Origin of the sequence: Kitasatospora sp. NPDC127116, assembly GCF_042677365.1 — a bacterium.
Taxonomy (GTDB): domain Bacteria; phylum Actinomycetota; class Actinomycetes; order Streptomycetales; family Streptomycetaceae; genus Kitasatospora; species Kitasatospora lactacystinica.
Genome location: NZ_JBHXTL010000062.1, coordinates 1 through 55687 on the forward strand (window position 1 = coordinate 1; position 55687 = coordinate 55687).

General features: G+C 72.8%; 54 protein-coding genes and 2 riboswitches. Of the genes, 30 read left to right on the plus strand and 24 right to left on the minus strand.

Annotated features, from left to right (window positions below):
- From ACFVHV_RS23685 to cobU, 6 genes are all read right to left on the minus strand, one after another.
- A partial coding sequence (locus ACFVHV_RS23685; protein WP_380353202.1) for a biotin/lipoyl-containing protein occupies positions 1-348 on the minus strand: 348 nt, incomplete at its 3' end.
- 80 nt (positions 349-428) lie between these two features.
- Positions 429-1835, minus strand: coding sequence for a dihydrolipoyl dehydrogenase (lpdA, locus tag ACFVHV_RS23690; protein WP_359897017.1), 1407 nt, complete (start codon positions 1833-1835; stop codon positions 429-431).
- A gap of 429 nt (positions 1836-2264) precedes the next feature.
- Positions 2265-3767 (minus strand): leucyl aminopeptidase, encoded by a 1503-nt coding sequence (locus ACFVHV_RS23695; protein ID WP_359897019.1) that lies wholly within the window; start codon positions 3765-3767, stop codon positions 2265-2267.
- 258 nt (positions 3768-4025) lie between these two features.
- Positions 4026-4817, minus strand: a complete 792-nt coding sequence (locus tag ACFVHV_RS23700; RefSeq protein ID WP_359897020.1) for an adenosylcobinamide-GDP ribazoletransferase — start codon at positions 4815-4817, stop codon at positions 4026-4028.
- A gap of 86 nt (positions 4818-4903) precedes the next feature.
- Positions 4904-6028, minus strand: a complete 1125-nt coding sequence (locus ACFVHV_RS23705) for a nicotinate-nucleotide--dimethylbenzimidazole phosphoribosyltransferase (protein WP_380353205.1) — start codon at positions 6026-6028, stop codon at positions 4904-4906.
- A 28-nt stretch (positions 6029-6056) separates the two neighbouring features.
- A complete protein-coding gene (gene cobU, locus ACFVHV_RS23710) occupies positions 6057-6644 on the minus strand; it encodes a bifunctional adenosylcobinamide kinase/adenosylcobinamide-phosphate guanylyltransferase (RefSeq protein ID WP_380353207.1) in 588 nt (195 codons plus the stop codon).
- A gap of 109 nt (positions 6645-6753) precedes the next feature.
- Between cobU and ACFVHV_RS23715 the strand changes: the two genes are divergently transcribed.
- Entirely contained in the window at positions 6754-6954 is a 201-nt protein-coding gene (locus tag ACFVHV_RS23715; RefSeq protein WP_359897024.1) for a hypothetical protein, read from the plus strand.
- A gap of 82 nt (positions 6955-7036) precedes the next feature.
- On the opposite strand, the gene ACFVHV_RS23720 is transcribed toward ACFVHV_RS23715, so the two are convergent.
- Positions 7037-7777 (minus strand): methyltransferase domain-containing protein, encoded by a 741-nt coding sequence (locus tag ACFVHV_RS23720; RefSeq protein ID WP_359897136.1) that lies wholly within the window; start codon positions 7775-7777, stop codon positions 7037-7039.
- Between the two features lie 158 nt (positions 7778-7935).
- A complete protein-coding gene (locus tag ACFVHV_RS23725) occupies positions 7936-8535 on the minus strand; it encodes a DUF3043 domain-containing protein (protein ID WP_359897026.1) in 600 nt (199 codons plus the stop codon).
- A gap of 316 nt (positions 8536-8851) precedes the next feature.
- On the opposite strand from ACFVHV_RS23725, the gene ACFVHV_RS23730 reads away from it, so the two are divergent.
- On the plus strand, positions 8852-9640 hold the full coding sequence (locus ACFVHV_RS23730; RefSeq protein ID WP_359897138.1) for a PspA/IM30 family protein: 789 nt from the start codon (positions 8852-8854) through the stop codon (positions 9638-9640).
- Between the two features lie 36 nt (positions 9641-9676).
- Positions 9677-9970, plus strand: coding sequence for a hypothetical protein (locus tag ACFVHV_RS23735; protein ID WP_359897028.1), 294 nt, complete (start codon positions 9677-9679; stop codon positions 9968-9970).
- Positions 9971-10052: 82 nt separating this feature from the next.
- Here ACFVHV_RS23735 and nadA read toward each other — a convergent pair whose 3' ends face one another.
- Positions 10053-11237, minus strand: a complete 1185-nt coding sequence (gene nadA / locus ACFVHV_RS23740) for a quinolinate synthase NadA (RefSeq protein ID WP_380353208.1) — start codon at positions 11235-11237, stop codon at positions 10053-10055.
- A 219-nt stretch (positions 11238-11456) separates the two neighbouring features.
- On the opposite strand from nadA, the gene ACFVHV_RS23745 reads away from it, so the two are divergent.
- From ACFVHV_RS23745 to ACFVHV_RS23755, 3 genes are all read left to right on the plus strand, one after another.
- Entirely contained in the window at positions 11457-12380 is a 924-nt protein-coding gene (locus ACFVHV_RS23745; RefSeq protein WP_380353210.1) for an NADP-dependent oxidoreductase, read from the plus strand.
- A 137-nt stretch (positions 12381-12517) separates the two neighbouring features.
- On the plus strand, positions 12518-12982 hold the full coding sequence (locus tag ACFVHV_RS23750) for an Lrp/AsnC family transcriptional regulator (protein WP_359897033.1): 465 nt from the start codon (positions 12518-12520) through the stop codon (positions 12980-12982).
- Positions 12983-13223: 241 nt separating this feature from the next.
- A complete protein-coding gene (locus tag ACFVHV_RS23755) occupies positions 13224-14591 on the plus strand; it encodes a pyridoxal-dependent decarboxylase (protein WP_359897036.1) in 1368 nt (455 codons plus the stop codon).
- A 59-nt stretch (positions 14592-14650) separates the two neighbouring features.
- On the opposite strand, the gene ACFVHV_RS23760 is transcribed toward ACFVHV_RS23755, so the two are convergent.
- Positions 14651-15511: a GNAT family N-acetyltransferase gene (locus tag ACFVHV_RS23760; protein ID WP_359897037.1), complete on the minus strand. Its 861-nt coding sequence runs from the start codon at positions 15509-15511 to the stop codon at positions 14651-14653.
- A 245-nt stretch (positions 15512-15756) separates the two neighbouring features.
- On the opposite strand from ACFVHV_RS23760, the gene erpA reads away from it, so the two are divergent.
- Positions 15757-16110 carry an iron-sulfur cluster insertion protein ErpA gene (gene erpA / locus ACFVHV_RS23765; RefSeq protein WP_359897039.1) on the plus strand — a complete coding sequence of 118 codons (354 nt, stop codon included), beginning with the start codon at positions 15757-15759 and terminating at the stop codon, positions 16108-16110.
- An 89-nt stretch (positions 16111-16199) separates the two neighbouring features.
- On the opposite strand, the gene ACFVHV_RS23770 is transcribed toward erpA, so the two are convergent.
- Positions 16200-16889 (minus strand): hypothetical protein, encoded by a 690-nt coding sequence (locus tag ACFVHV_RS23770; RefSeq protein WP_359897041.1) that lies wholly within the window; start codon positions 16887-16889, stop codon positions 16200-16202.
- A 112-nt stretch (positions 16890-17001) separates the two neighbouring features.
- A complete protein-coding gene (locus tag ACFVHV_RS23775; protein ID WP_380353212.1) occupies positions 17002-17208 on the minus strand; it encodes a hypothetical protein in 207 nt (68 codons plus the stop codon).
- A 273-nt stretch (positions 17209-17481) separates the two neighbouring features.
- Between ACFVHV_RS23775 and ACFVHV_RS23780 the strand changes: the two genes are divergently transcribed.
- A complete protein-coding gene (locus ACFVHV_RS23780) occupies positions 17482-18459 on the plus strand; it encodes a carbohydrate kinase family protein (protein WP_359897044.1) in 978 nt (325 codons plus the stop codon).
- A 10-nt stretch (positions 18460-18469) separates the two neighbouring features.
- On the opposite strand, the gene ACFVHV_RS23785 is transcribed toward ACFVHV_RS23780, so the two are convergent.
- Positions 18470-19882, minus strand: coding sequence for an aminotransferase class V-fold PLP-dependent enzyme (locus ACFVHV_RS23785; RefSeq protein ID WP_359897046.1), 1413 nt, complete (start codon positions 19880-19882; stop codon positions 18470-18472).
- A gap of 369 nt (positions 19883-20251) precedes the next feature.
- Between ACFVHV_RS23785 and coxB the strand changes: the two genes are divergently transcribed.
- From coxB to ACFVHV_RS23805, 4 genes are all read left to right on the plus strand, one after another.
- On the plus strand, positions 20252-21106 hold the full coding sequence (gene coxB, locus ACFVHV_RS23790; RefSeq protein ID WP_380353214.1) for a cytochrome c oxidase subunit II: 855 nt from the start codon (positions 20252-20254) through the stop codon (positions 21104-21106).
- Positions 21103-22878 (plus strand): cytochrome c oxidase subunit I, encoded by a 1776-nt coding sequence (gene ctaD / locus ACFVHV_RS23795; protein WP_380353216.1) that lies wholly within the window; start codon positions 21103-21105, stop codon positions 22876-22878. Before coxB ends, ctaD begins: the two co-directional genes overlap by 4 nt.
- Positions 22878-23294, plus strand: coding sequence for a cytochrome c oxidase subunit 4 (locus ACFVHV_RS23800; protein WP_359897049.1), 417 nt, complete (start codon positions 22878-22880; stop codon positions 23292-23294). Before ctaD ends, ACFVHV_RS23800 begins: the two co-directional genes overlap by 1 nt.
- Before the next feature lie 204 nt (positions 23295-23498).
- The gene (locus ACFVHV_RS23805) at positions 23499-24755 is read left to right on the plus strand and encodes an Ig-like domain-containing protein (RefSeq protein WP_380353219.1); all 1257 of its coding nucleotides are present in this window, start codon (positions 23499-23501) and stop codon (positions 24753-24755) included.
- A 19-nt stretch (positions 24756-24774) separates the two neighbouring features.
- Here ACFVHV_RS23805 and ACFVHV_RS23810 read toward each other — a convergent pair whose 3' ends face one another.
- From ACFVHV_RS23810 to ACFVHV_RS23830, 5 genes are all read right to left on the minus strand, one after another.
- Positions 24775-25146: a GntR family transcriptional regulator gene (locus ACFVHV_RS23810; protein WP_359897052.1), complete on the minus strand. Its 372-nt coding sequence runs from the start codon at positions 25144-25146 to the stop codon at positions 24775-24777.
- Between the two features lie 121 nt (positions 25147-25267).
- Positions 25268-26929, minus strand: a complete 1662-nt coding sequence (locus ACFVHV_RS23815; protein ID WP_380353222.1) for a cytochrome bc complex cytochrome b subunit — start codon at positions 26927-26929, stop codon at positions 25268-25270.
- A complete protein-coding gene (locus ACFVHV_RS23820) occupies positions 26926-27978 on the minus strand; it encodes a Rieske 2Fe-2S domain-containing protein (RefSeq protein ID WP_359897056.1) in 1053 nt (350 codons plus the stop codon). Before ACFVHV_RS23820 ends, ACFVHV_RS23815 begins: the two co-directional genes overlap by 4 nt.
- Positions 27979-27986: 8 nt before the next feature.
- The gene (locus ACFVHV_RS23825; RefSeq protein ID WP_359897057.1) at positions 27987-28796 is read right to left on the minus strand and encodes a c-type cytochrome; all 810 of its coding nucleotides are present in this window, start codon (positions 28794-28796) and stop codon (positions 27987-27989) included.
- Between the two features lie 187 nt (positions 28797-28983).
- Positions 28984-29604 carry a heme-copper oxidase subunit III gene (locus ACFVHV_RS23830; RefSeq protein WP_049651835.1) on the minus strand — a complete coding sequence of 207 codons (621 nt, stop codon included), beginning with the start codon at positions 29602-29604 and terminating at the stop codon, positions 28984-28986.
- Positions 29605-30000: 396 nt separating this feature from the next.
- Here ACFVHV_RS23830 and ACFVHV_RS23835 point away from each other — a divergent pair, with 396 nt between their 5' ends.
- The 3 genes from ACFVHV_RS23835 to ACFVHV_RS23845 all read left to right on the plus strand — a co-directional run bounded on the left by ACFVHV_RS23835 (position 30001) and on the right by ACFVHV_RS23845 (position 33286).
- Positions 30001-30426: a hypothetical protein gene (locus tag ACFVHV_RS23835; RefSeq protein ID WP_359897059.1), complete on the plus strand. Its 426-nt coding sequence runs from the start codon at positions 30001-30003 to the stop codon at positions 30424-30426.
- 119 nt (positions 30427-30545) lie between these two features.
- Positions 30546-31622 (plus strand): anthranilate phosphoribosyltransferase, encoded by a 1077-nt coding sequence (gene trpD / locus ACFVHV_RS23840; RefSeq protein WP_359897061.1) that lies wholly within the window; start codon positions 30546-30548, stop codon positions 31620-31622.
- Positions 31623-31730: 108 nt separating this feature from the next.
- Positions 31731-31849: riboswitch (SAM riboswitch) on the plus strand.
- A 51-nt stretch (positions 31850-31900) separates the two neighbouring features.
- Positions 31901-33286, plus strand: a complete 1386-nt coding sequence (locus tag ACFVHV_RS23845; RefSeq protein ID WP_359897063.1) for an aminotransferase class V-fold PLP-dependent enzyme — start codon at positions 31901-31903, stop codon at positions 33284-33286.
- 3 nt (positions 33287-33289) lie between these two features.
- Here ACFVHV_RS23845 and ACFVHV_RS23850 read toward each other — a convergent pair whose 3' ends face one another.
- Positions 33290-33571: an Lrp/AsnC family transcriptional regulator gene (locus tag ACFVHV_RS23850; protein WP_049651832.1), complete on the minus strand. Its 282-nt coding sequence runs from the start codon at positions 33569-33571 to the stop codon at positions 33290-33292.
- The gene (locus ACFVHV_RS23855) at positions 33568-34395 is read right to left on the minus strand and encodes a rhomboid family intramembrane serine protease (protein ID WP_359897065.1); all 828 of its coding nucleotides are present in this window, start codon (positions 34393-34395) and stop codon (positions 33568-33570) included. The genes ACFVHV_RS23850 and ACFVHV_RS23855 overlap by 4 nt, the downstream gene beginning before the upstream one ends.
- Before the next feature lie 202 nt (positions 34396-34597).
- Here ACFVHV_RS23855 and ACFVHV_RS23860 point away from each other — a divergent pair, with 202 nt between their 5' ends.
- The 6 genes from ACFVHV_RS23860 (at position 34598) to ACFVHV_RS23885 (ending at position 41807) form a co-directional block, all read left to right on the plus strand.
- Positions 34598-34861 carry a hypothetical protein gene (locus tag ACFVHV_RS23860; protein ID WP_359897066.1) on the plus strand — a complete coding sequence of 88 codons (264 nt, stop codon included), beginning with the start codon at positions 34598-34600 and terminating at the stop codon, positions 34859-34861.
- A 104-nt stretch (positions 34862-34965) separates the two neighbouring features.
- A complete protein-coding gene (locus ACFVHV_RS23865) occupies positions 34966-36432 on the plus strand; it encodes an NYN domain-containing protein (RefSeq protein WP_380353228.1) in 1467 nt (488 codons plus the stop codon).
- A 198-nt stretch (positions 36433-36630) separates the two neighbouring features.
- Positions 36631-37668: an NlpC/P60 family protein gene (locus tag ACFVHV_RS23870; RefSeq protein ID WP_359897070.1), complete on the plus strand. Its 1038-nt coding sequence runs from the start codon at positions 36631-36633 to the stop codon at positions 37666-37668.
- A 338-nt stretch (positions 37669-38006) separates the two neighbouring features.
- A riboswitch (cyclic di-AMP (ydaO/yuaA leader) is annotated at positions 38007-38160 on the plus strand.
- Positions 38161-38170: 10 nt separating this feature from the next.
- The gene (locus tag ACFVHV_RS23875; RefSeq protein WP_380353231.1) at positions 38171-39307 is read left to right on the plus strand and encodes an NlpC/P60 family protein; all 1137 of its coding nucleotides are present in this window, start codon (positions 38171-38173) and stop codon (positions 39305-39307) included.
- A gap of 239 nt (positions 39308-39546) precedes the next feature.
- On the plus strand, positions 39547-40593 hold the full coding sequence (locus tag ACFVHV_RS23880; protein ID WP_380353233.1) for an NlpC/P60 family protein: 1047 nt from the start codon (positions 39547-39549) through the stop codon (positions 40591-40593).
- A 182-nt stretch (positions 40594-40775) separates the two neighbouring features.
- Positions 40776-41807 carry a hypothetical protein gene (locus ACFVHV_RS23885; RefSeq protein WP_359897076.1) on the plus strand — a complete coding sequence of 344 codons (1032 nt, stop codon included), beginning with the start codon at positions 40776-40778 and terminating at the stop codon, positions 41805-41807.
- On the opposite strand, the gene ACFVHV_RS23890 is transcribed toward ACFVHV_RS23885, so the two are convergent.
- Positions 41808-43178, minus strand: a complete 1371-nt coding sequence (locus ACFVHV_RS23890; RefSeq protein ID WP_359897078.1) for a glycosyltransferase 87 family protein — start codon at positions 43176-43178, stop codon at positions 41808-41810.
- 214 nt (positions 43179-43392) lie between these two features.
- On the opposite strand from ACFVHV_RS23890, the gene ACFVHV_RS23895 reads away from it, so the two are divergent.
- Entirely contained in the window at positions 43393-44529 is a 1137-nt protein-coding gene (locus ACFVHV_RS23895) for a glycosyltransferase family 4 protein (RefSeq protein WP_359897079.1), read from the plus strand.
- Positions 44530-44615: 86 nt separating this feature from the next.
- Here the strand turns inward: ACFVHV_RS23895 and ACFVHV_RS23900 are convergent, their stop codons facing one another.
- Positions 44616-46409 carry an AMP-dependent synthetase/ligase gene (locus ACFVHV_RS23900; protein ID WP_359897081.1) on the minus strand — a complete coding sequence of 598 codons (1794 nt, stop codon included), beginning with the start codon at positions 46407-46409 and terminating at the stop codon, positions 44616-44618.
- Positions 46410-46746: 337 nt separating this feature from the next.
- On the opposite strand from ACFVHV_RS23900, the gene ACFVHV_RS23905 reads away from it, so the two are divergent.
- The 5 genes from ACFVHV_RS23905 (at position 46747) to ACFVHV_RS23925 (ending at position 51074) form a co-directional block, all read left to right on the plus strand.
- Positions 46747-47181 (plus strand): SRPBCC family protein, encoded by a 435-nt coding sequence (locus tag ACFVHV_RS23905; RefSeq protein ID WP_359897082.1) that lies wholly within the window; start codon positions 46747-46749, stop codon positions 47179-47181.
- Between the two features lie 26 nt (positions 47182-47207).
- Entirely contained in the window at positions 47208-48380 is a 1173-nt protein-coding gene (locus tag ACFVHV_RS23910; RefSeq protein ID WP_380353238.1) for an ArsA family ATPase, read from the plus strand.
- 129 nt (positions 48381-48509) lie between these two features.
- Positions 48510-48944 carry a DUF5304 family protein gene (locus tag ACFVHV_RS23915; RefSeq protein WP_359897086.1) on the plus strand — a complete coding sequence of 145 codons (435 nt, stop codon included), beginning with the start codon at positions 48510-48512 and terminating at the stop codon, positions 48942-48944.
- Between the two features lie 191 nt (positions 48945-49135).
- A complete protein-coding gene (locus ACFVHV_RS23920; RefSeq protein ID WP_359897088.1) occupies positions 49136-50080 on the plus strand; it encodes an ROK family glucokinase in 945 nt (314 codons plus the stop codon).
- Positions 50081-50252: 172 nt separating this feature from the next.
- On the plus strand, positions 50253-51074 hold the full coding sequence (locus ACFVHV_RS23925; RefSeq protein ID WP_380353249.1) for an endonuclease/exonuclease/phosphatase family protein: 822 nt from the start codon (positions 50253-50255) through the stop codon (positions 51072-51074).
- On the opposite strand, the gene ACFVHV_RS23930 is transcribed toward ACFVHV_RS23925, so the two are convergent.
- Positions 51071-51817 carry a hypothetical protein gene (locus ACFVHV_RS23930; protein WP_359897092.1) on the minus strand — a complete coding sequence of 249 codons (747 nt, stop codon included), beginning with the start codon at positions 51815-51817 and terminating at the stop codon, positions 51071-51073. The two genes, ACFVHV_RS23925 and ACFVHV_RS23930, sit on opposite strands and share 4 nt — an antisense overlap.
- Before the next feature lie 10 nt (positions 51818-51827).
- A complete protein-coding gene (locus ACFVHV_RS23935; RefSeq protein WP_359897094.1) occupies positions 51828-52622 on the minus strand; it encodes an alpha/beta fold hydrolase in 795 nt (264 codons plus the stop codon).
- Between the two features lie 201 nt (positions 52623-52823).
- Between ACFVHV_RS23935 and ACFVHV_RS23940 the strand changes: the two genes are divergently transcribed.
- Genes ACFVHV_RS23940 through ACFVHV_RS23950 form a run of 3 tightly spaced genes read left to right on the plus strand, consistent with a single transcriptional unit; the run spans position 52824 to position 55634 of the window.
- Positions 52824-53666 carry a lysophospholipid acyltransferase family protein gene (locus tag ACFVHV_RS23940; protein WP_380353243.1) on the plus strand — a complete coding sequence of 281 codons (843 nt, stop codon included), beginning with the start codon at positions 52824-52826 and terminating at the stop codon, positions 53664-53666.
- 49 nt (positions 53667-53715) lie between these two features.
- Positions 53716-54942, plus strand: coding sequence for a MacS family sensor histidine kinase (gene macS / locus ACFVHV_RS23945; protein ID WP_359897098.1), 1227 nt, complete (start codon positions 53716-53718; stop codon positions 54940-54942).
- Entirely contained in the window at positions 54939-55634 is a 696-nt protein-coding gene (locus ACFVHV_RS23950; RefSeq protein WP_380353246.1) for a response regulator, read from the plus strand. The genes macS and ACFVHV_RS23950 overlap by 4 nt, the downstream gene beginning before the upstream one ends.
- Positions 55635-55687: the final 53 nt, after the last annotated feature.

The following is a 55687-nucleotide window of genomic DNA, read 5'->3' on the forward strand; positions in this document are numbered from 1 at the left end:
GACCGGGGCCGGGGCGGCCGGGGCAGCGGCGACCGGAGCGGCGACCGGGGCCGGGGCGGCGACGGGCGCGGCCTCGACGGCGGGGGCCGCGGCGGCGACCGGGGCGCCCGAGCCGTCGTCGATGATCGCCAGCTCGGCGCCCACCTCGACGGTCTCGTCCTCGGCGACCTTGATCGAGGCCAGGATGCCGGAGGCCGGGGCCGGGATCTCGGTGTCGACCTTGTCGGTCGACACCTCCAGCAGCGGCTCGTCGACCTCGACACGCTCACCCTCGGCCTTCAGCCAGCGGGTGACGGTGCCCTCGGAAACGCTCTCGCCCAGCGCGGGCAGTGTTACTGAGACCGCCATGGTTTCAGCGACTCCTATCAAGTCTTGCGTACGGGAAGTACTTGCGTACGGGAAGTACCGGGAAAGGGGGTGGGGCGTGATCAGTCGTGCGCGTGCAGCGGCTTGCCGGCCAGCGCCAGGTGCGCCTCGCCCAGGGCCTCGGACTGGGTCGGGTGCGCGTGGATGAGCTGCGCGACCTCGGCCGGGAGGGCCTCCCAGTTGTAGATCAGCTGGGCCTCTCCGACCTGCTCGCCCATGCGGGCGCCGACCATGTGGACGCCGACCACGGCGCCGTCCTTGACCTGGACGAGCTTGATCTCGCCGGCGGTCTTCAGGATCTTGCTCTTGCCGTTGCCGGCCAGGTTGTACTTCAGGGTGACGACCTTCTCCTTGCCGTACAGCTCGACGGCCTTGGCCTCGGAGATGCCGACGGAGGCCACCTCGGGGTTGGAGTAGGTCACGCGCGGAACGCCGTCGTAGTCGATCGGCACCGGCTTGAGGCCGGCCAGGCGCTCGGCGACCAGGATGCCCTCGGCGAAGCCGACGTGGGCCAGCTGGAGGGTCGGGGCGAGGTCGCCGACGGCGGAGATGGTGGGCACGTTGGTGCGCATGTACTCGTCGACCAGGACGTAGCCGCGGTCCATCGCGACGCCGTTCTCCTCGTAGCCGAGGCCGGAGGAGACCGGGCCGCGGCCGATGGCGACGAGCAGCAGGTCGGCGTCGATCTGCTTGCCGTTCTCGGTGGAGACGCGGACACCGGTCTCGGTGTACTCGACGCCCGAGAAGCGGGCCTTCAGCTCGAACTTGATGCCGCGCTTGCGGAACGCGCGCTCCAGCAGCTTGGAGGAGTTCTCGTCCTCCAGCGGGACGAGGTGCGGCAGCGCCTCGACGATGGTGACCTCGACGCCGAAGGACTTCCAGACCGAGGCGAACTCGACGCCGATGACGCCGCCGCCGAGGATGACGGCCGACTTCGGGATGAAGCCGAGCTTCAGGGCGTGGTCGGAGGAGATCACGCGGTTGCCGTCGATCTCCAGGCCCGGGATCGAGCGCGGCACGGAGCCGGTGGCCAGGACGATGTGGCGGCCCTCGATGCGCTGGCCGTTGACGTCCACCGAGGTCTGCGAGGAGAGCTTGCCCTCGCCCTGGATGAAGGTGACCTTGCGGGAGGCCACCAGGCCCTGGAGGCCCTTGTACAGGCCGGCGATGACGTCGTCCTTGTACTTGTGGACGCCGTTGATGTCGATGCCCTGGAAGGTGGCCAGAACGCCGAACTCGGCGGCCTCCTTCGTCTCGTCCGCGATCTCCGCGGCGTGCAGGAGCGCCTTGGTCGGGATGCAGCCGCGGTGCAGGCAGGTGCCGCCCAGCTCACCCTTCTCGACCAGGGCGACGCTCAGGCCCAGCTGAGCGGCGCGGAGCGCCGCGGCGTAACCGCCGCTTCCGCCTCCGAGAATGACAACGTCGAAAACGGTGCTGGCGTCGTTCGCCACGTCACGTCCTCCATGCATGGGGTGGGTCGCCGGGCCGGTCGCGGTCCGGTGGGTCGGAAGCCTTTGTGGGGCGCCCAGTCGTGCCGGAAATACATCTTCGCACTTGTTCACGGTGGCTGATGTCCGGGTCCGCCCCAGGGGTGTCCCACGGAGCGGTCACCGGGGCGCGAACACCCCCGACGGAAGGGCATCATCGCAGCTCAGCGCGGTGTTGACAGCCGCCGGACGGGCGTCTTCCGCGTTGCCCGCCACAGCTTCTTCCGTACTGCGGAACAAAGTTTCGCCCGCAGCGAACAGAGGTGCGCCACGGCCACCGGTCCTACTCGCAGGTAACCGGGCCGGAACGACGGCGGGGCCCGGCGCACACGCGCCGGGCCCCGTCGCAGCGGGTCCTGGACCAGGGGGCGCCCCGGGTCCGGGGGGTGCCTGGTTCAGGGCATGCCTGGATCAGGCCTTGCCGTTCGCCCTCTGCTCGGCGAAGCGGACCAGGGTGCGCACCGCGCTCGCGGTGCCGCCCTTCGGGGTGTAGCCGTACGGCGCGCCCTCGTGGAACGCCGGACCGGCGATGTCCAGGTGCGCCCAGTCGATGCCCTCGGCCACGAACTCCTTCAGGAACAGGCCGGCCACCAGGCCGCCGCCCATCCGCTCGCCCATGTTGGCCAGGTCGGCGATGGTCGACTCGGTGAAGCCCTTGCGCAGGTCCGCCGGCAGCGGCATCGGCCAGGACTGCTCGCCCGCCTCGCCGGCCAGGACGTGCAGCTCCTCGCGCAGCTCGTCGCCGTTGGCCATCACGCCGAAGGTGCGGTTGCCCAGGGCCAGCACCATGGCGCCGGTCAGGGTGGCCACGTCGACGATGACGTCCGGGTTCTCCTCGCCGGCCCGCACGATCGCGTCGGCCAGCACCAGGCGGCCCTCGGCGTCCGTGTTCAGGACCTCGACGGTCTTGCCGCCGTACATCTTCAGCACGTCACCCGGGCGGGTGGCGGAGCCGGACGGCATGTTCTCGGCCAGCGCCAGCCAGCCCGTCACGTTGACGGCCAGGCCCAGGCGCTTGGCGGCCACCACGGCGGCGAACACGGCGGCGGCGCCGGCCATGTCGCACTTCATGGTCTCGTTGTGGCCGGCCGGCTTCAGCGAGATGCCGCCCGAGTCGTAGGTGATGCCCTTGCCGACGAACGCCAGGGTGGCCTTGGCCTTCGGGTGGGTGTAGGCCACCTTCACCAGGCGGGGCGGGTTCTCGGAGCCGACGCCGACGCCCAGCAGGCCGCCGAAGCCGCCCTTGGTCAGCGCCTTCTCGTCCAGCACCTCGACCTTGAGGCCGTGCTCCTTGCCGGCCGCCTGGGCGATCGCGGCGAAGCTCTTCGGGTTCAGGTCGTTCGGCGCGGTGTTGACCAGGTCGCGGGCCCGGTTCATCTCCTCGCCGACCGCGGCGGCGCGCTCCACGGCGGCCTTGGCGTCCTTGCTGCCCTTGCGGGCGGCCAGCAGGACCAGCTCGCCGACCGGCTCCTTGCCGTTGCCGTTGGCCTTGTACGTGCCGAAGGCGTACGAGCCGAGCAGGCCGCCCAGCGCGACCGCCTCGATGTCGGCGGCGGACTCGGCGGGCAGGGCCAGCGCGGCCTTCTTGGCGCCGGCCAGCGTACGGGCGGCGACACCGGCGGCGCGGCGCAGCGCCTCCAGCTGGTAGCCGTCCTCGGCGGCCTCGCCCAGGCCGACCGCGAGCACGAGCGCGGCCTTCAGGCCGGCGGGGGAGGGGACCTTGACGGCCTCGCCCTCGGCGCCGGTCGCGCCCAGGGTGCTGAGGACCTCGGTCAGCTTGCCCTCGAACGCCTCGTTGACGGCCTCGGCGCCGGGGGCCAGCACGATGCCCTTCGGGCCCTTCGCGACACCGATCACCAGGGCGTCCGCGCGCAGCGAGGCGGCGGAGGAGGTGCTCACAGACAATGCAGTCACGTAATGCGTCCTGTTCTTTCGCGGTCCACGGCCGGCCACGGCGAGGCTGCCGCACCGGCGCAGCCCGCCGTCGCAGGCCGTCCGCCGGCGGGCCTCCGGGGTCCGGGCCCCCTGGCGCGCGCGTCCGTCCGAGGCGGCCGCGCACACCAGAGGCCCCGGCTCCTCGGTGCGCGCCGGGCGGGCAGGACCTGCCACGGTGCAGGGCTGCGGTGCTCCACGCATGGTAGTCCGCATGCTGGGATCACGCGCCGCCCGGTATCAGCCGAGCAACGCCAGGGCGAACAGCGAGGCGGTCGCGGCGGTTTCGGCCATCGCGCCGAGCACGTCACCGGTGATCCCGCCGAACCTGCGCACACACCGTCCGAGCAGCAGTCGGGCGCAGCCCGTGCCGAGCGCAACGGCCAGCGGGAGACGGAGGGCTGACCATCCGTCGGACAGTCCCGCCGCGGCCAGGGCGAGCGCCGCGACGGCCGTCGCGGCGGCGGCTCCGACGGGCGCCACGGTGCCCGCCACCATCGCCCCCAGCCCGCCCGGCCGGGCGGCCGGCACCGACCGCAGGCAGCCCCAGGCGAGCGCGCACCGCGCGGCCGTCGCCGAGGCGAGCACCGCGAGCGCGCCGCGCAGCGGGGAGTGGGCGAACTGTCCGGCCAGCGCGGCCACCTGGGCGAGCAGGACGAGCACCAGGGTCAGCACGCCGAACGGACCGATGTCGGACTGCTTCATGATGCGCAGCGCGTCCTCGGCCGGCTTGCCGCTGCCGAGTCCGTCGGCGACGTCCGCCAGGCCGTCCAGGTGGAGTCCCCGGGTCAGCCCGGCGAGCACTCCCACCGCGGTCACCGCGCCGAGCGGCCCGCCCGCCCGCCAGGCCACCAGGGCCCCGGCCGTGGCGGCCAGCGCGCCCAGCACCAGCCCGACCAGCGGAGCCGTCAGCATCGCCCGGGCCGCCGCCGCCCGGTCCCACCGTTCCACCCGCACCCGCAGTACGGACAGCGTCCCGAACCCGAACCGCAGGCCGTCGGCCCAGGTGGCCCGATCGGTGCCGCTGGCCATGAACACGTTCCTCTCACGGCGGGAACGCCCCTGGCAGGGGCGTTCCCGGGTTGTCGTGCCGTCGGCCGGGGGCGCGGGCCGGTTCGCTACAGCTTCCGCAGCAGGTCCGCCGCCGAGGGCAGCCTCGGCTGCTCCTTCGGCGCGCTCGGCGCCATCGGCACGAACGGCTTCGGAGCCTCGTCCGCGAGCACGTCCCCCGCGGCCTGGAGCAGGGGCAGCGCCAGCAGCGCGCCGAAGCCCTCGCCCATGGTGATGCCCTGGTCCTGCAACGGCGTCAGGGTCAGCCGGTCGTACGCCTTCGCCTGGGCCGGCTCGCCGCTGGACTGCCCGGCCCGCCACCACTCGGGTGCCCGGAAGGCGATCCGCTGCGCGACCAGCGCACAGGCCGCCGAGACCACACCGTCCAGCACCACCGGCAGCCGCCGCACGGCCGCCTGGAGCAGGAAGCCGGTGATCGCCGCGAAGTCGGCCCCGCCGGTGGCGCCGAGCAGCGCGAGCTGGTCGCCGAGCACCGGCCGGGCCCGCCGCAGCGAGTCCCGGATCGTGGCGCACTTGACCATCCACACCCGGTCGTCGATCCCGGAGCCGCGCCCGGTCACCGCCGCCGCGTCCGTCCCGCAGAGCGCGCCGACCAGCACGCCGGCCACCGTGGTGGCGCCGACCCCGAGGTCGCCGAGCAGCACCAGGTCGGTGCCGGCGTCGGCCTCCTCGTCGGCGACGGCCATGCCGGCCCGGAACGCCCGGACGGTCTCCTGCGCGGTGAGCGCGTCCTCGACGTCGATCCGCCCGGAGCCGCGCCGGATCCGGTGGGTGACCACCTCGTCCGGGAAGTCGGCCGGGTCGGCGTCCACCGCGACGTCGACGACCCGCACCCGGGCGCCGTAGCGCGCGGCCAGCCGGGACACCGGCGCGCTGCCGTCGAGCACGGCCCGCACCCGGGCCGCGGTGCCGCCCTCGGCGGGCATCCGGGACACCCCGAGCGCCGCGACGCCGTGGTCGGCGGCGAACAGCAGCACCTTGGGAGCGGAGATCGGCCGCACCGGGGAGCGCCCCTGCACGGAGGCCAGCCAACTGCCCAGCTCCTCCAGCTTGCCGAGCCCGCCGCGCGGGCGGTCGGCCGCCTGCCAGCGCTCGTCGGCGGCCCGCCGGGCGCTCTCGTCGGGGCGCTCGACGAGAGAGGAGAACGTATCGAGATCCACGGTCGTGTCCATCGTCCGGAAGGCTACACGCCGAAGGTGTTCAGCCTGCGGCTGGCTTGACGGTCAGCACCTGCCCGGCCACGACCAGCAGGACCCGCTCCGAGGCGTCCGCCACGGCCATGTTGAGCCGGCCCAGGGTGTCGCGGAAGCGGCGGCCCGCGGCGGTGGCGGGGACGACGCCCATGCCGACCTCGTTGCTCACCGCGACGACCGTGCGCCCGGTGGCCGCCCAGGCGCGTGCCAGCGCCTCGCAGCGGCGCTGGACCGCGCTTTCGCCCCGGTCCGCCCAGACCTCGTCGTCCCAGGCGTCGCACTCGTCCATGACGGAGGTCAGCCACAGCGCCAGGCAGTCGACCAGCACCGGGGCCGGGTCGGTGGGGTCGGCCAGCACGGTCTCCAGGTCGCAGGTCTCGGCGGTGCGCCAGCTCGACGGGCGGCGCTCCCGGTGCAGCGCGACCCGCTGGGCCCACTCGGCGTCGCCGTCCCGGGTGCCGCCGGTGGCCACGTACAGGACGTCCGGGTGGTCGGCGAGCAGCTGTTCGGCGCGGGTGGACTTGCCGGAGCGGGCGCCGCCGAGCAGCAGGGTGCGGGGCAGCGGGGGACGGGTGGGCTCGGAGGGGGTCGCCATGCCGCCCATCCTGCCGGACCGGGCCGCCGGACCAGGCATACGGAAGATCGGGCCGGGCAGGCTATGGTGCGCAGCAACACAGGCAGCGTGGTCAGTGGGAGGAGCCGGCATGGTCTGGACGTGGCGGTACGAGAAGGCGGACGGCAGCGCGGTGACGCCCGGCGGCGGCCAGGAGGAGTTCGCGGGCCAGGGAGACGCCGAGACCTGGATCGGGGAGACCTGGAAGCAGCTCGCGGAGGACGGTGTGGACACCGCGGTGCTGCTGGACGACGACCGCGTCGTCTATGCGATGAGCCTGCGCGAGGAGTAGGCCCGACGGGGTGGGGCGGTCGCCCGGCGGCTGCTCCGCCCCGGATCCGCTCCGGCTTCGCCCGGATCGGCCCAGCCCCGGGCTACTTCGCCCCGATCACGTGCAGGAGCGCGGCGACCTGCCGGTACGGGTCGGTGCGGCCGGCCCGGTACTCGGCTTCCAGGAGCTGGGCCAGCTGCCGCCCGTCCACCGGCGGGGCCGCGTCGTCCGGGGCGTTGTCGGTGAAGACCCGCACGCCGTACCAGTGCCGCAGCGGCACCGACACCTCGGAGAGGGTGACGGTGAGGTCGCCGAGCCGGTCGGCCCGCGCGGCCAGCCCGAGCCGGTTGTAGTACCGGTCGCTCTCGAAGGCGTGCAGGGCGGCCCGCCAGTCCCCGGCGGCGGCCGGCCGCAGGGCGAGCGCGTCGCGGTTGCGGACCAGCAGCGAGAGCAATCCGCCGGGGGCCAGCAGCCGGGCCAGCGAGGCGATCATCGGATCGGGGTCGGGCAGGTACATCAGCACGCCGTGGCAGAGCACCACGTCGAAGCTGCGCGGGCCGAACCAGCGCCCGCACTGGTGGCCGTCGCCGCTGAGCAGCTGCATCCGGCCGCGGACCTCCGGCGGCTCCTCGGCGAGCGCCCCCTGGGCGACGCCGAGCGCGACCGGGTCCGAGTCGATCCCGGTGACGTAGTGGCCGGCCCGGGCCAGCCGCAGGGCCTGGGTGCCCTGGCCGCAGCCGATGTCGAGCACCCGCTGCGCGCTGCGCCCGGCGAGCTGCTCGGCGAGCTGGCGGGCGACGAGCTCCTGGCGGACGAAGTTGCGCAGCCCGCCGAGCCGGTCCAGCCAGGCGCCGGTGCCGCCCGCGAAGGACCCGCTGCGCGAGGGCAGCCTGCGCTCCTGGGCGAGACGGTCGTGGCCGCCGTCCCCCTGCCCCGGAAGCGCGTAGAGGCCGGGCCCCTCCCAGGACGGGGGGGCCCAGCCGGAGTCGACCGGTTCGGCGGTCAGGGCTTCTCCCCGCGCCGCACCTGCGGCTTGGGCAGGCGCAGCCGGCGCATCTGGAGGGTGCGCATGATGCCGTACGCGACGGCGCCGCGGGTGTTCTGCCCGGCGAAGCGCTCGGCGAGCTGCTTGCGCAGGCCGAAGCCGAGGCGGACGAAGTCCAGGATCACGAGCACGAAGAACAGCAGGAACAGCAGGGTGGAGAGCAGCTGGAGCGTCGGCACCTTGACGATGCTGAGCACCAGGATGACCACGGCGGCCGGCAGGAAGAACTCGGCGAGCGACCAGCGGGAGTCCACGTAGTCGCGGGCGAACTTGCGCACCGGGCCCTTGTCACGGGCCGGCAGGTGGCGCTCGTCGCCGTTCATCAGGGCCTGGCGCTGCTTCTCGCGCTCGGTGCGCATCCGCTCGCGCCCTTGACGGGCGGCCTCCTTGCGGTCCTTGGGCACGGTCACCCGGGTACGCCGGTTGGCCTCGGCCTCACTGCGCTTGGGGGTGGGGCGGCCCTTCTTGGCCTGCGGATCGCGGGCCTGGGTCGTCTCGTCCTGCTTCTCCAGCACGGTGGCGGAGGCGGCGGCATCATCTGAACGGCGTCGGAACACACCACCAGCGTACGGGGTGCGACGCGGCTTCCACGGGTGCCCTCGGACCCAAACGCATATCGATACCGCCAGGTCGCCGTCCGAAGCGGGTTTCCCGGGGCCTTCCCGTAGGGGATCAGTCGGATGGACGATGGGGGGTATGAGGGGCGGATCCACCCGGGGGAGGAGGAAACGCCACTGGTCCCTGTAGCAGTCTTGTTGCAGGCAGGTGCACTGCGGCGACGGGCTCGCTGCACATACACTCGTCGTGTCTGGTAACGAGATAAAGACCGCAGGCCGGAGAAGGGGGCACCCGAGGCCCATGAGCGACGGAATCATGAAGCGTATGGGGTTGATCTTCCGCTCCAAGGCGAACAAGGCCTTGGATCGGGCGGAGGATCCCCGTGAGACGCTCGACTACTCCTACCAGAAGCAGCTCGAACTGCTGCAGAAGGTACGGCGTGGTGTCGCGGACGTCGCGACCTCGCGCAAGCGGCTCGAACTCCAGCTGACGCAGCTGCAGCAGCAGTCCGCCAAGTACGAGGACCAGGGCCGCAAGGCGCTGTCGCTCGGCCGCGAGGACCTCGCCCGCGAGGCGCTGACCCGCAAGGCCAGCATGCAGTCGCAGATCACCGACCTGGAGACGCAGTACCAGCAGCTCCAGGCCGAGGAGGAGAAGCTCACGCTCGCCTCCCAGCGACTTCAGGCCAAGGTGGACGCCTTCCGCACCAAGAAGGAGACCATCAAGGCGACGTACACGGCCGCCCAGGCGCAGACCCGCATCGCCGAGTCCTTCTCCGGGATCTCGGAGGAGATGGGCGACGTCGGCCTGGCGATCCAGCGTGCCGAGGACAAGACGGCCCAGATGCAGGCCCGGGCCGGTGCGATCGACGAGCTGCTCGCCTCGGGCGCGCTCGACGACGCGAGCGGTCTCGGCCGCAAGGACGACATCGAGGCCGAGCTGGAGCGGGTGGCCGGCGGTTCCGACGTCGAGCTGGAGCTGGCCCGGATGAAGGCCGAGCTGTCCGGCCCCTCCTCGACCGGCCCCGCCGCGATCGAGCAGGGCAAGCAGGACGCCCAGCCGCAGCCGCAGCAGGACACCCCGCGCATCAATTACAACAAGTGATCTGAGCTCGACCCACGAACCAGGGAGACGCACGGCATGATCATGAGGGTCATGGGTGAGGGGCAGTACGAGGTGGGCGACGACCACCTGAGCCTGCTCAACGAGCTCGACGCCGAGCTCGTCACTGCGGTGGATTCGGGGGACGAGACGCTCTTCCGCCAGGCCTACGGCAAGCTCATCGACGCGGTGAAGCAGTACGGCACCCCGGTGCCGCTGGATTCGCTGGAGCCGTCCGAGCTGATCCTGCCGAGCGCCGACGCGACGATCGACGAGGTCCGCGAGCTGCTGATGGCCGACGGCGAGGGCGTGATCCCGGGCTTCCCCGAGTAGCGCCAGCGGCTGCTGCCAGACGAAAGGGCGGGCCCCCTCCGGTGGGAGGGGGCCCGCCCTTCGCCGTTGTCCGCGGGACGGGCTACGGCAGGGCCAGCATCCGGTCCAGGGCCGCCTTGGCGTGCTTCTCGGTCTCCGGGTCGACGGTGATCACGTTCGGCACCCGGCCCTCGACCAGCGACTCCAGTGCCCACACCAGGTGCGGCAGGTCGATCCGGTTCATGGTGGAGCAGAAGCAGACCGCGCGGTCCAGGAAGACGACCTCCTTGTCCGGGTGCGCCTTGGCCAGGCGGCGGACGAGGTTCAGCTCGGTGCCGATGGCCCACTTGGAGCCGGGCTCGGCGGCGTCCAGCGCCTTGATGATGTACTCGGTCGAGCCCACCATGTCGGCGGCCGCGACGACCTCGTGCTTGCACTCGGGGTGCACCAGGACGTTCACGCCGGGGATCCGCTCGCGGACGTCGTTCACCGAGTCCAGGCTGAACCGGCCGTGCACCGAGCAGTGGCCGCGCCAGAGGATCATCTTCGCGTCCCGCAGCTGCTCGGCGGTCAGGCCGCCGTTCGGCCGGTGCGGGTTGTAGACGACGCAGTCGTCCAGCGAGAAGCCCATGTCCCGCACCGCGGTGTTGCGGCCGAGGTGCTGGTCGGGCAGGAACAGGACCTTCTGGCCCTGCTCGAAGGCCCACTCCAGGGCGCGCTTGGCGTTGGAGGAGGTGCAGATGAGGCCGCCGTGCCGGCCGGTGAAGGCCTTGATGTCGGCGGAGGAGTTCATGTACGAGACCGGGACGGTGACGTCGGCTATGCCGGCGTCGGTCAGCACGTCCCAGCACTCGGCGACCTGCTCGGCGGTGGCCATGTCGGCCATCGAGCAGCCGGCCGCGAGGTCCGGCAGGACGACCTGCTGCCGCTCGCTGGTGAGGATGTCCGCGGACTCGGCCATGAAGTGCACGCCGCAGAAGACGATGTACTCGGCCTCGGGGCGGGCCGCCGCGTCGCGGGCGAGCTTGAAGGAGTCGCCGGTGACGTCGGCGAACTCGATCACCTCGTCGCGCTGGTAGTGGTGGCCGAGGATGAAGACGCGGTCGCCGAGCGCGGCCTTGGCCGCGCGGGCGCGCTCGACGAGGTTCGGGTCGGAGGCCGGGGGGAGGTCACCGGGGCATTCGACGCCGCGCTCGCTGTTCGGATCGGCCTCGCGGCCGAGCAGCAGCAGAGCGAGCGGCGTCGGAGTGGGGTCGACGCCGTGGGTCTCGGTGATGGTGGTGGTCACGGGCGGGTGCCCTTCTGTGCGGCCGAGCTAGCGGTGGGGCCTTTTCGTCTAACTGACGCTATCTATTCTAACCGCTTAGCGTCAGAGTGACGATGGCCATCCTGTCGATGTGACGAGAACCGCTCGCCGAAACGGACCCCCGGCGGAGCCCGATAGCCGATTCGGGGCAGTCCGGCGTGGCCGAATCGATACTTCGAAGCCCACGGGTATGGCTGAGCCATGAAAGCAATCGCGATCAACCGCTACGGCGGCCCCGAGGTGGTCGAGTACACCGACCTGCCCGACCCCAAGGTCGGACCCGACTCCGTCCTGGTCGAGGTCCGGGCGGCCGGGGTGAACCCGGTGGACTGGAAGGTCCGGGACGGCGCCCTGGACGGCATCCTCGACGCGCACTTCCCGCTGGTCATGGGCTGGGACCTGGCCGGCGTGGTGCGCGCTGTCGGCGGCGGGATCACCGAGTTCGCCCCGGGCGACGAGGTCTACGGCTACGTCCGCAAGGACGCCGTCGAGCACGGCACCTACGCCGAGCTGGTCTCCGCCCCGGTCCGCACCCTGGCCCGCAAGCCGGCCGTGCTGGACTGGGCGCAGTCCGGCGGCCTGCCGCTGGCCGGGCTCACCGCCCTGCAGGGCCTGCGGGCGCTGCGCCTCGCCGAGGGGGAGACCGTCCTGGTGCACGCCGCCGCGGGCGGGGTGGGCCACCTGGCGGTGCAGCTGGCCCGGGCCTTCGGCGCCCGGGTGATCGGCACCGCGGCCGAGCGCAACCACGACTTCCTGCGGGGCCTCGGCGCCGAGCCGGTGGTGTACGGCGAGGGCCTGGCCGACCGGGTCCGCGCGCTCGCCCCCGACGGGGTGGACGCGGCCCTCGACCTGGTCGGCCACGGTGCCGTCCAGGTCTCGGCCGGCCTGGTGGCCGACCCGGGCCGGATCGCCTCGACCACCGACTTCGGGGTCAAGGCGCTCGGCGGCCGGTACGTCTGGGTCCGCCCGGACGCCGGCGACCTCGCCGAGCTGGCCGCGATCGCCGACGACGGCCGGCTGACGGTCACCGTCGCCTCGACCTTCCCGCTGGCCCAGGCCGCCTCCGCCCAGGCGCTCAGCGCCGAGGGCCGCACCCGGGGGAAGATCGTGCTGCTCGTTCCGTGACGGCCTCCGGCCCGTCATCCTTCGGCGGTGAACTCGTCCAGGTCATCCGCCAGAATGGTGACGAACCGTTTCGGCAGTGGCAGCCCGCCGCCGGAGCGCCCCACCGACCCCCGTACGACCCGTGGAGCCCCGCACCCATGACCAGCAGCCGAGCGCACGAGGTGGTCGGGGCCGACCTGGACGAGACCGACCGGCTCCTGCTCGCCCGGCTCGGCAGCGACGGCCGTGCCTCGTACGCCGAGATCGGCCTGCAGGTGAACCTCTCCGCCACCGCCGTGCGCCGGCGGATCGACCGGCTGCGGGCGCGCGGCGTGGTGCGGGGCTTCACCGTGGTGCTCGACCCGTCCGTGCTGGGCTGGCAGACCGAGGCCTTCGTCGAGGTCTACTGCCGCGAGCGCACCGCCCCCGAGGAGATCCTCGCCAGCCTGCGGCAGTTCCCCGAGGTGATCGCCGCCTGGACGGTCACCGGCGACCCGGACGCCCTGGTGCACCTGCGGGCCGCCGACATGCGCCACCTGGAGGCCGTCATCGAGCGCATCCGGCGCGAGCCCGGAGTCCAGCGCAGCCGCTCCTCGGTGGTCCTCTCCCAGCTCATCGGGTGACCCGGGCGGTGTCCCGCGGGCCGTCGCCGGGCCCGCCGGGACCCACCGGACGCGACCTTCCCGGCCCCCACGCAGGAATCCTGCGCGGACCGGCCCGAAGACGCCCGAAACCTGCCTGACCAGCCGCGTTCCGACGCGCGGTGAGGCGCTCGTGCTGCCTACGCTGATCACGTCCGGTCGTCGCGGTGAGGCGTCCCGCCGGTCGGACGCCCCCCGACACCCCACGCCGAGAGGGACAGCCGTGTCCGCAGCACCCGACCGCATGCACCGGCCCGACAACGAACTGGTCGACCTGGTTTTCGACTACATGCGGGAGCGGCTGCAGTACGACCCCGTCCCGCTCGACCACCCCGGGGACGGCGAGCACCTGCGCGCCCAGCTGTCCGGCCTGCTGAACCAGGACGGCAACAACCCGGTCGACGTGCTCAAGCTGTACGACCACGAGCTGTCCCGGGCGGTCATCTCCGCCGACAGCCCGCGCTACCTGTCCTTCATCCCGTGCGCCCCGACCAAGGCCGCGCTGCTGTTCGACATGGTCGTCTCCTGCGCCTCCCTGCAGGGCATCTCCTGGCTGGAGGCGGCCGGCGCGATCGCCGCCGAGAACCAGGTGCTGCGCCTGATCGCCGACCGCGCGGGCCTGCCCCAGTCGGCCGGCGGCACCTTCGTCTCCGGCGGCTCGGCGGGCAACCTCTCCGCCCTGGTGGTCGCCCGCGACACCGCCCGCCGCCGACTGGGCGTCGGACCGGAGGCGCGGCTGCGGATAGCCGTCGCCGACCAGGTGCACTCCTCGGTCAAGAACACCTTCAACATCATCGGCGTCGAGGCCTTCAAGGTCCCGACCGTCGACCGCAGGTTCACCGGCGAGGCGCTGCGCGCCGCCCTGGCCGCCGACCCGAACCCGGAGACGGTGATCGGCGTCGTCGGCACCGCCGGCACCACCAACGAGGGCATCGTCGACGACCTCAAGGGCCTGGCCGAGGTCGCCCGCGAGCGCGACCTGTGGTTCCACGTGGACGGCGCCTACGGCGGCGCGGGCCTGTTCGCCCCCTCGGTGCGGGAGCGCTACGAGGGCATCGAGCACGCCGACTCCTTCGTGGTCGACCCGCACAAGTGGCTGTTCGCCCCCTTCGACTGCGCCGCGCTGATCTACCGCAACCCGCAGCTCGCCCGCGCCGTGCACACCCAGGACGCCTCCTACCTGGACGTCCTGCACACCGAGGGCGACGAGTGGAACCCCACCGACTACGCCTACCACCTGACCCGGCGCGCCCGCGGCCTGCCGCTCTGGTTCTCGCTGGCCGTGCACGGCGTCCAGGCCTACACCGACGCCATCGAGGCCGGCCTCACCCTGGCCCGCGAGACCGCGCAGCTGATCCGCGAGAACGAGCACCTGGAGCTGCTGTTCGACCCGCAGCTCTCGGCGGTCTGCTTCAAGCGCAAGGGCTGGACCAACGACGACTACTACCGCTGGTCGCAGCAGCTGCTCGCGGACCAGATCGGCTTCGTCACCCCCACCGGCTGGGACGGCGAGACCGTCGCCCGGTTCGCCTTCCTGCACCCGGGCACCACCATGGAGATGGTCCGGGAGATCCTGGACACCATGGCCTGAGCCCGCTCCCGTCACGGCCCCGTCGGCAGTCCCGGCGGGGCCGTACGCGTGCCCGCGCCCTACAGGAACGCCCCGCTCGGCAGGTACGGCGCCGGCGGCCGCATCCCGCGGACCCCGACGAAGCCTGCGGCCCGCGGCGTCAGCCCGACCTCCAGCCCGACGTCCAGCGCCCACTCCTGCTCCGCGGTCAGGTGCTCCACCCGCGCCTCGGTCCCCTCCGGCACCCGGGACAGCGCCTCGCGCAGCAGCCGGGCGGCGATCCGCTTGCTGGTGGCCGCGAGCAGCCGCACCACGCCGCCGTCCCGGTAGCAGTAGCCGCTGCCGGCCAGCGCGTCGGCGATCAGCAGCTCCTCGAAGTGGCCCAGCATCAGCTCGTGGTCCGGCCCGTGCGCGGACCCGCGCAGCCGCCGGTCCACCGAGTCCAGCAGGTGCAGGTGGGTGGCGTTGCCGCGGTGCACCGGGATGTCCCCCGGGTCGAGCAGCCCCTCCCGGTCCACCCGCCCGGCCAGCCGCATCGCCGGGTGCAGGGTGAAGCCGGCCAGCCGGTAGCGGCGGGCCGCCGCCGGGGAGTCCGCCGCGCAGACCATCCCGCGCAGACAGCCCCGGGAGTGCGCCGCCGCCCGTTCCAGCAGCAGCCGCCCGACGCCCCTGCCCTGCGCGGACGGCCGGACGGCGTACAGCGACGGCGCCCACAGGCCCTCCCGGCGGATCGACAGCACCGCCCCGACCGGCTCGCCGGCGCTCTCCGCCAGCCAGCAGCCGCCGGGATCGGTGCGCGCCAGGTGTCTGGTCCGGGCCAGTCGCAGCGGCGTCGGCCCCGGCGCCGCCGCGGCCGGGGAGGCGTCGGCGAACGCGGCGTCGGCGAGCTCCTGGACGGCCTCCGCGTCCGCGGCGGTGTCCCTGACCGGGCGAAGGATCATGGGAACCATCCTGGCGTCCGGCGGCCCGCCGCGGGGCCGGTTCGCCCGGATCCGCACCTCGCGCGGTGACCCGTCCCGCGGGGGTGTGCGAGCATGGGGAGCGTAGGGGACGCGGGTGGCACACCCGGCCCACGGATATTCGGTCGCGAACAGGCCGCAGAAATCAATCGCCGTCCGGGAAATGAAACCGGACGGCTGTTGGTTGGCACTGGCGGCAGACCGTCGTCAAGACCGGGAGAAAGCAGATGACCGTCCAGGACGAGACCACCGTCGAGAGTGGCATCCTCCTCACCGATGCCGCCGCGGGCAAGGTCAAGGCCCTGCTGGAGCAGGAGGGCCGCGAGGACCTCGCGCTGCGCGTCGCCGTCCAGCCCGGTGGCTGCTCCGGCCTGCGTTACCAGCTGTTCTTCGACGAGCGCTCGCTCGACGGCGACGTGATCAAGGACTTCGACGGTGTCAAGGTCGTCACCGACCGGATGAGCGCCCCGTACCTGGGCGGCGCCACCGTCGACTTCGTCGACACCATCGAGAAGCAGGGCTTCACCATCGACAACCCGAACGCCACCGGCTCCTGCGCCTGCGGCGACTCGTTCAGCTAGGCCCGCTGCGGAAGGCGGCCCCGGGGATCACCCCGGGGCCGCCTTCTCGTTTCCCGCCCGCGCGGGGCCGCCCGCGCCCGCGGGGACGGCTACCGTCCGGCGACGTCCGGGCTCACCGGGTCCGGCCCCATGTGCGGGTCGCCCTCCAGCGGCAGCTCCTGGCCGCTGGTCCGGTCGACGACGGTCCGCCCGGCCAGCGGCGAGCGCAGGTCGGCCGAGACCGACTGCCGCTTGGCCAGCGCGTTGCACACCTGCCCCGGCTGGACGGTGGGCGGGCCCGGCACGACCAGCACGTCCACCCGGCCCGGCTGGGACTCGTCCGCCTTCAGCGTGTACGTGGTGCAGACCCCGCCGAAGAAGTAGACGGTCAGCTTGGTGGTGCCGTCCACCCGGTAGGCGACCGGCGGACGGACGGGCGCGCCAGAACCGTTCGGGTTCGGCTCGCCCACCGCGATCCCGTTGCCCGGGGGAGTGCCGGGGGCCGGCTGCCCGGGCGCGGGCGAGGCCGGGGTGGGCGTGAAGCCGCCCGGCGGCCGGGCCGGCTGCGAGGCGCCGGAGGAACTCCCGGTCGGCGCCGCCGAGGACGGGCTCGCGGAGTCCGTCGGGGCCTGCGGGGAGGCACTCTCCGAGGCCGACGCGGCGGCCGAGCCGCTCGCCGCGGCGTCCGAGGCGGGCTTGCCGCCCCCGCCGCAGCCGGCCACCGTCATCACCGCCGCCAGCGCCAGACCCGCCAGGGCCACCGCCCGCCGACCGCGCCGGGGCATCGTCTCCGGTTCCATCTGCACATCCTCCCGAGGGTTCAGCGGTGCCGCTTCCTCGCCGCTCCGCGCGGATGTGACGTGCTCCGGTCGGATCCGGTTCCGTACCGGTCAGATCCGTTCCGGCGCGGGCTCAGAAGCCGTACTCGGCCATCCCGGCCACCATCCGCTGCGCCCCGGACGGGACCCGGAAGCCGGTCGGCGCGGGGGCGGCGGGCTGCGGACCGGCCGCGAGCTGCGGCCAGAACCGGCGCAGCCGCCGGGAGGAGTCCACCAGGGCGTCGAGCGTCTCGCCGTCCTCGGTCCGCAGGACGGGCGGGGAGCAGTGGTCGGTCATCATCGGGCATCGCTCCGATCCAGGGCCGTGGCCACGCTGCCACGGTCGACGGCGGGGCCCGCGCGACGGGCCCCCACGGCCGACCCTAGGCAGGGGCCCGGCCGCCCACCAGTGCTACCGGGAGGTAGTACACGTTCGAGGGCCACGGGTGCCACCATGGCCGTGCGGGCGGCAACTTGCGGCACTCTTGCCTGGGCGCTCCCCGGGGCCGGGTACCGTGGGTGGGTTCATCCCCGCCTGCCCGTTGGCCCCGCAGCCATCCTGAGGAGACCTTCCGTGCGTATCGCCGTTGCCGGCTCGATCGCCACCGACCACCTGATGACGTTCCCCGGCCGGTTCGCCGACCAGCTCGTCGCCGAGCAGCTGCACACCGTGTCGCTGTCCTTCCTGGTCGACACCCTGGACATCCGCCGCGGCGGCGTCGCGCCGAACATCACCTTCGGCATGGGTGTGCTCGGCCTGCGCCCGGTCCTGGTCGGCGCCGCCGGCGCGGACTTCGCCGAGTACCGCAGCTGGCTGGAGCGCAACAACGTGGACTGCGACTCCGTCCACATCTCCGAGACCCGGCACACCGCGCGCTTCATGTGCACCACGGACGAGGACCACAACCAGATCGCCTCGTTCTACACCGGTGCCATGGCCGAGGCCCGCAACATCGAGCTGAAGCCGATCGCCGACCGCGTCGGCGGCCTGGACCTCGTCCTGATCGGCGCCGACGACCCGCAGGGCATGGTCCGCCACACCCAGGAGTGCCGCACCCGCGGCTACGCCTTCGCCGCCGACCCCTCCCAGCAGCTGGCCCGCCTGGAGGGCGACGACATCCGCGAGATCGTGGACGGCGCCGCGTACCTCTTCACCAACGAGTACGAGGCCGCGCTGATCGAGAGCAAGACCGGCTGGGGCGCCGAGGAGCTGCTCACCCGCGTCGGCACCCGGATCACCACCCTGGGCAGCAAGGGCGTCCGGATCGAGCGCAAGGGCGAGGCGCCGATCCTGGTCGGCTGCGCCAAGGAGGAGGCCAAGGTCGACCCGACCGGCGTCGGCGACGCCTTCCGCGCCGGCTTCCTGGCCGGCCTGTCCTGGGACCTCGACCTGGAGCGCTCCGCCCAGCTCGGCTGCATGCTCGCCACCCTGGTGATCGAGACCGTCGGCACCCAGGAGTACGAGCTGCGCCCGGCCGCCTTCCTGAAGCGCTTCGAGGAGGCCTACGGAGCCGAGGCGGTCGCCGAGATCAGCGGGCACCTGGTCAAGTAGTCCGCCCCGCTCAGGAGCGACGCAGCACGAGGTAGGCCGAGCCCCGGTCGCCGCCGTACTCGGCGGCCGGGGCCTCGCCCGCGTACTCCTGCCCGCGCATCCCGCACCAGGCCGGGATGTCCAGCCGGGCCGCCTCGTCGTCCGCCAGCACCGCGACCGTGCCGCCCCGCGGCACCTCGCCGATCCGCTTCGCCAGCTCGATCACCGGCAGCGGGCAGCGCTTGCCCAGCGCGTCGATGACCAGCAGCGACTCCCGGGCCGCCGGCTCGGGTTCGGGCGCGGGCCCGGGCGCCGGCAGGTCCAGCCCGAGCGGCGCCCGGACGCCGGCCACCAGCTCCGGCAGCACCGCGAGGAACCGCTCCACGTCGGCCTCGGCCGTCCCGTACGGCAGCGAGACCCGCACGTTCCCCTCGGTGAGCACGCCCATCGCCGCCAGCACGTGGCTGGGCGTCAGTGTGGACGAGGTGCAGGAGGAGCCGGAGGAGACCGCGAAGCCCGCCCGGTCCAGCTCGGTCAGCAGCACCTCCCCGTCCACGTACAGGCAGGAGAAGGTGACGATGTGCGGCAGCCGCCGCACCGGGTCGCCGACCACCTCGACCTCGGGCACCAGCTGGGGCACCCGGGTGCGGATCCGCTCCACCAGCGCGTGCAGCCGGCTGTTCTCCCGCTCGGCCTCGGCGCGTACGGCGCGCAGCGAGGCGGCCGCGGCCACGATCGCGGGGACGTTGACGTAGCCGGGCACCCGGCCGCCCTCGCGCTCGTCGGCCGGCAGCGGCGAGGCGTACCGGACGCCCTTGCGCACCGCCAGCACCCCGACCCCGGGCGGGCCGCCCCACTTGTGGGCGCTCGCGGTCAGCAGCGACCAGCCCGCCGGGACGTCCATCCGCCCGGCGCTCTGCGCGGCGTCCACCAGCAGCGGGACGCCGGCCGCGGCGCACAGTTCGGCGACCTCGCCGACCGGCTGGACCGTGCCGACCTCGTGGTTGGCGCTCTGCAGCGCGGCCAGCGCGGTGTCCGGGCGCAGCAGCGCGCCGAAGGCCGCCGGGTCGGCCCGGCCGCCGCGGTCCACCGGCGCCACCGAGACCTCGCCCCCGCCCGCCAGGTGGCGTTCCGCGACGTGCAGCACGCTGGAGTGCTCCACCGCGGAGTGCGCGAAGTGGCCGCCGCGCCGCCGGTTCCCGGTCAGCGCGCCCAGCAGGCCGAGTTGGACGGCCTGGGTGCCGCTCGCGGTGAAGGCGATCTCGTCCGCCCGGGTGCCCAGCACCGCGGCCACCGTCTCGCGGGCGGCGTCCAGCAGCATCCGGGCCTGTCGGCCGGAGCGGTAGAGCCGGGCCGGATCGGCCCAGCCCTCGTCCAGGGCGGCGGTCAGAGCCTGCCGCGCGACGGGGTGCAGAGGGGCCGTCGAGGCCGCGTCGAAGTACACGGTGACATTTAACGACACACCCGGCCGGAGTCAGGGGCCCCTCGCACGGCTCACCCGCCGTCAGTCGATCATCCCGAATGTCCGCTTCGTCCGCGTCCGACGGGCCGTCACGGGCGTCGTCCGAGGTCATCCCCCGATCGGGCGTACGGACCTCGAATGCCTACGATGACCTGCGACGCAGCCCCCACCGGGCCTGATCGGGCTAGCCGGCGGCGCGTTACCGGGGGCTGCCCGTCAGGAGCGCATAAGGCTGGAGTAGGGTTTGGCCCGCATAAGCATTCAAACCGTGCCCGTGGACGGGTCGCCGGGGAGGCTCACACTCCTCCCCGGGGCGACGCGAAGGCGGGCGAGACTTCGGGAAGGCGCTACGTGAGTCCCAACGGCTCCGACCGCTCGCCGCGGCGCACGATGCGGCGGAAGCTGCCTCAGGCGCTGGCACTGGGCCTCGTCATCGCGACCGCCACCGGCTGCTCGGCCAACGACCTCCCCAGGCTTGGCCTCCCGAGTCCCGTCACCCAGGAAGGGCCCTTGGTCCTCCGGATGTGGCAGGGCTCCTGGATCGCGGCGCTGGTGGTCGGCGTACTGATGTGGGGTCTGATCATCTGGAGCGTGATCTTCCACCGGCGCAAGCGCACCGGTGTGGAGGTCCCTCCGCAGACCCGGTACAACGTGCCCATCGAGGCGCTCTACACCGCGGTCCCCATCATCATCGTCTCGGTCCTCTTCTACTTCGTCGCCCGCGACGAGGCGAAGCTGACCGCCACCTCCGAGAAGCCGCAGCACTACGTCAACGTGGTCGGTTTCCAGTGGAGCTGGGCGTTCAACTACGAGAACACCGAGACTCCCGACCCGGCCAACCGGGACGCCGCGTACGAGGTCGGTACGCCCAAGGACGCTCCGACGCTCTGGCTGCCGGTCAACGAGTCGGTTCAGTTCCGCCTCACCTCGCGTGACGTCATCCACGACTTCTGGCCCGTCAACTTCCTGATGAAGATGGACGTCGTGCCGGGCGTGGTGAACAAGTTCGAGGTCACGCCGACCGTCAAGGGCGAGTACATGGGCAAGTGCGCCGAGCTCTGCGGCGTCGACCACTCGCGCATGCTGTTCAACGTCAAGGTCGTCGACCGCGCCGACTACGACAAGCACCTGGCCGAGCTTCGTGCCAAGGGCCAGAACGGTGCGGTGCCCTCCGGCCTGATCACCATGGGAAGTGAAGAGAAGTGACAATCCTCAACGAGCCCGCCGCGGCCGGCGGGGGCGCCGAGGCCGTCACGGTCGGGGCGCAGCGGACCCGCAAGCCGGGTTCGACCATCATCAAGTGGTTGACCACCACTGACCACAAGACGATCGGCACGCTGTACCTGGGCACGTCGTTCGCCTTCTTCCTGATCGGTGGCATCCTCGCCCTGGTCATGCGTGCCGAGCTGGCTCGTCCCGGGACCCAGATCCTGTCGAACGAGCAGTTCAACCAGGCGTTCACGATGCACGGCACGATCATGCTGCTGATGTTCGCGACGCCGCTCTTCGCCGGCTTCGCGAACTGGATCATGCCGCTCCAGATCGGCGCCCCGGACGTGGCGTTCCCGCGTCTGAACATGTTCGCGTACTGGCTGTACCTCTTCGGCTCGACCATCGCGGTGGCGGGCTTCCTGACCCCGAACGGCGCCGCCAACTTCGGTTGGTTCGCCTACTCCCCGCTGTCCGACGCGGTGCACTCGCCCGGCATCGGCGGCGACATGTGGATCATGGGTCTGGCCTTCTCCGGCTTCGGCACGATCCTCGGCGCGGTCAACTTCATCACCACGATCATCTGCATGCGCGCTCCGGGCATGACGATGTTCCGGATGTCGATCTTCGTCTGGAACGTCCTGCTGACCTCGGTGCTGGTCCTGCTGGCCTTCCCGGTGCTGGCCGCCGCGCTGTTCGCCCTGGAGGCGGACCGCAAGTTCGGTGCCCACGTCTTCGACCCGGCCAACGGCGGGGCCCTGCTGTGGCAGCACCTCTTCTGGTTCTTCGGCCACCCCGAGGTGTACATCATCGCGCTGCCGTTCTTCGGCATCGTGTCGGAGATCATCCCGGTCTTCAGCCGCAAGCCGATGTTCGGTTACTCCGGTCTGGTCGCGGCCACCATCGCGATCGCCGGTCTGTCCGTGACGGTGTGGGCGCACCACATGTACGTCACCGGGCAGGTGTTGCTGCCGTTCTTCTCGTTCATGACCTTCCTGATCGCGGTCCCGACCGGTGTGAAGTTCTTCAACTGGGTCGGCACCATGTGGAAGGGCTCGCTGAGCTTCGAGACCCCGATGCTCTGGACGGTCGGCTTCCTGGTCACCTTCCTCTTCGGTGGTCTGACCGGTGTTCTGCTGGCCTCCCCGCCGATCGACTTCCACGTCTCGGACTCGTACTTCGTCGTCGCCCACTTCCACTACGTGGTCTTCGGCACCGTCGTGTTCGCGATGTTCGCCGGCTTCCACTTCTGGTGGCCGAAGATGACCGGCAAGATGCTGGACGAGCGCCTCGGCAAGATCACCTTCTGGACGCTGTTCTTCGGCTTCCACACCACCTTCCTGGTGCAGCACTGGCTCGGCGCGGAGGGCATGCCCCGCCGCTACGCCGACTACCTGGCCTCGGACGGCTTCACCACCCTGAACACCGTCTCGACCATCGGCTCCTTCGTGCTCGGCCTGTCGATCCTGCCGTTCCTCTACAACGTCTGGAAGACCGCCAAGTACGGCGAGAAGGTCACCGCGGACGACCCGTGGGGCTTCGGCCGCTCGCTGGAGTGGGCGACCTCCTGCCCGCCGCCGCGGCACAACTTCCTCACCCTCCCGCGGATCCGCTCCGAATCCCCGGCCTTCGACCTCCACCACCCGGAGATCGCCGCGCTGGACTACCTGGAGAACCACGGCGAGCCGGCCAAGCACCTCGCCGGTGTGACCCCGGCGAAGTACGACGCCCCGAAGCTGGGCAAGGGCAACAAGGAGGGCGACGCCTGATGAAGGAACAGGGAAAGATCTTCCTTGGCCTGTCGGTCTTCGTGCTGGCCATGGCCGTGACCTACGGCCTGTGGACCAACCACTCGGACAAGGGCATCGAGGCGGCCGGTACCACCGCGCTGTTCCTGGCCTTCGGTCTGTGTGCCTTCATCGGGTACTACCTCGCCTTCACCGCCCGCCGGGTGGACAGCGGCGCGGGTGACAACCCCGAGGCCGAGGTCGCGGACGACTCCGGCGAGCTGGGCTTCTTCGCCCCGCACAGCTGGCAGCCGCTCTCGCTGGCGCTCGGTGGCGCGCTCGCCTTCCTGGGCGTGATCTTCGGCTGGTGGCTGATGTTCTGGGCCGCCCCGATCATCATGATCGGCATCTTCGGATGGGTCTTCGAGTTCTACCGGGGCGAGAACCAGAACCAGTAGGTTCCCGCCTCCGCACCAGGGCCGGTCCTCCCGCACGGGGGGCCGGCCCTGCTGCGTCCCCCGGCGTTGCCGCGTTCCCCGGTCCTGCTGCGTCCCCGGGATGACGGCCTCACTCCGGTGGGTGAACGGGAAGTCCCTCGGATGTCGCTTCACCGGGGGGCGTTCCTACGATCTGATCAATCGTGCGAACCCTCGGAGGCGGTCATGGCCGACAGGCGTGGAATCGCAGCTCTAGGCGGCATCTCGCTGGCCCTCGCAGTGCTGGCCCCGCTGGCCGCCTGCACGGCCGGGGTCGACGAGCCCGCCGGGCCGCACCGGATCGACGCGGCCCCGCTGGTCCACCTCTCGGCGGACGGCACGGCCGATCCCTCCCAGCCGGTCACCGTGAGCGCGGTCCAGGGCAGCACGCTCACCGACGTCACCGTGGTCGGCCCGGACGGCCGGGTGGTCGCCGGGAAGCTCGCGGAGGACCAGCGCAGCTGGCAGACCACCGGCCGGCTGAAGGCCTCGACCGCGTACACGGTGCGGATCTCCGCCGACGACGGCAGGGGCGGCCGCGGCGACACCACCGCGAGCTTCAGCACCGTCGCCGCCCAGCGCCTGCTGACCGCCAAGCTCGGCCCGGACTCCTCCGGCACCGGCGTCTACGGGGTGGGCCAGCCGCTCACCGTGCAGCTCTCCGAGGCGGTGACGGACCCGCAGGCCCGCCAGGAGGTCGAGCGGGCCCTGACGGTCGGCTCCCAGCCCGTCGTCACCGGGGCCTGGTACTGGGTGGACGACAAGAACCTGCACTTCCGCCCGGAGGCCTACTGGCCGGCCGGCACGGCCGTCTCGCTGGCCTTCGACGGCACCGGCAGCCGGATCGCGGACGGCCTCTACGGCGGTGACCGCAGCTCGCTGAAGCTGCGGATCGGCGAGCGGGTGGAGTCGGTGATCGACGCGGCCGCCCACGAGCTCACCCTGAAGCGCGACGGCGAGGTGCTGAAGACCATCCCGGTCACCACCGGCAAGCCCGGCTTCGACACCCGCAACGGCGTCAAGGTGGTGCTCGGCCAGGAGCGGTCGGTCCGGATGAACGGCGAGACCATCGGCATAGCCGCTGGCAGCACGGAGTCGTACGACCTCGACGTGAAGTGGGCCACCCGGGTGACCTGGAGCGGCGAGTACGTCCACGCGGCGCCCTGGTCGGTCGGCTCGCAGGGCATCGAGAACGTCAGCCACGGCTGCACCGGCATGAGCACCGGCAACGCCGAGTGGTTCTACCAGCACACCCGGGTCGGGGACCTGGTGACGGTGGTGAACAGCCGGGGCGGCGCGATGGAGTCCTTCGGCAACGGCTTCGGGGACTGGAACGTCGCCTGGACGGACTGGGTCAAGCACAGCGCCTCGGGACAGCCCGTCAGCACCACCGCACCGCCCTCCCAGGCCCCCGCCGCGGGGATGATCCGCCCCGACCTCTGACGGGCCCGGGAGGGGCCCGTCAGCCCTCCGGGAAGGCCAGCCGCAGAGCGGTGTCCACGGCGGCCAGGGCGTCCGAGCGGGAGACGCCCAGGCGGCTCGCCCTGGCGGCGAACTCGGCGGCGGCCTCGGCGGTCAGCCGGTGGGCGGCGTCCCCGGTGGCGGCGATCAGCGTGCCGCGCCGGCCGTGGGTCTCCACCACGCCGTCCGCCTCCAGCTCGCGGTAGGCCCGGGCGACGGTGCCGGCGGCCAGCCCCAGCTCCTCGGCCAGGGCCCGGACGGTGGGCAGCCGCAGCCCGGTCGGCAGCTCGCCGGAGCGGGCCCGGTCGGCGATCTGGGCGCGGATCTGCTCGTACGGGGGAGTGGCCGAGGCGGGGTCGACGGACAGCTGCACGGGGGCTCCTGGTGGCGCGGCGGGCGGGTACGGGACTGGCAGACCTGGGAAAGCCCGAGGGCCGCCGACCAGAAGAACTCTGGTCAGCGGCCCTCGGGGTGGCGCTGTGGCGCTTACGGGATCAGTGGTGGCCGTGGCCGCTGGTGATCTCGTGGTGCTCCTCGGCGGTCGGCTTGGGGATCTGGCTGCCCTCGCCGTAGAAGCCGCGGGAGAGCTTGGCCCGGGTGCGGGTGAGGACGCCGGCCTTGCGGGCCACGCCGTTCTCGTCCGTCTGGGCCGGCAGCTCGACCGGCTGGTTCTGGTCGTGCACGGTGAGCTTGAACAGGTCTTTCTGCGGCAGCTGGGCGTGCACCTCGATGAACTCGCCGTGCGGCAGGCGCTTGATGACGCCCGTCTCGCGGCCGTGCAGCACCTTCTCCTTGTCACGGCGCTGGAGGCCGAGGCACCAGCGCTTGGTGATGATGAAGACGACGACCGGGACGACGAAGAAGCCGACGCGGACGAAGTAGGTGATCGAGTTGATCGACAGGTGCAGGTGGGTGGCGAACAGGTCGTTGCCACCACCCATCAGCAGCACCAGGTAGAGGCTGATCCAGGCGGCACCCAGGGCGGTGCGGACCGGAGCGTTGCGCGGGCGGTCCAGGATGTGGTGCTCGCGCTTGTCGCCGGTGATCCAGCTCTCGATGAACGGGTAGACCGCGATCGAGACCAGGACCAGCGGGAAGATCGCCAGCGGGATCATGACACCCAGGTTGAGGGTGTGGCCGCCCCAGACGCTGATCTCCCAGCCCGGCATGACACGGATCAGGCCCTCGGAGAAGCCCATGTACCAGTCGGGCTGGGCGTCCGTGGAGACCTGGTCCGGACGGTACGGGCCGTACGCCCAGATCGGGTTGATCGTGGCGATCGCCGAGACGACGGCGATGAGGCCGAACACCAGGAAGAAGAAGCCACCGGCCTTGGCCATGTAGACCGGCATCAGCGGCATGCCGACGACGTTCTTCTCGGTCTTGCCCGGGCCCGCCCACTGGGTGTGCTTGTGGTAGAAGACCAGGATCAGGTGCGCCACCAGCAGGCCGAGCATGATGCCCGGGATCAGCAGCACGTGGATCGTGAAGAAGCGCGGCACGATGTCGTGGCCGGGGAACTCGCCCCCGAACAGGAACATCTGGACGTAGGTGCCGATCAGCGGGACGGCGAGGATCGCGCCTTCCATGAAGCGGATACCGGTGCCCGACAGCAGGTCGTCCGGCAGGGAGTAGCCGAAGAAGCCGTCGAACATGCCCAGGACCAGCAGCAGGAAGCCGAAGACCCAGTTGATCTCACGCGGCTTGCGGAACGCGCCGGTGAAGAACACGCGCATCATGTGCACGAGCATCGCGGCCACGAAGACCAGGGCGGCCCAGTGGTGGATCTGACGGATCAGCAGACCGCCGCGGACCTCGAAGCTGATGTCCACCGTGGAGGCGTAGGCCTCCGACATCGGGATGCCCTTGAGCGGCACGTACGAGCCGTCGTAGACGACCTCGGCCATCGAGGGCTTGAAGAACAGCGTCAGGTAGACGCCGGTCAGGATGATGATGACGAACGTGTAGAGGCAGATCTCGCCCAGCATGAAGGACCAGTGGTCCGGGAAGATCTTCCGCAGGTTGGCCTTGGCGAGGGAGTAGATCCCCAGCCGGCCGTCCGTCCAGTCAGCCGCGGCTTCCCACTTGTTGGCGGGCTTCTCACGCGTGCTGGAGGGCTTGGCGGCACCGGTCGTGGTGCTGCTCGCGCTACTCATCGAGCACGCTCCCAGTAGCTCGGGCCGACGGGCTCATCGAAGTCGCCGGTGGCGACCAGGTTGCCCTTCTCGTCAGTGATGATCTTCAGCTGCGGCAGCGGGTGACCGGCCGGGCCGAAGATGACGCGGGCGCCGTCCGCCAGGTCGAAGGTCGACTGGTGGCAGGGGCAGAGCGCGTGGTGGGTCTGCTGCTCGTACAGGCTGATCGGGCAGCCGACGTGGGTGCAGATCTTGGAGTAGGCGAGGATGCCCTCGAATCCGAGCTCCTTGGACTTCTCGTCCTTGATGTCCTCGGGCGCGATGCGGACCAGCATCAGGGCGTCCTTGGCGATCCGCTGCTGGAAGTCCTCGCTGTGCGTGGACAGGCCCTCCGGCATGGCGAAGGTGAGCGAGCCGATGACGATGTCCTCGGGCTTCATCGGCTGCAGCGTGTTCATGTTGATCAGCGGCAGCGGCTTGGCCTCGGTCGCCTCCTTCCAACCGGTCTCCTTGAGCTTCTTCTCGGGAAGCGGGCCAAGGTCACGGAGCAGGACCACGCCGGAGAGCGGGACCAGCGCCATGGAGCCGATCAGGGTGTTGCGGATCATCTTGCGGCGGCCGAAGCCGGACTCGGCGGCGCCGGTCTTGAACTGCTCGATGACGTCCGCGCGGACCTCGTCGGAAGCCTCGATCGGGTGACGCTCGGCCGGCAGCTCGACGTCCGACATCAGGGTGCGGGCCCAGTGGACCGCGCCCGCGCCGATCATGAACAGCGCGATGCCCAGGGTCAGGCCGAGCGCGAAGTTCAGCGCGCTGACGTGACCGAGCGGGAAGATGTAGACGATCTTGTCCGGGTCGATGGCCACGTACGAGGCGATGAAGCCCACGGTGGCGAGCATCGAGATCACGAACATCAGCGAGACCTGGCGCTCGGCGCGCTGGGCGGCCCGCTCGTCGATGTCGGTGCGCCGGGGCTCGTGGGCCGGCAGGCCCGGGTCGGCGAACGGGCTGCCGTGGTCGGCCACCTCGCCGGCGGAGCCGTGCGGCTCCGGGAGCTTCTCTTCTGACATGTCGTGGCTCATGACTTCTTGGCCTTGGTGGTGTGGGCGGCGACCCAGATCGCGACCGCGATGAGCGTGCCGAGGCCGAAGATCCAGCCGAACAGACCCTCGGTCACCGGACCGAGGCTGCCCAGGGTGAGACCGCCGGGGTTGGGCTCATCGTTGGTGGTGTGGCGGACGAAGGCCACGATCTGCTTCTTCTGCTCCTCGGGCATGGTGGTGTCCGGGAACGACGGCATGTTCTGCGGGCCGGTCTGCATGGCCTCGTAGATGTGCTTGGCGTCCACGCCCTCGAGCGACGGGGCGTACTTGCCCTTGGTCAGGGCACCACCCTGGCCGGCGAAGTTGTGGCACTGGGCGCAGTTGGTGCGGAACAGCTCGCCACCCTTGGAGATGTCCTCGGGGTTGGTCGAGGTGAACTGCTCCTCCGTCGGGGTCACCGGGCCGGGACCGAGCGAGGCGACGTAGGCGGCGAGCTGGTCGATCTCGGCCTGCGAGTAGATGTTCTTCTTGCGCGGGACCTGGGCGCCGGGCTGCTGGGCGGGCATGCGGCCGGTGCCGACCTGGAAGTCGACAGCGGCGGAGCCGACGCCGACCAGGCTCGGACCGTCACTGCTGCCCTGGCCGTTCATGCCGTGGCAGGAGGAGCAACCGACGGCGAAGAGCTTCTTGCCCTCATCGATCGCGAGCGACTGCGCGGCGACGTCGGCCTGCGCCTTGTCGGCGGGCGCGAACGCGGCGTACAGCCCCCCGGTTGCCGCCAGGGCGAGAAGTAGGACGACCAGCGCCGCCAATGGGTGGCGCCGTCGTGCGGAGAGCTTTTTCACGGAATAACCCCGGTGTCAGGATCTGGTCGACTGGTGGGTGCACCCGGCGGCCGGTCTGGCCGGCACGAGGCTGCCTGTCTAGGGCTGCGCGCGCGGTCGGTCGGTGGGAGCGTCGGCACCGGCAGAAGCGGCCCGTCGCCGGTGAGGGCGGGGGCCGCAGCCGGTGGCCAGCGACCTGATCAGCTGGTTACTTGATCAGGTAGATGGTCGCGAACAGGCCGATCCACACGACGTCGACGAAGTGCCAGTAGTACGACACGACGATCGCCGCGGTGGCCTGCTCGTGCGTGAAGCGCTTGGCTGCGTACGTCCGTCCCAGGACCAGCAGGAAGGCGATCAGACCACCCGTCACGTGCAGCCCGTGGAAGCCGGTGGTCAGGTAGAACACCGTGCCGTACGGGTCGGAGGACAGCGACAGGCCGTCCTTCTTGACCAGCTCGGTGTACTCGAAGACCTGGCCGCCGATGAAGACCGCGCCCATGGCGAACGTGAGGATGAACCACGCCCGGAGCTTCTTCACGTCACCGCGCTCGGCAGCGAACACGCCGAGCTGGCAGGTGAGCGAGGAGAGCACCAGGATCGTGGTGTTGACCGAGGAGAAGGGCACGTTGAGGGCGTGGGCCTTCTCGGTCCAGAACTCCGGCCCCTTGACGGAGCGGAGCGTGAAGTACATCGCGAAGAGGGCCGCGAAGAACATCAACTCGGAACTGAGCCAGACGATCGTTCCGACGCTGACCATGTTCGGCCGGTTGACCGATCCGTGCGCGTGCCCGGTTTCTACTGCTGTTGCTGTCGCCACGACGGACATTATGTCGGTCCCTTATTCCGTCTTCACGTCGGGGGGTGTCCCTCGGAGTGTCCGGTGCGTGCGGTATGCCCCCTTGGGGGGTGCCGGGGTGCCCGGACGGGGGTTGAGCAGCGGCGTGTCCCTTTTCTGATGGTTCCTCGGAGGGGCCTGCGACCCCGTTGCCCGGCGCGTCGCTGCACGGTCGGAGCAGCCGTGGGAGGTAGGGGGACGGGCCCGGGGTCGGCCGTACGGGTGGACTGGACGGGATCGGGTGACGGGCCGTCCTCCGGGCGGGTGAGCCCGGGGCGCGGCGGCTCGGGACGGATCGTGCGCGAGGGGGACTCGGCGGAGGGTGATCGGGAGTAGCATCCGGATCAGGCGAACGTGGTCCGGATCACACTTGAGGGAGCAGGGTCCATGGCGTACACGACCGATGAGACGCTCACCGTCCTCGTCTACAGCGACGACCGCAACACCCGCGAGCAGGTGCTGACGGCGCTCGGCCGTCGGCCCGCCGAGGATCTTCCGGAACTGTCCTACCTGGAGTGCGCGACCACCCCCGCGGTGCTCAAGGCACTGGAGAAGGGGGGCGTGGACCTCTGCGTGCTGGACGGCGAGGCCGTTCCGGCCGGGGGGCTGGGGCTCGGGCGCCAGCTCAAGGACGAGATCTACGGCTGCCCGCCGGTGCTGGTGCTGATCGGCCGGCCGCAGGACTCCTGGCTCGCCGCCTGGAGCCGGGCGGACGCCGCCATCTCCCGCCCGGTGGAGCCGGTGGCGCTGGCCGGGGCGGTCGCCACCCTGCTGCGGGCGCGGCTGGCGAAGCGGACTCCGGTCGTCCGCTGAATTCCCCCCCGGCAACTGGAAAAGAGAGGGGTAGAAGCGGCCCCTTCGCTCGATAGGCTGGCTCCATCCGTACGGACGTCCCCCCGGAGCGGGGAACCGACAAACAGCTGGAGTCAGCCATGGTGAACGTGAACCCTGCGAACGGCGGTAGCGACCCCGCGCAGGTGATCCGCACCTGGCCGGACCTCCTGGCCGCGCTGTTGCAGGGGGAGGACCTCGACCGCGCGTCCACCGCGTGGGCGATGGACCGGATCATGAGCGGCGAGGCGTCCCCCGTGCAGGTGGCCGGGTTCATGATCGCTCTGCGGGCCAAGGGCGAGTCGGTCGAGGAGATCGCCGGCCTGGTCGACGCGATGTACGAGCACGCCGAGCCGCTGGAGATCCCCGGACCGGCGGTGGACATCGTCGGCACCGGCGGGGACCGGGCGAAGACCGTCAACATCTCCACCATGTCGGCGATCGTCGCGGCGGCCGCCGGCGCCAAGGTGGTCAAGCACGGCAACCGGTCGGCCTCCTCCGCCAGCGGCTCCTCGGACGTGCTGGAGAAGCTCGGGGTGGCGCTGGACCTCTCCGCGCAGCGGGTCGCCGAGGTGGCCGAGGAGGTTGGTCTCACCTTCTGCTTCGCGGCCAAGTTCCACCCCTCGATGCGGCACGCCGCCACCGCGCGGCGCGACCTCGGGGTGCCGACCTCCTTCAACATCCTCGGCCCGCTCACCAACCCGGCCAGGGTCACCGCGCACGCCATCGGCTGCTTCGACACCCGGCTGGCCGGGCTGATCGCCGGGGTGCTGGCCGAACGGGGCGCGACGGCGCTGGTCTTCCGCGGCGACGACGGGCTGGACGAGCTGACCATCACCACCACCTCGCAGGTCTGGCTGGTGCGCGACGGGGTGGTCACCGAGACCACCTTCGACCCGCGGGACGTCGGCATCGAGCTGGTCGGCATCGAGGCGCTGCGCGGGGCGGACGCCTCGTACAACGCCGAGGTCGCACGGCGGCTGCTGGCGGGGGAGCACGGGCCGGTGCGGGACGCCGTCCTGCTGAACACGGCGGCGGCGCTGGTCGCGCTGGACCTCGGCGAGGCGCCGCTCGCCGAGCAGCTGGCGGCCGGCATGGAGCGGGCCGCGGAGGCGATCGACTCCGGTGCCGCGCAGGACCTGCTGCGACGCTGGTCGGAGGCCACCAGCCGGATCTGAGGCGGTAGTTGGGGAGCCCGTGCCGGAACGCCGGCACGGGCTCCCGCGCTGTCCGGATGCTGGATGCCCGTTTGACCACCCGATGGACGCGGCCTAGAGTCTTGGCCAGGTCATGAGTGACAGTGCGAAGCCCCAGCTGGCTGTCCGGCAACCCTCCGTCCGTGGCGGGGTGCCCTGGGTGAGGACCGGGTCGTCACGGCAAGCCGTCCGTGCGACAAGCGCGGACGCCCGACGACTAGCACTCCCGGGGTCCCTCACCCCTGAAGGAGTGCATCCTCATGTCCCCTCTCGCCACCACCGAGACCTGCGCCCCGCTCGCCGTCCTCGGCGCCGACGTCCAGGTCCCGCTCGCCAACGGTGAGAAGGTCGGCTACGCGGCGCTGGACTACGCGGCCAGCTCCCCGGCGCTCCAGCGGGTGTGGGACGACGTCGCCGCCTACGCGCCGTACTACGGCAGCGTCCACCGCGGGGCCGGGTACCTCTCCCAGCTGTCCACCGACCTGTTCGAGCAGAGCCGCCGCACCGTCGGCGAGTTCCTCGACCTGCGCGAGGGCGACCAGGTGGTCTTCACCCGGGCCACCACCGACTCGCTCAACCTGCTGGCCGCGGCCCTTCCGGCCGGCACCCGGGTGTTCGCCTTCGAGACCGAGCACCACGCCTCGCTGCTGCCCTGGGCGCACGCCGGACTGGGCGTCACCTACCTGCGGGCGCCGCGCTCCCGGGCCGAGGCGGTGGCCGCCCTGGACGCCGCCCTCGCCGGGGCGCCCGAGGGCCCCAAGCTGCTCTGCGTCACCGGCGCCTCCAACGTGACCGGCGAACTGTGGCCGGTCGCCGAGCTGACCCGGACCGCGCACCGGCACGGCGCCCGGGTGGTGCTGGACGCCGCCCAGCTGGCGCCGCACCACCGGGTCTCGGTCCGCGAGCTGGACGTCGACTGGATCGCCTTCTCCGGCCACAAGATCTACGCGCCGTTCGGCGCCGGGGTGCTGGCCGGCCGGGCGGACTGGCTGGACGCGGCCGAGCCGTACCTGGCCGGCGGCGGGGCGACCCGGACGGTGGCCCGGGAGAGCGACGGCTCGGTGGCCGTGCAGTGGCACACCGGCCCGGCCCGGCACGAGGCCGGCTCGCCGAACGTCATCGGCGCCTACGCGATCGCCTCGGCCTGCCGGGCCCTGACCGAGGCCGGCTTCGATGCGCTGGAGGCCCGCGAGCAGCAGCTGATCGCCCGGCTGACGGCCGGGCTGGAGCGGATCCCGCAGGTCAAGGTGCTGAACCTGTTCGGCTCCGACTCCGCCCGGGTCGGCGTGCTGTCCTTCGTCGTCCGGGGCTGGAACAGCTCGCACTTCTCGGCCGCGCTGTCCGCCGAGTACGGCATCGGGGTGCGCGACGGCCTGTTCTGTGCCCACCCGCTGGTGCGCACGCTGCTCGGGGACGAGGACGTCGCCCCGTCCGAGTGTGGCGCGCCGGAGCCCTCGCTGCCGGGCGAGCGCAGCCTGAACGCGATCCGGGTGAGCTTCGGCGCCGGGACGCCGGACGAGCACGTCGACCGCTTCCTGACCGCCGTCCGGGAGCTGGTCACGGACGGGGCGGCCTGGAACTACCGCAACGAGGGCGGGCGCTGCGTCGCGACCGTGCAGATCGACCGGGGGCGGCGCGAGGGCTGAGCGCTACTCGTCCAGGCCGAGGGCGAAGGCGGCTTCCAGGTCGTGCTGGGAGTAGGTGCGGAAGGCGATCTGGGTCTCGGTGTGGGCCACGCCCGGGACCTTGTTGAGCCGGCCCGGGATGACCTCGGCCAGGTCGTCGTGCCGGCGCACCCGCACCATCGCCACCAGGTTGTAGCCCCCGGTCACCGAGTAGACCTCGCTGACGCCGTCGATGGCGGCGATGGATTCGGCGATCTCCGGGATGCGGTCGACACTGGTCTTGATCAGGACGATGGCGGTGATCACAGTTCGGGCTCCTTTGTGGGGTGCCGCCAGCGTATCGGGCGTCGGCCGGGTCGTCGCGGGGGGTGGCGAACCACGGTGCAGGCGTAGAGGAACCCGGCCGAGAAGCCGATCACGTGGACCAGGTACGCCACCCCGGGCCCGGCCGAGTGCACCGACCACCACTGCAGGGCGAACCAGAGGCCGAGCACCAGCCAGGCGGGGAACCGCAGCGGCAGGAAGAGCAGCAGCGGGACGAGGGTGGTGACCCGGGCCCGGGGGTGGAGGCGCAGATAGGCGCCGAGCGCGGCGGCGATCGCCCCGGAGGCCCCGATGAGCACCCGGGTGGAGTTCGGCGAGTGCGCCTCGGCGAGCGCGAAGCCGTACGTGGTCAGGCTGCCGGCGGCCAGGTAGAAGACGGCGTACCGGGCCCGGCCCAGCCGCCGTTCGACGGTGGGGCCGAAGACCTGGAGGAAGAGCAGGTTCCCCAGCAGGTGGAGCCAGCCGGCGTGCAGGAAGAGCCCGGTGAGGACGGACAGGGCCGGGTGCTTGCCCGGGGTCGGGGCGGCCGGGCAGCCGGGGACCGGGTCGGGGGCCTCGGCCAGCTGCGCGGCGGTCAGCGGCCGCCCGGCCAGCACCTCGGCCGGGACGGCGCCCCAGCGCTGCTCGTACCGCTGCTCCGCGCAGACCCGGGCCAGGCCGGTGCCGTACAGCGGGTTGAGCCCGGCGGCCGGGCCGAGCAGGAAGACCAGGGTGTTGAGTGCGATCAGGGCGTAGCTGACCGCCGGGACGGTCGCGGCCGGGCGGCCGCCCCGGGCGGCGGTGTCGTCGGGGACCGCGAGCGCCATGCGGCCAAGCATCCCTCCGGGCGCCGCAGGTGACACGGCGGTTTACGGCAGGTGGACCAGTGCGGGTGTTCGGGCGACCGGTGGCCGCGATGGTTGCCCCAGGCAATAGGCTTGGGGCGGGCATTCCCGCCTCCCGCCGCCGATGCCGGGGCTCCGGGGGGAGCGCCTGGCCCACGAAGGGACCACCCGAGAGGACCCCCCGATGACCGTCCCCGCCCTGACCGCCGAGACGCGCTGGCGCTGCACCCTGTGCGGCAACCTCACCCGCTTCGACGTGACCCGCACCGCGCGGGTGACCGAGTTCCTGCACTTCGACCTGGCCGGCGAGTCCAAGGTCGAGGAGACCGAGGTGCTGAGCGAGACCATCGAGTCGGTGCGCTGCCGCTGGTGCAACGCGGTGGACCAGGTCGAGCTGGTGGCCCGCCCGGGTGCCGAGGGGGCGCAGGCCCCCACCGAGCAGGGCTGATCCCCGCCGCCGCGGCGGGTGGGTGCGCGGCGCACCCACCCGCGCCGCACGGGACAATGCAGAACAAGACGCACGGAGCGTGACGACAGGGGGAGGTCGCGGCCGTGCCCCGCTGGACCAGGATCGGAGCCGAGGACGTGGTGGACGCAGCGAAGGAGCCCGGCGAAGCCCAGGGGCTTCAGCCCGCTGCGGCCGAGGCCCGGGCCGGGGCGGCGGCCGGGGCGGCGAACGACTCCTCCGAGCCCGCGGCGGAGCACGCTGTCGAGAAGCTCGACCGGCCGCTGCCCGAGGGCGTGCGCCGGCGCGTGGTCGGGCTGGCCTCGGACGCGCTCGGCGGGCTTCCGGCGGGCGAGCTCCCGCAGAGCCTGCGTCAGTACGTGAAGTTCACCCCGGCGCGGCGGGCCAAGTACGCGGCCACCGCGCTGGCGGCGGCCCTGGAGGCGGAGCCCGCCTTCCGGGTGCGGATAGCGGAGCGGCTGCGCCTCGGGCAGCCGGACCTGGTGAAGGCGCTGGAGTCGGGCACCGTCCCGAGCGCCGCCGATCCGATGGACGTCGCGGCCGCCGCCTACCTGGTGCGTTCGGCGGGCTGGAGCCGGCTGGTGGCCGAGGCCGGCGAGGAGGCCGAGCGGGCCGGTGCCGAGGACGCGGCCGCGGAGTCGGCCCGGCTGGTCGAGAAGCTGCACGCCGAGCTGGCCGAGGTGCGGGCCTCCGCGCGGGCGGACGTGGACCGGCAGCGGGCCGAGTCGGACGGCGTCCGCAAGGAGGCCGAGTCGCTGCGCAAGAAGGTGCGGTCGCTGGAGAGCGACACCCGCCGGGCGCAGGCCGAGACCCGCCGGGTGGCCGGCGAGCTGGAAGCGCTGAAGGCGCAGTCCGCGGCCGAGCGCGGTGCGGCCGAGACCGAGGCGCGCAGGCTCAGGCACCGGGTCTCGGAGCTGGAGAACGCGGTCGAGCAGGGCCGCCGGTCGGCCCGTGAGGGGCGCAGCGTCGAGGACATGCGGCTGCGGCTGCTGCTGGACACCGTGCTGCAGTCGGCCCAGGGGCTCCAGCGGGAGCTGGCGCTGCCGGTCTCCCAGATCCGCCCGGCGGACCTGGTGGAGGCGGTGGTGCCGGGGGCGGCCTCGCCCCACGACGTGGCCCGGCGCGGGCTGGCCGAGGACGATCCGGCGCTGCTGGACCAGCTGCTGGCGATCCCCCAGGTGCACCTGGTGGTGGACGGCTACAACGTGACCAAGACCGGTTATCCGACGCTGCCGCTGGAGCAGCAGCGGATCCGGCTGCTGGGCGGGCTGGCGATGCTGGCGCAGCGCACCCAGGCGGAGGTCACCTGCGTGTTCGACGGGCAGGACCTGGACGTCCCGGTGATCATGGCGCCGCCGCGCGGGGTCCGGGTGCGGTTCAGCCGGACCGGGGAGACGGCCGACGAGCTGATCCGCCGTCTGGTGCGGGCCGAGCCGCAGGGCCGTCCGGTGGTGGTGGTGTCCACCGACCGGGAGGTCGCGGACGGCGTGCGGAAGGCGGGCGCGCGCCCCGTGGCCTCGGTGCTGCTGCTGAACCGGCTGGCGCGCCCCTGACCCCGAGCGGCCGTGCGATGCCTGGTCAGGAGTGGTTCCGGGATGGTGTGCGGGTCCCGTGTCGTCAGTGTGCGGACCGGAGTTCACACCTTCGGGGGAGTGGCAAAACGGATAGATCTTCACTAGGGTCTGGCGTCAAACCTATTTTCCGGAATCTCATCCCATCAGGTGAGTCCGTTGGAAGAAGGAGCAGGACCCTTGGCCTCCCACCGCCGTCCCAAGCAGCCGAGCCGCGCGCGGATCTCCGTGCTCACCGCTGCTGCTGCGACCGCGGTCGCCCTCTCCGCCCAGGTGGCCGCGCACGCCGCGCCGCAGCCGAACAAAACGGACGTCAAGGCGCAGATCGACCAGCTCCAGGAGGAGCAGGAGCAGGCGGCGGAGAAGTACAACGGCGCCAAGGAGCGGGCCGACCAGCTGCGCAAGCAGGCCGACCAGCTGCAGGACCAGGTGGCCCGCAGCCAGGAGCAGATGACCCAGCTCCAGGGCGGCCTCGCCGAGGTGGCGGGCGAGCAGTACCGCACCGGCGGCATCGACCCGTCCGTCCAGCTGATGCTCACCTCCGACCCGTCCGGCTACCTGGAGAAGGCCTCCACCGTCCAGCAGGCCAGCAGCAGCCAGGCCGAGGCGCTCAAGGGGCTGCTGGACCAGCAGCGCCGGCTGGACCAGGAGAAGGTCGAGGCCTCCGCCGTGCTCGCCTCGCTGGACACCACCACCAAGGACCTGAACCAGGCCAAGGCGGACGTCAACACCAAGCTGAAGGCCGCCCAGGACCTGCTGAACTCGCTGAGCGCCACCGACCGCGCCGCGCTGAAGGCCCAGCAGGCACAGGACGACCGCGCCTCGCGCGGCAGCGACCGGGTCGACCTCAGCAGCCTGCCGCCGGCCAGCGGCTACGCGGCCGTGGCGATGGCCAAGGCGATGAGCAAGCAGGGCTCGCCGTACGTGTGGGGCGCCACCGGCTCGACCACCTTCGACTGCTCGGGCCTGATGGTCTGGGCGTACGGGCAGGCGGGCGTCTCGCTGCCGCGCACCTCGCAGGAGCAGGGCCACTACGGCACCCGGGTGCCCTCGCTGGACCAGGCCCAGCCGGGCGACCTGGTGGTCTACGGCAACGACATGCACCACGTCGGGATGTACATCGGCAACGGCATGGTGGTCCACGCGCCGCACACCGGTGACGTGGTGAAGGTGATGAAGGCCGACGCGATGTCGATCAACACCATCCGCCGGGTCTGACGGCCCGACACGCCCGCGGGGCCCTTCCGGGGGCTGTGAAAAGCGCCACCCCTCGTTCGGGGGTGGCGTTCGGCTTTCCGTCCCTTCGCGACCACATGCTGAGAACTGATCAGCCATCTGTGTGCCAGTGGTCACCATCGGTCATTTTCACAGAAGAACTTGGGAAATCTTTGGTCTTTTTTCTGACAAGGATTTGAACCGATCACGGTTCAGTTACTAGGGTCGTGCCCTGAACCACCGCACTGTCGATCGCCCAGCCAGGGTGGCGGCGGTGGTTACCGTCGAGTTCGTGAGGCAGCGGGGCAGGTCGAAGCGACTGCCCGACAGGGGAGCCCAGTGTTTTGGGGGCGCTGCGGAGCGGAGCCGGGGAACCACGTTCCTCCGGGGTGAATCGACGCCAGGTCGGCCGATGGAACGGCCGTGAGGCGTCGTAGGGCATGCTTCCGGCCCGAACCCGTCAGCTCACCCGGTAGGCGGACGTAGGAAGAAGGAGTCCGCCTTCGTGGCGTCCCATCGTCGTCCCAAGCCCGCAGGCCGCGCCCGGGTCTCGATCCTGACCGGTGTCGCCGCGGCAGCCGTCGTCCTCTCCGCGCAAGGCGCCCACGCCGACCCGCAGCCGACCAAGGAACAGGTCAAGGGGCAGGTCGACCAGCTCAACGAGCAGGCCGAGATCGCGACCGAGAACTACAACGCGGCCCAGGCCAAGCAGCAGGAGCTGGAGAAGCAGGTCTCCGGCATGCAGGACCAGGTGGCCCGTCAGCAGGCCCAGGTCACCGAGCTCCAGGGCGGCCTGGCCGAGATCGCCGGCGAGCAGTACCGCAACGGGGGCATATCCCCGACCGTCCAGCTGATGTTCTCCTCCAGCCCGGACACCTTCCTCAGCCAGGCCGACGCGCTGAACCAGGCCGGCAGCACCCAGAAGGGTCAGCTGAAGGAGCTCCAGGAGCAGCAGCGCAAGCTCGACCAGGACCGCAACGAGGCCCAGGGCAAGCTCGCCGAGCTGGAGTCGACCACCCAGCAGCTGAAGGCCTCCAAGGAGGAGGTCCAGGGCAAGCTGAAGGCGGCCCAGGACCTGCTCAACACGCTGACCGAGCAGGAGCGCCAGGCGCTGCGCCAGGCCGAGGAGAAGGCCGCGGCCGACGCCAAGGCCAAGGCCGACGCCGCCCAGGCCCAGCAGCAGCAGGCCGACCGCGCCTCCCGCGACAACAGCCGCGGCGACCTCGCGACCGGCTCGACCGCCTCGGCCGGCTCGACCGCCTCCTCCCCGGTGAAGGTGGCCCCGGGCAGCTCGCGCGGTGCCGCCGCGCTCTCGGCCGCCGCCTCCAAGATCGGCAGCCCGTACGTCTGGGGCGCCACCGGCCCGGGCTCCTTCGACTGCTCCGGTCTGATGGTCTGGGCGTTCAACCAGGCGGGCGTGTCGCTGCCGCGCACCTCGCAGGCGCAGGCCTCGGCCGGCACCCGGATCGGCTCGGACATCTCCCAGGCCCAGCCCGGCGACCTGCTGATCTTCTACACCGACGCCCACCACGTCGGCATCTACGCGGGCAACGGCCAGGTGCTGCACGCGCCCAAGCCGGGCGCGTCGGTGCGCTACGAGGCCGTCACCAACATGCCGCTGGCCTCCATCGTGCGGGTCTGATCACCGCTCGGACGCTTCCAGGCCCGGCCTCCCCCAGGGGAGGCCGGGCCTGCGGTTTTTCCTGCGGCTTTTCCCGAGGGCCGATCAAATGTCCGACAACAGCCTGAATATTCGGGTTGGCAGGGGTTTGGACTCGCTTGCCCTGACTCGCTAACGTCTGCCACCGGACTCCCGCTCGACGGCCGCCCGTCCCGGTGCGGCGGCGGGAGCCGCGCCGCAGGATTGGAGCCGCTGCCGCCATGCCCGTGCACCGCCGTTCCCAACTGCTCGCCCGGGCGCTGGTGCTGACCGCGGCCGCCGCCACCGCCCTGGGTGTGGCTGCCGGAGGCAGCGCCCAGGCCGCCCCCGGCAGCCCCGACCCGGGCGACCGCCAGGACGTCAAGACGCAGGTGGAACAGCTGTACGACGAGGCCGAGCAGGCGTCCGAGAAGGCCAACGCGGCGCAGGAGGCCCAGCGGCGGCTCCAGGGCGAGACCACGATCCTCCAGGGCGAGATCGCCGTGGCCCAGGACCAGCTCAACGGGCTGCGGGGCGACCTCGCGACGGTGGCCGGGGCCGAGTACCGCGGCGGCGGGATGACCCAGACCGCCCAGCTCATCCTCTCGCCCGACCCGGAGGGCTACCTGTCCCGCGCCCGCGCCCTGGGCCAGGCCGCCGCGCGCCAGCAGGAGACCCTGCACGAGCTGGTCGCCCGGCAGCGCCGGCTCGACCAGCGCCGGACCGAGGCGGCCGGCAAGCTCGACGAGCTGGACCGGACCCGCCGCTCGCTCGCCGACAGCAAGCAGCAGATCCAGCAGCGGCTGGCCAGGGCGCAGAAGCTGCTGAACGGTCTGGGCGCCGCCGAGCGGGCCCGGCTGACGGTCCAGGACGCCCGGGACGCCGAGCAGCGCGCCACCCGGGGCACCGACCGGCTGGACCTCGGCACCGCCCCGCCCGCCTCCGAGCGCGGGGCCGCCGCGCTGGCCGCCGCGGTGCGGATGATCGGCTCCCCGTACGTCTACGGGGCCACCGGCCCGAACGCGTTCGACTGCTCCGGTCTGATGTACTACAGCTGGCGGCAGGCCGGAGTGACCCTGCCGCGCACCTCGCAGGCCCAGGCGTACGCCGGGCAGCGGGTCAGCCTGTCCGAAGCGCGACCGGGAGACCTGGTGATCTTTTACCGGGACATGCACCACGTCGGCATGTACGCCGGCGGCGGCGTGATCGTGCACGCCCCCCGCCCGGGCGCCAAGGTCCGCTACGAGAGCGTCACCGCCATGCCGGTCTCCGGGGTGGTCCGGCTCTGAACGCCCCGCCGTCCGGCCCCGCCGACCCCACTGGCCCCGCCGGTATATCCGGCTCCCGCCCCCGCCGGACGCTGTCCCGGCGGGGCGCGCTGCTGCTCGCGGCCGGTGGCCTGGCCCAGCTGTCGCTGCCTCCGGCCGCCCCGGCGGCGCCCGCGGCCCGCTCGGCGGACCGGCACGCCGAGGTGGCCGCCGCGCTGGCGGAACGGGCGCGCTCGGCGCCGCCGTGGGCCGGGCTGCCGGTGGCCGGGGCGGGGTACCGCAACCTGGTGCTCGCCGCCTCCGGCGGGCCGGAGCGGCTGACCGCCGCCGCCGAACTGGCGGTGCGGATCGCCGGGTACGACGAGTACCCGGTGGTGTACCCGCGCCGGATCGAGCTGGTCCGGGCCGGCGACGGCTGGCGGGTCGAGCGCGAGGAGAGCGCGGGCGGCCCGCCCGCGCCGTGGGACTTCGGGCCGCTCCGGTCGGCTCCGGGAGCGAACTGCCTGGTGGTCGGGCCGGCCGCCGGGCCCGACCCGGCCGAGCTGGCCGCGGTGGGGGACCGGGCGGTGCCCGCCGTCACCGAGGTCTGGGGCGGCGCCTGGCCGGAGCGGCTGCTGCTGGAGCGGCCCGCCACCGGGGAGCAGTTCGCCCGGCTGCTGGAGGGCGACCCGGACGGCTGGACGGGCATGGCGGCGGTCACCGTGGCCGCCCCCGGCGCACCGTGGCACACCCCGGCGGACCGGGTGCTGGTCAACCCGGAGGTGTACGGGCGGCTCAGCGACTTCGGCCGCCAGGTGGTGATCACCCACGAGGCCACCCACGTCGCGACCAGGGCCGACACCCGGGCCTGGACCCCGCTGTGGCTCTCCGAGGGCGTCGCCGACTGGACGGCGTACCGCGACTCGGGCCGCAGCCCGCAGCAGGTCGCCCCCGAGCTGGCCCGGGACGTCGCCGCCGGGAGGACGCCCACCGCGCTGCCCGCCGACCGGGACTTCGCCGCCGGGGCCACCGGCATCGCCCAGGCCTACGAGCAGTCCTGGCTGGCCTGCGAGCTGATCGCCCGCACCCACGGGCCGCAGCGGCTGGTCGCCTTCTACCGTGCGATCGGCGCGGCCGACGGGCAGGGCGAGGACCGGGAGCGCCGCACCGACCGGCTGATGCGCCGCGAGCTGGGCGTCGGGCTGGAGGAGTTCACCCGGCAGTGGCTGGCGCGGATGGCGGAGCTGAGGGGCTGATCAGCGGCGCTGCTCGGCCGGGGCGCCCGGGTGGTCGATCCCGTCCAGCAGGTCCTGCTCGTAGGCGATGCCCGGGCGCACCGGGTAGCCGGCGGACGGCAGCGCGGCGGGCTCGCGGTCCAGCACCACGGTCGGCGGCAGCGGCGCCTCGCCGCGGGTCGAGCGCCAGAGCCGGACGCAGGAGAGCACGGCCGCGGCCAGCAGCAGCAGGTTGCGCGCGGCCAGCACGGTGACCGCCACCGGGTCGCTGGCCAGCACCTGGGTGAACATGGTCGGGAACTCGACCAGGGTCAGCGGGCAGGCGAGCAGGATCAGCACCGCCACCGGCCGCTGGCTGCTGTTGCGCACGGTCAGGCAGACGGCCGCGACGCCGACCAGCCAGACCAGGTACTGCGGGCTGATCACCCGGCTGGTCACCACGAAGATCAGCAGCGCGCACAGCGCCGCGTCGTACATGGTGGCCGCGCTGCGGCGCTTGGAGGTGTAGCGCCACAGCAGCAGCCAGGCGAAGCCCAGCACGGTGCCGGCCATCATCACCTTGCTGATCACGCTCACCCACGGCCCGAGCATCTCGGGGGAGCCGTAGTTCATCGTGACCCGGCCGTCCCAGCCGCCGGCGAGCCGGGCGAAGTGCAGCGGCAGCGCGCCGAGCGACTCGACCTCGATGCCGCGGTCCTTCTGGAAGGCCAGGAAGTCGAAGGCGCCGTTCATCCCGGCGGCCAGCAGGAAGCCGATCGAGACGGCGGTGGCGCCGGCCAGCGTCCAGGAACGGCGGGTGCGGCGGCCGGAGGGGGTGCCGATCAGGCCGAGCAGCGGCCAGATCTTGACGATGCCGCCCAGGCCCAGCAGCAGCCCGCCGACCGCCGGGCGGCGGATCAGCGCCAGCAGACCGGCCAGGGCGACCGCGGTGACGATGACGTCGAAGCGGTTGTAGATCATCGGGCCGAGCAGCGGGACGCCCACCACCCACATCCAGGCGCCGGTCAGCGCCCGGCCCCGGCGCAGGCCGGTGCGCACCAGCAGCGCGGCCGCGGCGGCGTCGGCGATCCCGCAGATCACCCAGAACGAGACCAGGTACGACCAGGGCAGCAGGCCCGGCAGCAGGATCACCAGGGCGGCGCCCGGCGGGTACTGCCAGGTGACGTCGTCGAAGGGGAAGGTGCCGGTCTGGAGCACGCCGTACCAGGCGTGGTAGATCATCCAGACGTCCGCCGTGACGTCGCCGCCGGGCGCCTTCAGCACGCCCGTCGCCAGCAGCACCAGCAGCGCGCGGGTGGCGATCCAGGTGGCGCCGAGCGCGGCGAGCGCCCCGAGCGGGCGGCCGAGGCGGCCGCGTGAAGAACCGGGCTCGGTGGCCGGGGCCAATTCCACTGCGCTCCCTCGTTCGTCTCGGACGTCCCCACCGGAGGCGTCGTGGAGACGGACGCCCGGGCCGCGTCGCACTGCGGCCTAGGTACTAGGACTGACCCGGGGGTCAAACGGTTGCCGTGCGCGGTTCCGTTCCCGGCGGGTCATGGTGTTGACCTATCGTACGGATCACCCAGCGGTACACCGCGCACCCCCCGACCGAGCGAGCCGTGGCCTGATGCACAGAACCTTGATCGTCACCAATGACTTCCCGCCGCGCCCCGGTGGCATCCAGGCCTTCGTGCACAACATGGCCGTCCGTCAGCCCGCAGGCAGTGTCGTGGTGTACGCCTCGACCTGGCGGGACGGCAGCGAGGTGGCCCGCTTCGACGCCGAGCAGCCGTTCCCGGTGATCCGGGACCGGACGAAGGTGATGGTTCCCACACCGCGGGTCACCCGGCGGGCCGCCGAGATCCTGCGCGCGGAGAAGTGCGACTCGGTCTGGTTCGGCGCCGCCGCGCCGCTCGGGCTGATGGCGCCCACGCTGCGCCGGGCCGGGGCCGGGCGGCTGCTCGGCATGACCCACGGCCACGAGGCCGCCTGGGCCCAGCTGCCGGTCTCCCGGCAGCTGCTGCGCCGGATCGGCGCCGGCACCGACGTGCTGACCTACCTGGGCGAGTACACCCGCTCCCGGATCGCCGCCGCGGTCGGGCCGCAGGCCGCGGCCCGGATGGTCCAACTGCCGCCGGGCGTGGACGAGACGACCTTCCACCCGGGCTCCGGGGGCGCCGAGGTGCGCCGCCGGCTCGGGCTGGCGGACCGGCCGGTGGTGGTCTGCGTCTCCCGGCTGGTGCCGCGCAAGGGCCAGGACACCCTGATCGAGGCGATGCCGCAGATCCTCGCCGACGTGCCGGACGCGGTGCTGCTGATCGTCGGCGGCGGCCCGTACCGGGCGGACCTGGAGAAGCTCGCCGACGCCACGGGCGTGCGGGACTCGGTGCGGTTCACCGGCTCGGTGCCGTGGGAGGAGCTGCCCGCCCACTACGGGGCCGGGGACGTCTTCGCGATGCCGTGCCGCACCCGGCGCGGGGGGCTGGACGTCGAGGGCCTGGGCATCGTCTACCTGGAGGCCTCGGCGACCGGCCTGCCGGTGGTCGCGGGGGACTCCGGCGGCGCGCCGGACGCGGTGCTGGAGGGCGAGACCGGGTACGTGGTGCCCGGCGGCTCGGCCCCGGCGGCGGCCGAGCGGATCGTGCGGCTGCTGCGCGACGAGGAGCTGCGGCGGCGGATGGGCGAGGCCGGGCGGCGCTGGGTGGAGCGCTCCTGGCGCTGGGACCTGCTGGCCGGGCGGCTGACCTCGCTGCTGGCCGGGTGACGCCGACGGGCCCCGCCACTTTCCTGGAGTGGCGGGGCCCGTCCGGCGCCCGCGGTCGGGCCGCGTCGGGCGGCCGCTTCCGGCGGCTACTTCCGGTAGAGGGCCTCGATGTCGGCCGCGTAGTCCTTCAGCACGACGTTGCGCTTGAGCTTGAGCGAGGGCGTCAGGTGGCCGCTCTCCTCGGAGAACTCGGTGTCCAGCAGCCGGAACTTCTTGACCGCCTCGGCGTGCGAAACGGCGGCGTTGCCGTCGTCCACCGCGCTCTGGAGGGCGGCCAGCAGGTCCGGGTCGTCGGCGAGGTCGGCGACGGTGGCGCCGGCGGGCTTGCCGTTGAGCTCCTTCCACTTCGGGAAGAAGTCCGGGTCGACGGTGATCAGGCAGGCGATGAAGGGCTTGCGGTCGCCGACCACCATGACCTCGCCGACCAGGGCGTGGGCCCGGATCCGGTCCTCGATCACGGCGGGGGCGACGTTCTTGCCGCCGGCCGTGACGATGATCTCCTTCTTGCGGCCGGTGATGGTCAGGTAGCCGTCGGAGTCCAGCGAGCCGAGGTCGCCGGTGGCGATCCAGCCGTCCTTGAGGGTGTCGGCGGTGGCCTTCGGGTTGTTCCAGTAGCCGGTGAAGACGTGCGGGCCCTTGAAGAAGACCTCGCCGTCCTCGGCGATCCGCACGGAGGAGCCGGGCACCGGCTGGCCGACCGTACCGATCTTCGGCTTGTCCCACGGGTTGAAGGCGGTGGCCGCGCAGGTCTCCGTCAGGCCGTAGCCCTCCAGCACGGTGAAGCCGATGCCCCGGTAGAAGTGGCCCAGGCGCTCGCCGAGCGGGGCGCCGCCGGAGATGGCGTAGCTGGCCCGGCCGCCGAGGGCGGCGCGCAGCTTGCCGTAGACCAGCTTGTCGAAGACCGCGTGCTTGAGCCGCAGCACCAGGCCGGGGCCACCCGCGTCCAGCGCCCGGCTGTAGGCGATCGCGGTGTCGGAGGCCTTGTCGAAGATCTTGCCCTTGCCGTCGGCCTGGGCCTTGGAACGGGCGGTGTTGTAGACCTTCTCGAACACTCTGGGCACGCCCAGGATCAGGGTCGGCTTGAAGGAGGCCAGCTCGGCGGTGACGTCCCGGATGTCGGAGACGTGGCCGAGCTTGATCGGGGCCATCGCCGGGGCGATCTCGACGAGCCGGGCGAAGACGTGGGCCAGCGGCAGGAAGAGCAGGACCGAACTCTCGCCGGTGTTGAACATCGGGGCCAGGCGCTCGACGACGTTGCCGCACTCGGCCAGGAAGTTGCCGTGGGTCAGCTGACAGCCCTTCGGGCGGCCGGTGGTGCCCGAGGTGTAGACGATGGTGGCGATGTCGTCGGGGCCGGCGATCCGGCGGCGCTCCTCGATCGTCGCGTCCGGGACGTCCTGTCCGGCCTCGGCCAGGGCGGCGATCGCCCCGGCCTCGATCTGCCAGGTGTGCTTCAGCTCCGGCAGCCGCTCGCGGACCGTGCCGACCACCCGGACGTGCTGGTCGGTCTCGGTGATCACGGCGACCGCGCCGGAGTCGCCGAGGATCCACTCGACCTGCTCGGCGGAGGAGGTCTCGTACACCGGCACGGTGATCGCGCCGGCCGTCCAGATCGCGAAGTCCAGCAGCGTCCACTCGTACCGGGTACGGGACATGATGGCGACCCGGTCACCCGCCTCGATACCGGCGGCGATCAGGCCCTTGGCGGTGGCGTGCACCTCGGCCAGGAACTGGACCGACGTCAACTCCTGCCACTGGCCGTCCACCTTCCGGCTGAGCACGGCGAGATCCGGGTGCATCTCGGCGTTCCGGTGCACCGGGTCGGCGAGGTTGCCGTTGCTCGGTACCTGGTAGAGGGCCGGAAGGCTGAAGTCGAGCAAGACTGCTCCTCGTACGCGACGCTGCGGGACGGCAGGACGTTACTGCCCGGTAGGCAGCTTCGACCAGAGGGGTCGGCTCCGGTGTTCGAAGTGTCACACCCGGCCGGGTCGGACCAGGCCGTGACCGGGTCGTTCGAATGGCACCCTACGACAGAGCAGGGCGACCGGCCGGTAACATGCCCGGCCGCCCGGCGCCCGCCCGCACCACGGCCGCCCGCCGGGCACGGCCCGCGCCGCCGCGCCGCCCGCCGGGCGCGATAGCCTGCTCCGGGCGGACCGGGCCGAGCGCGCCCCGGCCGGACCGGCAGGCAGAGGGACGAGGCGGAGGGCCATTCCAATGGCGGAGCACACCAGGTCGAGCATCACCATCGACGCGACCCCGGCCACGGTCATGGCCGTGATCGCCGACTTCGCCGCCTACCCGGCCTGGACCGGGGAGGTCAAGGAGATCGAGGTCCTCAAGGCCGGCGAGGACGGCCGCGCCGCCGAGGTCCGGCTGCTGCTCGACGCCGGCGCCATCCGCGACGAGCACGTCCTCGCCTACACCTGGGACGGCGACCGCGAGGTCTCCTGGACCCTCGTCCGCAGCCAGATGCTCCGCTCGCTGGACGGCTCCTACACCCTCGCCCCGCTGGCCGGCGGCCGCACCGAGGTGACGTACCAGCTCGCCGTGGACGTCAAGATCCCGATGCTCGGCATGATCAAGCGCAAGGCCGAGAAGGTCATCATCGACCGCGCCCTGGCCGGTCTGAAGAAGCGCGTCGAAGGCTGACACGACCGAACGGGGGGCCGGACGGCATGACGGCGACACGCACCATCCTGATCAGCGGTGACTCGGGGGCTCCCACGGTGGCCGCCGCCACCGCCCTGCACGCCGCCCGGCGCGGCCACCGCACCTGGCTGCTGGCCGCCGACGACCCGCACCGCGCCCTGGACTCCGCCCTCGGCACCCGGCTGGAGCCCGAACCGCTCCTCCACGCACCGGGCCTGACCGTCTCCCGGATCGACGAGCAGGCCGCCTTCCGCTACGCCGTCGGCGAGCTCACCGGCCGGCTCAAGCCCGCCCTCGACCTGCTCGGCGCCGAACAGCTCGACCCCGAGGAGCTCACCGCCCTCCCCGGCATCGCCCGGCTCGCCCTGCTGCGCGCCCTGCCCGCCGCCGACCAGGACGTCCTGGTCGTGCTCGCCCCGCCGCCCGCCGAGCTGATCGCCACCCTCGCCCTGCCCGAACAGCTCGCCCGCTACCTGGACCGGCTCGTCCCCGAGCAGCGGCAGGCCGCCCGGGCGCTGCGCCCGCTGCTGGCCGGGCTGGCCGGCGTCCCGATGCCCGCCGACTGGCTGTACGAGGGGCGCACCAAGGCCGTCGCGGCGCTCGCCGAGTCCCGCGCCGCGATCACCGGCCCCGGCACCAGCGTCCGGCTGGTCGTCCCGGCCGACGGCCACCCGTACCGCGAACTGCGCCGGATCCGGGCCGGACTCGCGCTGCACGGGCACCGGCCGGACGCCGTGGTGGTGCACGGAGCGCTGCCCGGGGCCGCCGTCTCCTCGCCCGACTCCTGGCTGGCCGCCCTGGCCCGCCGCCGGCAGGAGGAGCTGACCGCGCTCGCCGCCGAGACCGACGCCCCGGTGCTGGTCACCGGCCTGGCCGACGCCACCCTGGAAGCCGTCGCCGACCGGCTCTACGGGGACGGGGACGGGCCCGAGCGGCTCGCCCCCGGGCCCTGGCCGGTCGAGGACCGGCTCGCCGAGGAGGGCCTGCTGGTCTGGCACCTCGACCTGCCCGGCGCCGACCGCTCCGAACTGGACCTGGTCCGCCGGGGTGACGACCTGGTGGTCGGAATCGGCACCCACCGCCGGGTGCTCACCCTCCCGTCCGCGCTGCGCCGCTGCACGGTGGCCGGGGCGGGGCTGCACGACGGGGTGCTCTCGGTGCGGTTCGCCCCCGACCCGGCGCTCTGGCCCCGGGGCTGACGGGGGGTTCGGCGGCGCTCCAGCGGTGCTCCGGCGGGGGTCCGGCGGCTTTTCGGGCCGCCCGGCCGGTCGGGTAGCGTCGGGCCCAAGGGGCCGCGGGGTGCGGCCACGGCTGAGGAGGCGCCCGCGATGACCAGCACCGACGACCGCACCGAGCCCGGAGGCCGGCCGGACGGCGAGCAGGACGGCGAGCAGGGCGGCCAGGGGCACCCGTTCGGGCCGGAGCTGGGCCCGCTGGTGGACGAGGTGCGCCGGTTCGCCGGTGCGCTCGGCGACAAGGCCCAGGAGGCGAGCGCCACCACCCTGATCACCCTGTCCGGGCTGGCCGACCGGCTGCGCACCCAGCAGCCGGAGGTCTACTCCCACCTCGCCGCGGCCGGCACCGGGCTCGCCGCCGCGGGCGCCGAGCTGCTGGCCGCCTACCGCGCCGCCGTGGCCGGGCACGAGAGCCGCTGGACCGCCGGGCAGGGCGCGCCGACCGAGAAGATCGACCTCGACCTCGACCTCGACGGCGACCTCGGCGGCGATGTTGACGAGGCTGACGGGTCGTCCGTCAAGCAGTGAAACCGTGACTTTCGGAGGGTGATCGCGCTGCTCTCGTACGTCACGAAGAAGGAGATTAGATACGACTTTTGAAGCGTCACGGCCAGGCTGTCCCAGGATTGTCTTCGGATAATGTATGCGAGGCTGTGTACGGGGGCCGGGTTGGGCGGTAGCGTTCCGTCCAGCGGAACGAGTGAATAGCTGAGGGACACATGGCTCTGACCATCGGCGTCGATGTCGGCGGGACCAAGATCGCGGCAGGCGTGGTCGACGAGGCGGGCGCCATCCTGGCCCGGACCAGGGTGCCCACCCCGGCCGACCCGCAGTGGGCGGTCGACGCCATCGCGCAGGCCGTGCGCGAGCTCAAGGAGGAGCACCCCGGTGTCACGGCAGTGGGCGTCGGCGCCCCCGGGTTCGTCGACAGCAACCGCTCGACCGTGATCTTCGCTCCCAACATCGACTGGGAGAACGAGCCGCTGCGCGGCCGGATCGAGGAGCTCACCGGCCTGTCCACCGTCGTCGAGAACGACGCCAACTGCGCGGCCTGGGCCGAGTTCCGCTTCGGCGCGGCCGCCGACCACCGCGACATGCTGCTGATCACCGTCGGCACCGGCATCGGCGGCGGCATCGTCCTGGACAACCGGCTGCACCGCGGCCGCTTCGGCGTGGCCGGCGAGATCGGCCACCTCAACATGGTCCCCGACGGCCTGCTCTGCGGCTGCGGCGGCAAGGGCTGCTGGGAGCAGTACGGCTCCGGGCGCGCGCTGCGCCGCTACGGCCGGGAGAAGGCGGCCGCCGACCCGCAGCGCGGCCACCGGATGCTGGAACTCAACGACGGCGTGGCCGAGACCATCCGCGGCATCCACATCACCCAGGCCGCGGAGGAGGGCGACCCGCTCGCCCTGGAGTGCTACGCCGAACTGGCCGACTGGCTGGGCCGCGGCATGGCCGACCTCGCCGCGCTGTTCGACCCGGGCGTCTTCGTGCTCGGCGGCGGCGTCTCCGACTCCGGCCGACTGCTGCTCGACCCGGTCGCCAAGGCGTTCGAGCACTACCTGACCGGTGGGGTGCACCGCCCGCGCGCCGAGGTCGTGCTGGCCTCGATGGGCTCCGCCGCCGGCATCGTCGGCGCGGCGGACCTCGCCCGCACCGCCTGACCCCCTCCGAGCCCGCCGGCGGCGGTGCGACCGGGCCCCGACCGATCCCGGACGCACCGCCGCCGTCGCACGTCCCGGCCCGGCCGCGTACGGTCGGATCGATCCGGTGACCGCCCAGGGGAGGACCATGAGCGCCGCGACCACGACCACCGCCATGACCGGGACCACCGCCATGACCGGGACCGCCGCCGCGACCACGACCGCCGCGCGGGCCGAACCGCTGCCGCCGCCCGGCCCGGGCCGGCTGCGGCTGCTCAGCTACAACATCCGCTCGCTGCGCGACGACCGGCGGGCGCTGGCCCGGGTGATCCGGGCCTGCGAGCCGGACGTGGTCTGCGTCCAGGAGTCCCCGCGCTACTGGCGGCCCGAGGGCCAGGCCGCCTGGCTGGCCCGGAACACCGGCACGGCCGTGCTCGCGGGCGGCGGCCGCACCGCCGCCGGCCCGCTGCTGCTCGGCCGGCCCGGCGCGGTGGAACTGCTGGAGGTGCACGACCGGCTGCTGCCCAAGACCCGCGGCCTGCACGCCCGGGGCTTCGCCGGCGCGCTGCTGCGACTGCCCGGCACGGCGCCGTTCAGCGTCACCAGCTGCCACCTCAGCCTGGACCAGGAGGAGCGGCACGGGCAGTTCGAGCTGCTCCTCGACCAGCTCGCAATCGCCGAACTCGGCGTCGTGGCAGGGGACTTCAACGAGCACCCGGACGGGCCGGGCTGGCGGCTGCTGGCCTCGCGGCTCCAGGACGGGTACCCGACCGCGCCCTGGGGAGGCGAGTTCACCTCCGTGCCGGAGCGCCCCTACCAGCGGATCGACGCCGTGTTCGCCACACCCGGGATCACCGTCCTCGGCTGCGGGGTGCCGCACGGGCTGCCCGGCGTCACCGAGGCCGACCTGCGGGCCGCGACCGATCACCTGCCGGTGCTCGCCGTCCTCGAACTGCCGACGAGCCGACCGGGCGGCCGGCCGGTCGGTCAGCAGGTCGGTCAGCGGGTCCGCTAGACGACCGCGCCGTGGTCCGGGTCCTCCGGCTCGTCCTCGTCGCGGTCCTTCATCCGCGCGACCAGGGTCACGAAGCCGCCGAGGAAGGCGGTGATCCCGACCCAGGCGGGCCAGCCGGAGATCTCCCGCCAGACCACCGCGTCGACCAGCAGCAGCGCCGGGCCGCCGAGCACCGCCAGCCAGGCGAACTTGGCGGTCACGTCGGCGGCCGGCAGCGGCGGGGGCTCCGGCGGGACGAAGTGCCCCTCGTCGGTCTCCTCGGCCAGTTCGAAGTCGCGCGGGCCCGCGCCGCCCGCCGGCATCACCGGCCGGCCGGAGCGGGGGCGGGGCTGCGGGGCGAGGTCGGCCAGGTCGTCCTGGTCGCCGCGGCCGCCGGCGCCGCCTTCCTTGTAGCCGCCCTTGAGCTCGTTCTGCGCCCGGAGGTTCTCGACCTCGGGCCAGTTCGGGTTGTTGAGGTCGACCGGGTCGTCGAACTGTGCCACCAGGGCGGCGAAGATCGCGTCCTGCTCGGCCTGGCTGCGCTCGGGCGCACGGCGCGGACGGCGTTCGGCGGTGTCGCCCGCGGCCTCTCCCGCGGAGCCGGCGGCGGCGTCCCGGCCGGGTGGGGGCGTCGCCGTGCCCTCCGGGCCGGTACGGTCCGTCGGCGCACCGCCCGGGGTGGCGGCGTCCGTCCCGCCGTCCTTGGTCGCGCCGTCCTCGCGGGGAGTCTCGTCCCCGCCGCCCGCCGTGCTGCTCTCGTGCACTTCCGGCCCTTCAGCCATGGTGATCGTCGGATTCGACCCGGGTGACGCCCGCCGCGTGCGCGGGGGCCAGCCGTTGGATGAAGTCCTGGCCGGCCGCGAATATTTCCGCCGCGTCGTGGTCCAGCGTCGCGACGTGGAAACTGCGCTGGCACAGCCGCTCCGTCACGTCCGTCGAGGATATCCGGGCCAGTACCAGTTCCGAGTTGGCCGGCGAGACGACGTGGTCCTGCGGGCTGTGGAAGAGCAGCACCGGCTGGGTCACCTCCGGCAGCAGCCGCTGGACCTCCCGCCACAGCCGGCTCAGCGACCAGGCGGCGTGCAGCGGGGTGCGGTCGTAGCCGACCTCGACCGCACCGGCCCGGGCGATGTCGTTGGCGACCCCGGGCAGGCTGGGCAGCAGGTGGCGCAGCACCGGCAGCAGCACGCTCGCGGGGGTGTCCGAGCGCACCGACGGGTTGACCAGCACCAGCCCGGAGACCGTCGGCCCGTGCAGCGCGGCGAGCCGCAGCGCCAGCGCGCCGCCCATCGACAGGGCACAGACGAAGACCTGCTCGCACTCGTCGGCGAGCGCCAGCAGCTCGCGCTCGACCTCCGCGTACCAGTCCTCCCAGCGGGTGAGCTGCATGTCCTGCCAGCGGGTGCCGTGCCCGGGCAGCAGCGGCAGCGAGACGGTGAAGCCGGCCGCGGCCAGTTCGTCGGCCCACGGCCGCAGCGACTGCGGCGACCCGGTGAAGCCGTGGCAGAGCAGCACTCCCACCGGCCCGCCGGTGTGGCGGTACGGCTCGGCACCGGGCAGCAACGGCATGGCGGACTCCTTCGCGGGCGGGTGGCGCTGGGGGAGAGGACGCTGGAGGGGGAAGTGCTGCGAAATCGCATCGTCCCACGCTCCGCGCCGGGTCGTACACCCCCTGCGAAGGGGCCGGGCGCGGTCCGTACGGCGGGGGCGGGCACAGCGGACGGCCGCGGGGCATTAGGATCGACCGGTCCGCATAACAGGAGGCCCGGGTTGTTCTACCGACTGATGAAGATGATCGTCGCGCCACTGCTTCGGATCTTCTTCCGGCCCTGGATCGAGGGCGAGGAGAACATCCCCACCGAGGGTGCGGCGATCATCGCGAGCAACCACCTGTCCTTCTCGGACTCGTTCTTCTTCCCCGCCCTGATCAGGCGCCGGGTCACCTTCATCGCGAAGGCCGAGTACTTCAACACCCCGGGCCTCAAGGGCCGGCTGACCGCCGCGTTCTTCAAGGGCGTCGGCCAGCTGCCGGTGGACCGCTCGGGCGTGCGCGGCGCCGGTGAGGCCGCGATCCGCAGCGCCATCGCGGTGCTGGACAGCGGCGAGCTGTTCGGCGTCTACCCGGAGGGCACCCGGTCGCCCGACGGCAAGCTGTACCGCGGCAAGGTCGGCGGCCTGGCCCGCGTCGCGCTGGCCACCGGCGCCCCGGTGATCCCGGTCGCCATGATCGACACCGAGAAGGTGCAGCCGCCCGGCCAGGTGATCCCCAACTTCGGCATCCGCCCCGGCATCCGGATCGGCCGCCCGCTGGACTTCTCCCGCTACCACGGCATGGAGAACGACCGCTTCATCCTCCGTTCGGTGACGGACGAGGTGATGTACGAGATCATGCGGCTCTCCGGCCAGGAGTACGTGGACATCTACGCGACCGCCGCCAAGCGGCAGATCGCGGACGACAAGAAGAAGGCCGACGCCGAGCGCCGGGCCGCCGCCAAGGCGGAGAAGGCGGAGGCCGCCGAGGCCGAGAAGGCGGAGAAGGCCGAGAAGGCCGCCGAGACGGAGAAGGCTGCCGAGGCGGGCACCTCGGAGAAGCAGCAGGAGAAGCCGGAGTAGGCGTCCGGACGGCCGCTCGGCCGCCCGGACGGGCCCAGGGGAGGGGCGGATGACGGACGACGGGGGCAGAGCCGGCGCGGTCGGCGGCACGGTGGCGGCCGGCGGCATGTCCGTCGAACTCCCGCTGTGGAAGGCGATCTCCTACTTCCGGGTGCTGGCCCTGTGCTACGCCCTGCTGCGGTACTTCAACTCGTACCTGCACTTCCTGCACCCGGTGGCCGGCTGGATCTTCCTCGGCGCGCTGACCCTGTGGACCCTGGCCAGCACCCGGGCCTTCGCCAACCCGCAGCGCTGCACCTGGTACGTCCTGGGCGCCGACCTCACCCTCGCCGTCACCGGCATCGTGATGAGCGGCATGACCGACTCCCCGGCCCGGATCAGCCACGGCGCGCCCACCCTGCCGACGATCTGGGCGGCCGGCACGGTGCTGGGCTTCGCCGCGAAGGGCGGCTGGCGCCCGGCGGCGGCCTCGGGCTCGGTGATCGGCGTCGCCAACATCCTCGGCCACGGCGGGCCGACCGGCGACAACATCCACAACATCGTGCTGCTGATGGTGGCCGGCTGCGCGATCGGCTACGTGATCGAGCTGGCCCGGGCCAGCGAGGCCACCCTCACCCGGGCGCTCCAGGTCGAGGCGGCCACCCGGGAGCGCGAGCGGCTCTCCCGGGACATCCACGACGGCGTGCTCCAGGTGCTCGCCCTGGTCCAGCGGCGCGGCGCGGAGCTGAGCGAGCGGACGGCCTCCGGCGCGGACTTCGCCGAGCTCGGCCGGCTGGCCGGTGAGCAGGAGCGCGCGCTGCGGGCGCTGATGACGGGCGGTCCGCTGCCGGCGCGGCGCGCGTCGCGGTCCGACGCCGCCGAGCCGCCGGACCCGCACGCGCCGTGCGACCTGACCGTGCTGCTGCGCCCGTACGCGGACGAGCGGATCACGCTCTCCGCCCCCGGCACCCCGGTGCTGCTGCCCGGTCAGGCGGCGGGCGAGCTCGCGGCGGCCGTCGGCGCGGCCGTCGACAACGTGCGCAAGCACGCGGGGGAGCGGGCCCGGGCCTGGATCCTGGTCGAGGACGAGCCGGAGGCCGTCACGGTCGGCATCCGCGACGACGGGCCCGGCTACGCCCCGGGCCGGCTCGGCGAGGCCGAGCAGGCGGGCCGGCTCGGCGTCTCCCAGTCCATCCGCGGCCGGCTGCTGGACCTCGGCGGCACGGCCGAGCTGTACTCGGCGCCCGGGGAGGGCGTCGAGGTCGAACTGCGCGTCCCGAGGAAGGCCACTCAATGACCAGCCAGCCGATGACCGATCAGCCGACCGCCGACCGGCCGGTGCGGGTGATGGTGGTGGACGACCACCCGATGTGGCGGGACGCCGTCTCGCGTGACCTCGCCGAGGCCGGACTGGACGTGGTGGCCACCGCGGGCGACGGCGAGGAGGCCGTGCGCCGGGCCCGCGCCTGCACGCCGCAGGTGGTCGTGCTGGACCTCAACCTGCCCGGCCTGCCCGGTGCCGAGGTGTGCCGCCAGGTGGTCGCGCACGACCCGGCGGTGCGGGTGCTGGTGCTGTCGGCCAGCGGAGAGCACCAGGACGTGCTGGAGGCGGTGAAGTCCGGCGCGACCGGCTACCTGGTGAAGTCGGCCGGGCGGGAGGAGCTGCTGGACGCGGTGCGCCGCACGGCCGTCGGCGACGCGGTGTTCACCCCGGGCCTGGCCGGCCTGGTGCTCGGCGAGTTCCGCCGGCTGGCCGCCGAGCCGGCCCCGGCCTCGGCGCCGGCCGCCCCGCGGCTGACCGCCCGGGAGACCGAGGTGCTGCGGCTGGTGGCCAAGGGGCTGTCGTACCGGCAGATCGCCGACCGGCTGGTGCTGTCCCACCGGACGGTGCAGAACCACGTGCAGAACACGCTCGGGAAGCTGCAGCTGCACAACCGGGTGGAGCTGGTCCGGTACGCCATCGAGCAGGGCCTGGACGACGAGATCTGAGGGTCCGGCAGCGGCTGCGGCGCGGGCCCCGGGGGGGGCGTGCGCCCCGCGGC

Coding starts and splice junctions, on each gene's coding strand:
- ACFVHV_RS23880 (WP_380353233.1), top strand. CDS start 39,547: ATGCCCGTGCACCGCCGTTCCCAACTGCTCGCCCGGGCGCTGGTGCTG.
- ACFVHV_RS23770 (WP_359897041.1), bottom strand. CDS start 16,889: ATGGAACCGGAGACGATGCCCCGGCGCGGTCGGCGGGCGGTGGCCCTG.
- ACFVHV_RS23935 (WP_359897094.1), bottom strand. CDS start 52,622: ATGCCGTTGCTGCCCGGTGCCGAGCCGTACCGCCACACCGGCGGGCCG.
- ACFVHV_RS23925 (WP_380353249.1), top strand. CDS start 50,253: ATGACCGGGACCGCCGCCGCGACCACGACCGCCGCGCGGGCCGAACCG.
- ACFVHV_RS23920 (WP_359897088.1), top strand. CDS start 49,136: ATGGCTCTGACCATCGGCGTCGATGTCGGCGGGACCAAGATCGCGGCA.
- ACFVHV_RS23905 (WP_359897082.1), top strand. CDS start 46,747: ATGGCGGAGCACACCAGGTCGAGCATCACCATCGACGCGACCCCGGCC.
- ACFVHV_RS23730 (WP_359897138.1), top strand. CDS start 8,852: ATGAAGCGTATGGGGTTGATCTTCCGCTCCAAGGCGAACAAGGCCTTG.
- ACFVHV_RS23895 (WP_359897079.1), top strand. CDS start 43,393: ATGCACAGAACCTTGATCGTCACCAATGACTTCCCGCCGCGCCCCGGT.
- ACFVHV_RS23950 (WP_380353246.1), top strand. CDS start 54,939: ATGACCAGCCAGCCGATGACCGATCAGCCGACCGCCGACCGGCCGGTG.
- ACFVHV_RS23805 (WP_380353219.1), top strand. CDS start 23,499: ATGGCCGACAGGCGTGGAATCGCAGCTCTAGGCGGCATCTCGCTGGCC.
- macS (WP_359897098.1), top strand. CDS start 53,716: ATGACGGACGACGGGGGCAGAGCCGGCGCGGTCGGCGGCACGGTGGCG.
- ACFVHV_RS23820 (WP_359897056.1), bottom strand. CDS start 27,978: ATGTCAGAAGAGAAGCTCCCGGAGCCGCACGGCTCCGCCGGCGAGGTG.
- ACFVHV_RS23760 (WP_359897037.1), bottom strand. CDS start 15,511: ATGATCCTTCGCCCGGTCAGGGACACCGCCGCGGACGCGGAGGCCGTC.
- trpD (WP_359897061.1), top strand. CDS start 30,546: ATGGTGAACGTGAACCCTGCGAACGGCGGTAGCGACCCCGCGCAGGTG.
- ACFVHV_RS23700 (WP_359897020.1), bottom strand. CDS start 4,817: ATGGCCAGCGGCACCGATCGGGCCACCTGGGCCGACGGCCTGCGGTTC.
- ACFVHV_RS23800 (WP_359897049.1), top strand. CDS start 22,878: ATGAAGGAACAGGGAAAGATCTTCCTTGGCCTGTCGGTCTTCGTGCTG.
- ACFVHV_RS23735 (WP_359897028.1), top strand. CDS start 9,677: ATGATCATGAGGGTCATGGGTGAGGGGCAGTACGAGGTGGGCGACGAC.
- ACFVHV_RS23715 (WP_359897024.1), top strand. CDS start 6,754: ATGGTCTGGACGTGGCGGTACGAGAAGGCGGACGGCAGCGCGGTGACG.
- erpA (WP_359897039.1), top strand. CDS start 15,757: ATGACCGTCCAGGACGAGACCACCGTCGAGAGTGGCATCCTCCTCACC.
- ACFVHV_RS23745 (WP_380353210.1), top strand. CDS start 11,457: ATGAAAGCAATCGCGATCAACCGCTACGGCGGCCCCGAGGTGGTCGAG.
- ACFVHV_RS23860 (WP_359897066.1), top strand. CDS start 34,598: ATGACCGTCCCCGCCCTGACCGCCGAGACGCGCTGGCGCTGCACCCTG.
- cobU (WP_380353207.1), bottom strand. CDS start 6,644: ATGGCGACCCCCTCCGAGCCCACCCGTCCCCCGCTGCCCCGCACCCTG.
- ACFVHV_RS23845 (WP_359897063.1), top strand. CDS start 31,901: ATGTCCCCTCTCGCCACCACCGAGACCTGCGCCCCGCTCGCCGTCCTC.
- ACFVHV_RS23830 (WP_049651835.1), bottom strand. CDS start 29,604: ATGTCCGTCGTGGCGACAGCAACAGCAGTAGAAACCGGGCACGCGCAC.
- ACFVHV_RS23705 (WP_380353205.1), bottom strand. CDS start 6,028: ATGGACACGACCGTGGATCTCGATACGTTCTCCTCTCTCGTCGAGCGC.
- ACFVHV_RS23855 (WP_359897065.1), bottom strand. CDS start 34,395: ATGGCGCTCGCGGTCCCCGACGACACCGCCGCCCGGGGCGGCCGCCCG.
- ACFVHV_RS23910 (WP_380353238.1), top strand. CDS start 47,208: ATGACGGCGACACGCACCATCCTGATCAGCGGTGACTCGGGGGCTCCC.
- ACFVHV_RS23815 (WP_380353222.1), bottom strand. CDS start 26,929: ATGAGTAGCGCGAGCAGCACCACGACCGGTGCCGCCAAGCCCTCCAGC.
- ACFVHV_RS23750 (WP_359897033.1), top strand. CDS start 12,518: ATGACCAGCAGCCGAGCGCACGAGGTGGTCGGGGCCGACCTGGACGAG.
- ACFVHV_RS23835 (WP_359897059.1), top strand. CDS start 30,001: ATGGCGTACACGACCGATGAGACGCTCACCGTCCTCGTCTACAGCGAC.
- lpdA (WP_359897017.1), bottom strand. CDS start 1,835: ATGCATGGAGGACGTGACGTGGCGAACGACGCCAGCACCGTTTTCGAC.
- ACFVHV_RS23775 (WP_380353212.1), bottom strand. CDS start 17,208: ATGATGACCGACCACTGCTCCCCGCCCGTCCTGCGGACCGAGGACGGC.
- ACFVHV_RS23915 (WP_359897086.1), top strand. CDS start 48,510: ATGACCAGCACCGACGACCGCACCGAGCCCGGAGGCCGGCCGGACGGC.